A 55,746-nucleotide genomic window follows, 5' to 3' on the forward strand; every position below is an offset into this window, starting at 1 on the left:
CGATTGCGGTCCGGAGCCTTCGCTCCGGACTGCCCCTTCGTCATCTTCGTCCAGGCCTTCGGCCTTCCCTTCAGATTCCCTCGGGCGCATCGAGGTTGCTCGCCTCCCACGCGCCGGCGCCGACGGGCTGCTTGAGTCTTGGTTTGTGGCGCTGCTGCGTCCGTGGTCGGGGGCGGGGCTTGTGTTGCCCGTCATTGTCGGCCGCGCAGGCGGCCAACAATGACATACGTGATTGCTTTCATTGCTATTGTGTTCGCTGGCGCGAATGCGGTGGGGCGGGGTGGTGGTGGTGGGGCGGCAAGCGCGTCCCTATTTAGGTCCAAAGTATCTAGATACTTTCCCCATTTGCGCCTCGGGACCTTCAGGTATATATTTCAAGCCTAAACTATCCAGGTTTAAATATCTGCGGCCGCCAGCTCCAGGAATTCAGAGCGGATGTCGCTTACCACGGAGCGCTACGGCAATGAAAATAGTCTGCATCGGCGGGGGCCCCGCCGGCCTGTATTTCGGTCTGCTCATGAAGCTGCAAGACCCCGCCAACGAAGTCACCGTGATCGAGCGCAACCGCCCTTACGACACCTTCGGCTGGGGGGTGGTGTTCTCCGACGCCACCATGCAGAACCTGCGTGAAGCCGACCCCGTTTCCGCCCAGACCATCGGCGACGCCTTCAACCACTGGGACGACATCGACATCAACTTCAAGGGCCGCAGCATCCGCAGCGGCGGCCACGGCTTCATCGGCATCGGCCGCAAGAAGCTGCTGAACATCCTGCAGGCGCGCTGCGAGGACGTGGGCGTGAAGCTGGTGTTCGAACAGTTCATCCAGGACGACCAGGCCATCGCCCGCGAATACGACGCCGACCTGGTCATCGCCTCGGACGGCATCAACAGCCAGGTCCGTACCCGCTACGCCGACACTTTCCATCCGGACATCGACCAGCGCCGCTGCCGCTTCGTGTGGCTGGGCACCAAGAAGGTGTTCGATGCCTTCACTTTCGCCTTCGTCCAGACCGAGCACGGCTGGTTCCAGGCGCACGCCTACCGCTACGAAGACGGCATGTCCACGTTCATTGTGGAGACGCCCGAGGAAACCTGGCAGGCCGCCGGCATCGAGCAGATGAGCCAGGAAGAGGGCATCGCCTACTGCGAAAAGCTGTTCGCGCCCTGGCTGGATGGCAATCCGCTGATCAGCAACGCTACGCACCTGCGCGGCTCGGCCATCTGGATCCGCTTCCCGCGCGTCATCTGCAATACCTGGGTGCACTGGAACAAGCTTGACACCGCCCGCGGCGAGCGCCGCGTGCCGGTGGTGCTGATGGGCGACGCCGCCCACACCGCGCACTTCTCGATCGGCTCCGGCACCAAGCTGGCCCTGGAAGACGCGATCGAGCTGGCGCGCTGCCTGAGCGGCGCGGAAGGCAGCGTGGAAGCCGGCCTGAAGCACTACGAGGAAGTGCGCAGCGTCGAAGTGCTGAAGATCCAGAACGCCGCCCGCAACTCGACCGAATGGTTCGAGAACGTCGAGCGCTATGCCGACCTGGAGCCTGAGCAGTTCGCCTATTCGCTCCTGACCCGCTCGCAGCGGATTTCGCATGAAAACCTGCGCCTGCGCGATCCGGCCTGGCTGGAAGGCTTCGAGCGCTGGATCGCGGAACGCGCCGGCGCTGCCGCCGCGCCGGGCCAGCGGCCTGCGATCCCGATGCTGACGCCCTATCAGGCGCGCGGCGTGCGGCTGAAGAACCGCATCCTGGTGTCGCCGATGGCCATGTATTCGTGCACCGATGGCGTGCCGGGCGATTTCCACCTGGTGCACCTGGGCGCGCGCGCCATGGGCGGCGCGGGCCTCGTCATGGTCGAGATGACCTGCGTGTCGCCGGACGGCCGCATCACCCCGGGCTGCCCGGGCCTCTGGAACGACGAGCAGCGCGACGCGTTCGCCCGTATCGTCGGCTTCGTGCATGGCAATAGCGATGCCCGCATCGGCCTGCAGCTGGGCCACGCCGGCCGCAAGGGTTCCACGCAGCTGGGCTGGCAGAAGATCGATCATCCGCTGGCCGAAGGCAACTGGCCGCTCTTGTCGGCGTCGGCCCTGCCTTACATCGAAGGCGTGTCGCAGACGCCGCGCGCCATGACGCGCGCCGACATGGACGATGTGCGCGACAACTTCGTGGCCGCCGCCCGCCGCGCCGAGCAGGCTGGCTTCGATTGGCTGGAGCTGCACTGCGCGCACGGCTACCTGCTGTCCAGCTTCATCTCGCCGCTCACGAACCACCGCAGCGACGAATACGGCGGCAGCCTGGAGAACCGCCTGCGCTTCCCGCTGGAGGTGTTCCATGCCGTGCGCGCGGTATGGCCCGAGAACAAGCCCATGTCGGTGCGGATCTCCGCCAGCGACTGGGTGGAAGGCGGCATCACGGCCGATGACGCGGTGGAGATCGCGCGCCACTTCAAGGCAGCCGGCGCCGACATGATCGACTGCTCGTCCGGCCAGGTCAGCAAGGAAGAAAAGCCGGTCTACGGCCGCATGTTCCAGACCCCGTTCGCGGACCGCGTGCGCAACGAGGCCGGCATTCCGACGATCGCGGTGGGCGCCATCTTCGAGGCCGACCACGCCAACGGCATCATCGCCTCGGGTCGCGCCGACCTTTGCGCGCTGGCGCGTCCCCATTTGGCTGACGCCTCCTGGACGCTACGCGAAGCGGCGCGAGTGGGCTACCGTGATGTTTCATGGCCGAGCCAGTACTTCGCAGGCAAGCGCCAACTGGAAACCAACTTCGAACGCGCCGCGGCGATGGCGCAACTGGATATCAAATGAACGCAACTCCGCTCCCGCTGGCCGGACGCCACGCCCTGGTGACGGGCGGCGCCCGCGGCATCGGGCTGGCCTGCGCCCGGGCGCTCTTGCAGCGCGGCGCGCGCGTCACGCTGCTGGGCCGCGATGGTGCGGCCCTGGACGCCGCGGCCGACAGCCTGGCCAGCCTGGGTCAGGTGCAGGCCGTCAGCGCCGACATCGCCAACGAAGCCTCGGTGCGGGCGGCCTTCGCCCAGGCCGAGGCCGAGTTCGGCCCCGTGCTGGTGCTGGTGAACAACGCCGGCCAGGCCGTCAGCCAGCGATTTGACCGTACGGACGCGGCGCTGTGGCAGTCCATGCTGGACGTCAACCTGACCGGGACCTTCCACTGCATCCAGGCCGCGTTGCCCGGCATGCTGCAGGAAAAATGGGGCCGGGTAATCAACGTGGCCAGCACGGCCGGCCTGATCGGCTACGGCTATGTCAGCGCCTATTGCGCGGCCAAGCACGGCGTGATCGGCCTGACCCGCTCGCTGGCGCTGGAAACCGCGCAAAAGGGCGTCACGGTCAACGCCGTGTGCCCCGGCTACACCGAAACCGACATCGTGCGCGGCGCGGTGTCGAACATCGTCGAGAAGACCGGCATGACGCCGGACGCCGCGCGCGCCAAGCTGGCCGAGCGCAACCCCCAGGGCCGCCTGGTGCAGCCCGAGGAAGTGGCCGAGACGGTCGCCTGGCTGGCCCTGCCGGCCTCGGCCTCGGTCAATGGCCAGGCCATCGCCGTCGACGGCGGCGAAGTGATGACCGGCTGAAGCCGGCGCCCCATCCACCCCAATTCACGAACGGAGACACCATGAGCACCCAGCCCGAAGAGCACACCATGAAACACCACAAGCGTCCGTTTGCCGGCTACCAGGCCAAGACGTTCCTGTGGCAGGTGTCGGCCGACGGCAAGATCGGCACGGTGACGCTGAATCGCCCCGAGCGCAAGAACCCGCTGACGTTCGACTCCTACGCCGAGCTGCGCGATCTGTTCCGCGCGCTGGTGTACGCCACCGACATCAAGGTCGTGGTGGTGACGGGCGCGGGCGGCAACTTTTGCTCGGGCGGCGACGTGCACGAGATCATCGGTCCGCTGACCAAGATGAGCATGCCCGAGCTGCTGGACTTCACCCGCATGACGGGCGATCTGGTCAAGGCCATGCGCGCTTGCCCGCAGCCCATCGTGGCGGCGGTCGACGGCATCTGCGCCGGCGCGGGAGCGATGGTGGCCCTGGCCTCGGACATGCGCCTGGGCACGCCCGCCGCGCGCACCGCCTTCCTGTTCACGCGCGTCGGCCTGGCCGGCGCCGACATGGGCGCCTGCACCTTGTTGCCGCGCATGATCGGCCAGGGCCGCGCGTCCGAACTGCTCTACACGGGCCGCGCCATGACGGCGGAAGAAGGCGCCAGCTGGGGCTTTTTCAATGCCCTGCATGAACCCGGCGCGCTGGCCGATGCCGCGCAGACGCTGGCCGCGCAGCTGGCCGCGGGCCCGACCTTCGCCCACGGCGTGACCAAGAAGCTGCTGCACCAGGAATGGAACATGGGCGTGGACGAGGCCATCGAGGCCGAAGCCGAGGCCCAGGCCATCTGCATGCAGACGCGCGACTTCCGCCGCGCCTACGAGGCCTTCGTGGCCAAGCAAAAACCGGTGTTTCAAGGGGACTGAGCATGCGCGACGCAAGCTGGCTGGATTGGCCTTTTTTCGACGATGCGCACCGCAAGCTGGCGCACGAGGTCGACGCCTGGTGCGAAGCGTCCCTGGGGGACGTGGATCACCATGACGCCGACGGCGCCTGCAAGAAGCTGGTGCGCGCCATGGGCGAGGCCGGCTGGCTGCGCTACGCGGTCGCGGGCGGCCCTGGCGGCGCCTGGGGCGGCGCGCTGCCGGAAGTGGATTCCCGCGCCGTGTGCATTCTGCGCGAAACCCTGGCGCGCCACGAAGGGCTGGCCGATTTCGCCTTCGCCATGCAGGGGCTGGGCAGCGGCGCGATTTCGCTGATGGGCTCGGACGAACTGCGCCAACGCTATCTGCCGCGCGTGGCCCGCGGCGAGGCCATCGCGGCCTTCGCGCTGTCGGAACCCGACGCCGGCTCCGACGTGGCCGCGCTGGCCTGCGAAGCCAGGCTGGAAGGCGACCACTACGTGCTGAATGGCGCCAAGACCTGGATTTCCAACGGCGGCATCGCGGATTTCTATTGCGTGTTCGCGCGCACCGGCGAAGCCCCCGGCGCGCGCGGCATCAGCGCCTTCGTGGTGGATGCCGACACGCCGGGCTTCGAGGTCAGCGAACGCATCGACCTGATCGCGCCGCACCCGCTGGCGACCATCACGTTCGACAACTGCCGCATTCCAGCATCGCACCGGCTGGGCGACGCGGGCCAGGGCTTCAAGCTGGCCATGATGACGCTGGACATCTTCCGCGCCTCGGTGGCGGCTGCCGCGCTGGGTTTTGCGCGCCGCGCGCTGGACGAAGGGCTGGCGCGTTCCAAGTCGCGCCGCATGTTCGGCCAGACGCTGTCGGACCTGCAACTGACGCAGGCCGCGCTGGGCGACATGGCGACCGCCATCGACGCGTCTGCGCTCCTGACCTACCGCGCGGCCTGGATGCGCGACGTGCTGAAGCAGCGCACCACGCGCGAAGCGGCCATGGCCAAGATGACGGCCACGGAATCGGCGCAGACCGTGATCGACCGCGCACTGCAGATGTTCGGCGGCGCGGGCGTGGTGTCGGGGATGCCGGTGGAGAAGCTTTACAGGGAAATAAGAGCGCTGCGGATCTACGAAGGCGCGACAGAAGTGCAGAAGTTGATCATTGCCCGTGAACTGCTGAAGGCGTAAGGCAGCCATCGAGCTCCGTCGTCCCGGCACAGCAACTACACCGCAATAGCAAGGGGAATTCCATGGAAGCATCCGCCCACATCGACACTTTCGCCCGGGACAATCTGCCCCCGGGCGAACAATGGCCAGAGTTCCTGCTCGACGGCCCCGACGTGGCCTATCCGAAACGCTTCAATTGCGCGGTCGAACTGGTGGACGCCATGGTCGAGCGCGGCCATGGCGAGCGCGTCGCGCTGCGCTGGAGCCAGGACGGCAAGCAGGCCACGATGACTTACCGCGAGCTGGCCGCGCTGACCAATCGCATCGCCCGGGTGCTGGCCGAAGACATGGGGCTGGTGCCGGGCAACCGCCTGCTGCTGCGCGGGCCGAACAATCCCATGATGGCCGCCTCGTGGCTGGCAGCGATCAAGGCCGGTCTGGTGACGGTGCCGACGATGCCGCTGTTGCGCGCCAAGGAACTCAAGCAGATCATCGACAAGGCGCAGATCCAGGCCGTGTTGTGCGATGCCCGCCTGAAGGACGAGGCGGAGTTCTGCACCCAGCCCAGCCATGAGCATCATTGCCCCGGCCTGACGAAGGTCATGTACTTCAACGACAAGGCGCCCGATGCGCTGGATGCGTTGGCGGCGGCCAAGCCGGACGATTTCAAGGCCTGCGATACGGCGGCGGACGACGTGTGCCTGATCGCCTTCACCAGCGGCACCACGGGCGCGCCCAAGGGCTGCATGCACTTCCACCGCGATGTGCTGGCGATGTGCGACCTGTTCCCCAAGCACGTCATCAAGCCGGGTCCGGATGACATCTTCTGCGGCACGCCGCCGCTGGCCTTCACCTTCGGCCTGGGCGGCCTGTTGTGCTTCCCGCTGCGCGTGGGCGCGAGCACGGTGCTGGCCGAGAAGCTGTCGCCGGAAAGCCTGCTGCAGCTGATCCAGGATTTCCGCGCCACCATCGTGTTCACGGCGCCCACGTTCTACCGCCAGATGGCGGCGCTGGTGGGCAAGTTCGACCTGTCGTCGCTGAAGAAGAGCGTGTCGGCGGGCGAGGCGCTGCCGGACGCGACGCGCCAGCTCTGGAAAAAGGCCAGCGGCATCGAGATGATCGACGGTATCGGCGGCACGGAAATGATCCACGTGTTCGTGTCGAGCCCGCCGGAGTCGGTCAAGGCCGGCGCCATCGGTCGGGTGGTGCCGGGCTATGTGGCGCAGATCGTCGATGACGACATGAATCCCGTGCCCAACGGCACGGTGGGCCGGCTGGCGATCAAGGGGCCGACCGGCTGCCGCTATCTGGCGGACGAACGCCAGCGGCGCTTCGTGCAGAACGGCTGGAACCTGCCGGGCGATACGTTCCTGCAGGATGACGACGGCTACTTCTTCTATCAGGCGCGCAACGACGACATGATTGTTTCGGCGGGCTACAACATTGCCGGCCCCGAGGTCGAGGACGCGTTGCTGCGCCACGAAGCCGTGGCGGAGTGCGGCGTGGTGGGCGCGGCGGACGACGAGCGCGGCCAGGTGGTCAAGGCTTTCGTGGTGCTCAAGCCGGGCTATGAGGCCGGCAGCGAGCTGGTCGCGGCGCTGCAGCAGTTCGTGAAGGCCAATATCGCGCCTTACAAGTATCCCCGTGCCATCGAGTTTGTCGATGCGCTGCCGCGCACCGAAACCGGCAAGCTGCAGCGCTTTGCGCTGCGCAAGATGGCCTGAACCGGCAACAAGGAAATTCCATGGCAGCCCCTTTCATCAGCCAGGTCGAAGTCCGCTTCCGTCATTGCGATCCGGCGGGCATTGTTTTCTACCCTCGCTATTTCGAGATGATCAACGACTTTGTCGAGGAGTGGTTCGACAAGGGCATGGGGTTGCCGTTTCATGCGCTGCACGTGGAGCGGCACATCGGCACGCCGATGGCGTCGGTGCAGTGCGATTTCAGCGCGCCCAGCCGCTGGCACGAGCGTTTGCGCCAGGTGCTGGAAGTACAGCGCATCGGCGGCGCGTCGTTCAAGGCGCTGGTGCGTTTCGAGGGGCCGGATGGCCAGTTGCGCTTGTCGGCGACGCTGACGATCGTGACGGTGGATTTGCGGACGATGAAGTCCATGCCGCTGCCTGCGGATCTGCGGGAACGCATGCAGGCTTATCTGGTTCCCGCGGCGTAAGCGGCGGGGATCGTTTGCTTTTCTTAAATATAGGATGACGTTATGAAGATTCTGCAACCGCCGGATTGGATGGCGCCCCGGGGCTATTCGAATGGCGTGCTCACCGAGATGCAGGTGGGCAGCAAGCTCGTATTTGTGGGCGGACAGGTGGGGTGGAATGGCCAGCAGCAGTTCGAGACCGACGATCTGGCGGAGCAGGTGCGCCAGACGCTGGCGAACATTGTTGCGATTCTGGCCGAAGGCGGCGCCAAGCCTGAGCATATCGTCCGGATGACGTGGTACGTGACGGACAAGAACGAGTACGTGGCGGCGTATCCGGCCATCGGCAAGCACTACCGCGAGTACATCGGCCGGCATTTCCCGGCGATGACGGCCGTGGAGGTCGCGGACCTGGTCGAGGACCGCGCCAAGGTGGAGATTGAGGTTACTGCCGTGGTGCCGGCGCAGTAACCGCCGGTTGCTCCTGAGCGCCGAGGGCCGGCTGTCGTCCGGCCTTCGGCGTTTTTTTGCAGGCTCTGCGTGCTGTGGGCTCTATACAATCGACCCATAAACCAAGGAGCCAGCCTCATGTCCCTGAACTCTGACGCGGTACGCCTGTTCCTGGGTGTGGTGGATGCCGGCTCCCTCAGCGCCGCCGCCGAGCTGCTGGGCCACACGGCGTCGGGCGTCAGCCGCGGCCTGTCGCGGCTCGAGGAAGACCTCGGTGTCATCCTGATCAACCGCACCACCCGGCGCATGGAGCTGACCGAGGAGGGCAAGCACTTCCTGCCCAAGGCCCGGCACATCGTCGCGTCGCTGGACGAAGCCGAGGACTGCATGCGCATGGTGCATCAGCGCCCGGCCGGCCGCTTGCGGGTGGACGCGTCGGTGCCCGTCATGCTGCATTGCGTGGTGCCGCTGGTGGCGGAGTTCCGGCGGGAATACCCGGCGATCGCGCTCGAACTCACCAGCAACGACCGCATCGTGGATCTCATGGAGCATCGCACCGACGTGGCGCTGCGCATGGGACCGCTGACGGATTCCACCCTGCATGCGCGCACGCTGCGGCCGTCGCCCCGCTGGGTGATGGCCAGCCCGGATTACGTGGCCCGGCGCGGCGCGCCGCAGACGGTGGAGGACCTGGCGACGCATGAAGTGCTGGGTTTCACCCAGCCTGAAAGCCTGAACGTCTGGCCCTTGCGCCACGCTGGCGGGTCCAGCTATCTGGCGGTGCCGACGCTGGCGACGTCCAGCGGCGAGACGCAGCGGCAACTGGCGGTGCGCGGCGTGGGCATCGCCTGCCTGTCCGATTTCGTGGTGCGCGAGGACGTCAAGGCCGGCCGGCTGGTGAAGCTGATGGAAGACGTGCACACGGACTATCTACAGCCCATGCACGCGGTGTATCACCGCAACACGCAGCTCTCGCGGCGCATCGCCTGTTTCCTGGATTTCTTCGCGGCGCGGATCTGAACCCGCGCCGCGTTTGGCATGACGCCTAGGCGTGCAAGGCGCGGCCAAAGGCCGACAGCACCGATTCGTGCAGCGTTTCCGACAAGGTCGGGTGTGCGAACACGGTATGCATCAGGTCTTCCTCCGTGGCTTCCAGCGAGGCCGCCACGCCGTAGCCGGTAATCAGCTCGGACGCTTCCGGGTGGATGATGTGCGCACCCAGCAGCTCGCCGCTCTTGGCGTTGAACACCGTCTTTACCAGCCCCTGGTCCTCGCCCATGGCGATCGCCTTGCCGTTGCCGGCGAAGGTGAACTTGCCCACGCGGATGTCGCCGCCGGTCTTGGCGGCGTGTTCGCGGGCGCGGGCTTCGCTCATGCCGATGCTGGCGACCTGCGGATACGAGTAGGTGCAGGCCGGGATGCGCAGCGGATCGATGGGATGCGCGGGCTTGCCGGCGATGGCCTCCACGCACAGCACGGCTTCATGGCTGGCCTTGTGGGCGAGCCACGGCGCGCCGGCCACGTCGCCGATGGCATAGACGCCGGGCTCGGCCGTGCGGCACAGGCCGTCGGTGACGATATGGGTCCTCTCCACCTTGACGCGGGTCTGCTCCAGGCCCAGGTTCTCGACGTTGCCGACGATGCCGGCGGCGACGATGACACGGTCCACTTCCAGCTCGCTGCGCTTGCCTTGCCGGTCCAGCGTCACCTTCACGCCGGTCGCGGTCAGCGACGATGAGGTCACGGCGCATTGCGTCAGCACGTGGATGCCCTGCTTCTCGAAAGCCTTGCGGGCCAGCGCCGAGATCTCGGCGTCTTCCTGCGGCAGGATTTCCGCGGTCATGTCGATCAGCGTGACCTCCGCGCCCACGGCGCGGTAGAAGCTGGCGAACTCCGCGCCGATGGCGCCTGCGCCCACCACCAGCAGCGACTTCGGAATCTCGGCCGGGACCAGCGCCTGGCGGTAGGCCCAGACGCGTTCGCCCAGGGGCAGCGCCGGCAACTCCCGGGCGCGCGCGCCCGTGGCCAGGATGATGTGCTTGGCCGACAGCATGCTGCCGTTGTCCAGCGCCAGGCGGCCGCCGCCCGCCAGCTTGGCGCTGGCGGCGAACACGGTCACGCCGTTCTTCTTCATCAGGTGCGCCACGCCCTGGCCCAGGCGGCCCGCCACCTTGCGTGAACGCGCCACCATGGCGGCCAGGTCCGGACGCGCTTCGCCCGCGCCCGCCACGCCATAGTGCGCCGCCTCGCGGCAGGCGCGCAGCACGGTGGCGCTGTGCAGCAGCGCCTTGGTGGGGATGCAGCCCCAGTTCAGGCAGATGCCGCCGAGTTCGGCGCGCTCCACCAGCGCGACCGACATGCCCAGCTGGGCGGCGCGGATGGCGGCGACATAGCCGCCGGGGCCGCCGCCCACCACGACGAGATCAAACGTAGTCTTGGTCATGGCGGGACTCACAGCAGGATGCGCACGGGGTTTTCGATCAGCGTGCGGAAGGCGGCCAGCCAGCGCGCGCCCACCGCGCCGTCCACCACGCGGTGGTCCGCGGACAGGGTCACGGTCATGACGGTGGCGGCGGCCAATTGGCCGTCGCTGTCCACCACCGGACGCTTCTCGGCCGCGCCCACCGCCAGGATGGCGGCCTGCGGCGGATTGATGATGGCGGCGAACTGGCTGATGCCGTACATGCCCAGGTTGCTGACGGTCAGCGAGCCGCCGGTGAATTCCTCGGGCTTGAGCCGGTTGATCTTGGCGCGGCCGGCCAGCTCGACGATTTCGCCGGCAATGGCGGACAAGGATTTCACGTCGGCATCGCGCACGATGGGCGTGACCAGGCCGCCGTCGGTGGCCACTGCCACCGAGATATCGGCGCCGGCAAGGTATTCGACCGCGTCCTCGTGCCAGCTGGCATTGACCTCCGGCACTTCGCGCAGGGCCAGCGCAGCGGCGCGCACGATGAAGTCATTGACCGACAGCTTCACCGCGCCGCCCTGGTTGGCCTGGGCGCGCAGCGCCAACAGCGCGTCCATCCGGCAGTCCACCGTCAGGTAGAAGTGCGGCACGTTCTGCTTGCTTTCGGTGAGACGGCGGGCGATGGCGCGGCGCATGCCGGTATGCGGCACGCGGCGTGCGGCCGGGCGGCCGGCCAGCGGCACGGCTGCCGCGGCCGGGGTGCGGTCTCGCGCCGCTTCCACGTCGCGGCGCACGATGCGGCCGTGCGGGCCGGTGCCGGTCACGCCCAGCAGATCCACATGCCATTGCGCGGCCAGGCGGCGCGCCAGCGGACTGGCGAACAAGCGGCTGCCGGGGATCGGGGCGTTGCTGGCGGCAGCGGCTGCCTGCGGCGCGGCCGCAGTGGCAGGGGCGGCGGCCGCAGGCGCGGGTTCGGCGGTTGGCGCGGCCGCGGGCTGCGCGGCCGCGCCGGCCTCTGCCAGCGCGCGGTCGATGGCCGAAGCGTCCTCGCCCTGCGCCAGCAGCACGCCGATCACGGTGTTCACCGGCACGGAGGCGGCGCCGGCCTGGACCACGATACGGCCCAGCACGCCGGCCTGCTCGGCATTGATCTCGACAATGGCCTTCTCGGTTTCGATTTCGGCCAGTGCGTCGCCCACGGCGACGGTGTCGCCTTCTTTCTTGAGCCACTGGTGCAGCGTGCCGCCCGAGGTGTCGGCCGCAACGGAGGGGAGCTTGATAAGGTGTGCCACGATGTTCGTCCTATTCAGCGGCGCCGGCCAGGTCTGGCCGATAGGTGGCGGGATCGTCGTATTCGACCAGTTCCAGCACATTGCCTTCCGGGTCGCGGAAGAACGCCAGCCAGGTGCCGGGGCGCACTTCCATCGGCGCGGGCTTGCTGTCGAAAACCACGCCCCGGGCTTCCAGTTCGCGCACCACGCCGGACAGGTCGCGCACGATGAAGGTCAGGTAGGTTGCGCCCTGGCGGTCCAGGATGGCCGAGCCGCGCGCGGCGGCCTCGGGCGCGGCGGCGGGTTGCAGCAGCTTGATGCGTTCGCCGTAGCTGGTCTGCAGGCGCGCCACGTCGTAGCCATGGCGCGTGAGGCCGGTGGCCTGGGCCTTGTCTGCCGGCACGCTCACGCGGTTGACGAGCTTCAGGCCCAGGACCCCGGTATAGAAGGCCAGCAGCGCGTCCAGGTCGGCGCAGCAGATGCCGACTTCCATCGGCACGGTCATGTGCAGGGATGCGCTCATGCCTGTTCTCCCAGGTCGGCCAGCACGTCGGCCAGGCCGGCCATGACTTCCTCGGTGTCCGCGAAGGCGGCGCGCTCCAGCACCTTGGAGATGCTGGGCGAGGCTTCGCCGCCGGTCACGCGCTTGACTGGCTGGTCCAGCCAGTCGAAGTAGCGGCGCTGGATCTCGTCGGCCAACATGGCGCCGTAGGAGGTGCCGCGCGCGCCTTGCTCCACGATCAGCACGTTGTTGGTCTTCATGATGCTGGCGCCGATGGTGTCCCAGTCCAGGCTGGCGCGGTCCAGCGTGCGCAGGTCGATGACCTCGGCGTCCACGCCGGCGGCTTCCGCCGCCTTGAGCGCGCGGCTGACCATGGACAGATAGGTCAGGATGGTGACCTTGCCGCCCTCGCGGCGCACGCGAGCCTTGCCAAACGGGATCGCATAGTCCAGGTCGTCCGCGGGCACCTCGCCCGAGGAGGCGTACAGGTCCACGTGCTCGATCACCAGCACCGGGTCCTTGGAGGCCAGCGCGGTGTTCATCAGGCCGACGTACTCGTAAGGCGTGGACGGCGCGACCACGCGCCACCCGGGCGCGGTGGCGAAGATGCCGGCCGGATCCATCGAGTGCTGCGAGCCGTAGCCCGTGCCCATGGCGACCTTGGTGCGCAGCACGAAGGGCACGTCGATGTCGCCGCCGAACATGTGGCGGGCCTTGCCGATCTGGTTGAAGATCTGGTCGGCCGCGACCCACATGAAGTCGGGGTACATGAATTCCACGATAGGGCGGTAGCGGCCGTCCATGGCCAGGCCGCCGCCCAGGCCGGCGAAGGCGTTCTCGGAGATCGGGGTGCCCAGTACGCGGTCGGGATACTTGTCCTTCAGGCCGCGCGTGGCACCGTTGGTGCCGCCCTTCAGGCGGTGCACGTCTTCGCCCAGCACCACCACGCCGGGGTCGGTTTCCATGCGGCGGTCCAGCACGTCGGCCACCGCGTCCACGAACTTGCGCTCGGCGGACTGGCCGGCGTGGTCGGCGGCTTCCTGGTAGCGCAGGCCGGCCAGTTCCGAGCCGTCGCTGCGCAGGCCCACGTCGCGGAAATCCGGCCTGGGCCAGAGGTCGGCGCGCACGCGGCGCTTGCCGCCGTCGGCGGCTTCGGTCAGGCGGCCGGAAACGTCCTTCATGACGTCCTTGCAGCGCTGACGCAGGGCATCCACTTCGGCTTGCGTGATCAGCTTGCGGGCGATCATTTCCGTGGCGATCTTGTCCAGCGGATCGCGGCGGCGCCATTGCGCTTCCTCGTCCTTGCTGCGGTAGCCGAAGGCGCTGCCGGGGAACGGGCCGTTCTGGTGGAAGAAACGGTACACGTCCACTTCGACGATGGTGGGGCCGTTGCCCGCGCGCATGTGCGCCACGGCTTCGGACATGGCCAGGTGGACCGCCAGCGGGTCCATGCCGTCCACCTTCCACGACGGGATGTTGAAGGCCAGGCCGCGCGCCGACAGGCGCGGTTCGGCGGTGGACTCTTCGACCGTGGTGGACACCGCGTAGCGGTTGTTCTCGATGAAGAAGCACAGCGGCGTCTTCCAGGCCGCGGTCAGGTTCATGGTTTCCAGCACCGAGCCAATGTTGACCGCGCCGTCGCCGAAGTAGGTCACGGCGACGCGGTCGGTGCCGGCATGCTTGTGCGCCCAGCCCGCGCCGGCGGCCAGCGGCACGCCGCCGCCGACGATGGCGTTGGTGCCCAGCGCGCCGGCTTCGAGCCAGCGCAGGTGCATGCTGCCGCCACGGCCGCGGCAGTAACCCTGGGCCAGGCCCATGATCTCGGCCAGCGTCTTCTGCAGGACTTCATCGATGGCGGGCGTGAGCGGATCGAGCGGGTCCAGGCCCAGCGGGGCGACGTGCTGCAGCGCCTTGGCCAGGAACTGGTGGTGGCCGCGGTGCGAACCGTTGATCTGGTCGCCGGTGCCCAGCGCCAGCACGGAACCGACCGCGCCACCTTCCTGGCCCACGGACGAGTGCGCGGGGCCGTGCACCAGGCCCTCGGCGGCCAGGTCGAGCACGGCTTCTTCAAAGGCGCGGATCCAGTGCAGCTGGGTCAGCATGGTGCCCAGCAGGGCCGGGTCCGCCTGTTGCCAGTCCTTGGCGTCTACCGTCAGTTGCCGCCAGGGCGCTTGGGACTCAAGCGGTTGGTGGGTGGCCATGAGTGAATCTCCAGAGATGTGTGTATGCGTTCTTGCGATTAGAGGTAGCTGTAGCGGCTCCAGCCGCCGTCGGCCACCAGGGTGTGTCCGTTGACATAGGCGGCCTGGCGCGAGGCCAGGAACACCGCCAGGTCCGCCATTTCGGCGGGTTGCGCCAGGCGGCGCAGCGGTGTGCGCTGCTTGAGGCGTTCGGGGTCGAGCCGGCCGCGCGCGGCCAGGTCGCGCACCAGGTCCGTTTCCACGTAGCCCGGCGCCAGCGCGTTCACGCGCACGCCCATGGGGCCCCATTCCACGGCCAGGGTCTCGGTCAGCAGCACCACCGCGCCCTTGGTGGCGCAATAGGCGGCGCGGTCGGGCGCGGCCACCACGCCGTACATGGAGGCCAGGTTGATGATGCTGCCGGCGCCAGCGGGCACCATGCGGCGGCCGGCGGCCTGGGCGCACAGGAACACGCCGGTCAGATTGATGTCCACGGCGCGGCGCCACTCGTCCACGGTGACTTCCAGCGTGGGCTTGTTGGCGGAGACGCCGGCGTTGTTGACCAGCACGTCGATGCGGCTCCAGGCCTTTTCGACCTGTGCGAAAGCCTGCTCGACCGCGTCGGCGTCCGTGACCGACGCTTGCACGGCCAGCGCCTCGCCGCCCAGGGCAGTCAGGCCGGCGACGGCTTCGTCCAGCGCCGTGGCGTCCATGTCCAGCAGCGCCACGCGCGCGCCCTGGCGCACGAAGGCCTGCGCCGTCGCCAGGCCGATGCCCTTGGCGCCGCCGGTGATGACGACGCTCTGGCCGCGCAGGTCGGGATGGATGACTTCCGGAGTTTGGTCCAAGATGTTTGCCTCTTAGCGATGTATATGCCGGCGCTCAGACCGCCAGCCATTCCTGGACCACGTCCTGGCGCTCATGCAGCTGCGCGGGCGGTCCTTCGAAAACGATGCGGCCATGGCCCATCACGCTGACGCGGGTGGAGACCTTCAGCGCGATGGTCAGCTTCTGCTCCACCAGCACCACGGACACGCCGCGCTTGTGGATGTCGCGGATCACGTCGGCGATCACTTCCACGATCTTCGGCGCCAGCCCTTCGGTGGGTTCGTCGATCAGCATGACCTTGGGGTTGCCCAACAGTGAACGGCACATGGTCAGCATCTGCTGTTCGCCGCCCGACAGGTTGCCGGCCTTGGTGCCGCGGCGTTCCTTCAGGCGGGGGAAGTAGTCGAACATTTGCTCGGTCGACCAGTAGGGCGCGTCGTCGCGCTTGGGCTGTTCGCCCATGCGCAGGTTTTCGTCCACGGTCAGGTTGGCGAATACCTCGCGCTCTTCCGGTACGAAGCCCAGGCCGGCGCGGGCGATCTCGAAGGGACGTTTGTTGGTGATGTCGCGGCCTTCGATGGCGATGCTGCCGCCGGTCACGTCCACCAGGCCCATGATGCTTTTCATGGTGGTGGAGCGGCCGGCGCCGTTGCGGCCCAGCAGGCTCACGACCTCGCCGCGGCCCACGGTCAGGTCGATGCCGTGCAGGATGTGGCTCTTGCCGTAGTGGGCATGCACGCCTTGCAGGCTCAGCAAGGGGGATTGCGTCGTCATACCGTTTCCTCTCCCAGGTAGGCTTCGCGCACGCGGGCGTCGCCGCGGATGTCGGCCGGCGTGCCGGTGGCGAGGATCTCGCCGTAGACCAGCACGCTGATGCGGTCGGCCAGCGAGAACACCACCTGCATGTCGTGCTCCACGATCAGCAGCGTGCAGTCGCGGGTCACGTCCTTGATCAGTTCGACCGTGTAGTCCACCTCGTGCTGGGACATGCCCGCCATGGGCTCGTCCAGCAGGATGACCTTGGGGCGCGAGGCCAGCGTCATGCCGATTTCCAGCGAACGCTGTTCCGAGTAGTTCAGGTCGCCGGCGGCGGTGTCCTGCTTGGCGGCCAGGCGCACTTTCTCCAGCAGGCGGTCGACGTCTTCGTTGACGGCGCGGTTGCGGGCGATGGGACGCCAGAAGTTGTAGACCAGGCCGTGCATGCGCAGCACCGCCAGTCGCAGGTTTTCGCGCACGGACAGACGCGGGAACACGTTGGTGATCTGGAACGAGCGCGCCAGCCCCAGGCGGTTGATGCGCTCCGGCGGCAGGCCGCCGATGGAGCGCGCACGCAGGCTGATGTCGCCCGAGGTCGGCGCGAACGAGCCCGACATCAGGTGGAACAGCGTGGACTTGCCGGCGCCGTTCGGGCCGATGACGGCATGGCGTTCGCCGGCCTCGACCTTCAGGTTCACGCCGCGGATGATCTGCGCGTCGCCAAAGGACTTGCGCACGTCGGTCAGGGTCAGGATTTCGTGGCTCATTGTGCAGCCTCCAGCGCGGGAGCGGCTTGTTCGTCGTCGCGCCACAGGGCCAGCGCCCAGCGGCAGGCAGCGAGGCCTGCCAGGAACAACACCAACGGAATCAGCCAGGTCGCCAGCGCCAGCGGCGCCCAGTCGTGGCCGAACAGCGGAATGTCGGGCCAGCCGGCCTCGGGATTCATGGCCAGCAGCGACCGGTAGTCGCGGGCGAACATGCGTTGCAGCAGCTCCACCGTGAAGACCGTGGCGCAGGTCAGCAGCAGGCCGCCTGCCACCGAGACCGCGGCGCGCGGCAGCCAGTTGCCCAGGCCGCGCTCGCGCAGCGAACGGGCGGCGCCCTGCACCAGGCCGACCAGGCCGTCCGGCACGAACAGCATCACCAGCACGAACAGGATGCCTTGGTACAGCAGCCAGGAGCGCGTGATGTCGGCCAGCGTCTGCGACAGGAAGGTCAGGATGGACGCGCCCAGCACCGGACCGAGGAAGGCGTTGACGCCGCCGATGTAGGCGAACAGCACCGCGTCGGTGGACAGCTTGACGTCGAACAGCACGTAGTTGCCGGCTTCGATGTTCAGCGCCTGCAGGCCGCCGGCAATGCCGGCGAACATGGCGGACAGCGCGAACACCAGGGTCTTGAGCGTGTGCGGCCGATAGCCCAGGTAGCGCAGGCGGTTGGCGTTTTCGCGCAGGCCCAGCGTCAGCCGGCCCAGCGGCGTGCGGGTCAGGCCGTAAAGCGCGGCCAGCGACACCAGCACCCAGGCCAGCACCAGGAAATAGACCTCGATGTCGGAACCGAAGGTGAAGCCCCAGGCCGGCATGCGCATGGCGGACACGCCCGCCTCGCCGCCGAACACGCCCTTGAGGTGCGGCGCCAGCGCATGCAGCAGCTCGGCCAGCGCCAGCGTGATCATGGCGAAATAGACGCCGGCGCGCATGGTGGCGAACCAGCCCGCGACCAGGCCGAACAGCAGGCCGGCCACGCCGCCTGCCAGCGGCATCAGCGGCGTGGGCAAGAGGCCCGCGCCGCCCAGCGCGTTCATGGCATGGATGGTGGCGAAGGTGCCCACGCCGAAGTAGGCGGCGTGGCCGAAGGACAGCATGCCGCCCTGGCCGGCCAGCAGGTTGAAGGCGCAGGCGAACAGCGCGGCGATCAGCATCTGCACGGCCGCCACCAGCTGGCCCGGGGGCAGCAGCCAGGGCAGCGCGCAGAGCGCGGCCACGCACAGGACGAGGAGCAGGAGGACGGAAGTACGGCGGGTCTGGCTCATGCCTGTTCTCCCTTCAGGCCCGAAGGCTTGACCAGCAGCACCACCAGCATCAGCAGGAAGGGGAGGGTGGCCGCCAGGCTGGAAATCTTCACGGTCATCAGGCCGCCCACGCTTTCGGCCCATTCACCGGCGCCGAACAGGCCGAACAGGGTCGCCAGGCTGGCGTCGATGCCGACCGAGAACGAGCTGATCAGACCGATCAGCAGCGAGGCGATCATCGCGCCTTCGAGCGAGCCCAGGCCACCCACCACGACCACCACGAACACCAGCACGCCCAGTTCCAGCGCCATGTTCGGATTGGTGGTGTAGAAAGCGCCCGCGACCGCGCCGGCCAGGCCGGCCATGGCCGCGCCCACGCCGAACACGCTCATGAACACCAGCGGCACGTTATGGCCCAGCGCTTCGGCCATGCGCGGGCGGTAGATGGCCGAGCGCACCACGATGCCGACGCGGGTGCGCGACAGCAGCAGATAGATCACGGCGAACATCGCCAGCGACACGCCGCCCATCAGCAGGCGGTAGAAGGGGTAGTCCGCGTCGAACACGCGGAAGGCCGCGAAGTTGAGGAACTGCGGCACGCGGTAGTCGACCGGAAAGTCGCCGTAGAACAGCTTGATCAGCTCCGCCACGATGAAGGCCAGGCCGAAGGTCACCAGCAGTTCCTGCGCATGGCCGAACTTGTGGACGCGGCGCAGGAAGTAGCGCTCCACGCCCATGCCCAGCAGGCCGGCGATGATGGTGGCCAGGACCAGCGCGGTCCAGAAGCCGGTGACGGGCGTCAGGGTGTAGGCGGCATACGCGCCTATCATGTAGAACGAGGCGTGCGCGAAGTTGAGCACGCCCATCATTCCAAAAATCAGTGTCAGGCCTGCCGACACCATGAATAGCAGCAGGCCGTAAATCACGCCGTTCAACAGTGAGACGGTAAAGTATTCCATGTCCGCTCCAGGATTCTTGCGCTAAGACGACGGACGTCTTGCGAGCGATGCGCACCAGGGTTTTTCCGGCCCGCGCCGGGGGTGCGCTTATTGATCTGCGACGAATGGATGGGCAAGCGCGTCCGTGGCGCCATGCGCAAGCTGGCGACGGACGCGCTTGCAACCCATCAGTTCGGCCGCTGCATCTTGCAAGTGGCTTGCGGCGGCGCCGACACGTCGGCCGCGGCCAGCACCTTGACCGGCTCGAAGCCCATGTCGGTGCCGTCGGCCTTGTACTTGGCGTTCTTGCCGACCTTGGACACCACCATCGGCAACTGCACCTGGTGGTCTTCCGCGCGCATCGTGTAGGTGCCCAGCGACGAGGTGTAGGTGACCTTCTCCAGCGCGCCGGCCAGTTGCGGCACGGACAGCTTGCCGTCCTGCGGCTTCACCTGCTTGAGCGCCTCGCCCAGGAAGCGGATGCCGATTACGGTCTGCGGTTCGGTGTAGCTGGGGTAGTGGCCGGTCTTGGCCTTGTAGTCCTCGGCGAACTTGGCGCCTTCCTCGCCCGCGGCCTCGATGTTGTACGGATGGGCGATGTAGTGGCCCAGCGCGACTTCGCCGGCATTTGCCAGGTTGCCCACCTGGTCCAGGAACACCGTGGCGAAACGGACCTTCAGGCCGGCGGCCTGCGTGGCCTTCATCAAGAGCAGCAGGTCGTTGGACCAGTTGCCCGTGATCACGGTGTCGGGCGTGGCCGAGCGGATGCGCGCCACGTAGGGGGCGAAGTCCTGGATCTTGTTGACTTCGTGCAGCGTCTTGCCGACCACTTCATAGCCATACTGCTTGGCAAAGCGCTCGGTGGCGCCTTCCATGTCCTGGCCCCAGGAGTAGTTCTGGTTGATGGCGTACACGCGCTTGCCCAGCGTGCCGTCGGCCGACATGACCGAGGCCAGCGCCTTCACGCGCAGGTCGGCGTTGGTGGTGAAGCGGAAGTGGTAGAAGTGGCACTTCTGGCCGGTCAGTTCCAGCGCCTCGCCGCCCACGTTCAGGAACACGACTTCCTTGCCCGGGTTGCGCAGGTTGTGCTTGCGCACGTCTTCGGTCAGCTGGCCCGAAATGGCCGACGAGGACCCTTGCACCAGGATCTGCACGCCTTCGGCCGCGGCTGCGCGGAAGCGGTCGGACGCGCCCACCGGGCCGCCCTGGTTGTCGAACTCGACCAGTTCCAGCGGCTGGCCGTTCCAGCCGCCGGCGGCGTTGATGCGGTCCAGCTCATACTTGACCGCGGCGCGGAACATCAGGCCGGTCGAGGCCTGCGGGCCGGACAGCGTCTCGATCAGGCCGATCTTGACGGGCGCGGCCTGGGCCGATGCGGCGATGCCGGCCAGGCACAGCAGGCCAGTGGTGAAAGCCAATTTCATGCGTGTCTCCTCCGTGGGACGGGAGTGTGGTGAATCTGTTGATCAGGCAAGCGCGCGGGCGGGCTTGCGCGGCTCTTCTATGCCCAGGAAGCGGGCAATTTCGGCAATCTGCCCTTCCAGCATGTACAGGCCCGGATGCGTGCGGCAGCCGCGCGCGGCGGCGGCGCGCAGCAGGGGCGTGTCGACGCGGCTCATGACGGCGTCGGCTACGACGGTGCCGGCGGCAAGCGCGTCCAGCTGGAAGGGCAGGGGATCGGTGTCGTTCAGGCCCAGCGAGGTCGCGTTGATGGCGATGTCGCAAGCCTGGGGCGCGGCGCTGGCCACGCTGATGGCCAGGCCGGGATATTGGCGGCTCAGATGAGCGGCGAAGGAGAGCGCCTTGTCGGCGCTGCGGTTGTACAGGCGCAGGCTGGCGGGACCGGCGTCGGCCACGGCACAGGCGATGGCCTTGCCCGCGCCGCCCAGGCCGGCCAGGTAGACGTGGCGGCCGGCCGGATCATGGCCCTGGCTGCGCAAGCCGGCGACGAAACCCAGCCCGTCGAAGTTGCCGCCGGTGAGCACGCCGTCGCGCAGGCGCACCGCGTTGACCGCGCCGCTTAGCTGGGCCGAGGGCGTCAGCGCGTCGCACAGGGCGGCGGCATTTTCCTTGTGGGGCACCGTCACCACGATGCCGCCCAGATTGGCCAGCCCGCGGATGCCGGCGAACAGGCCGGGCAGGGCGTCGGGGGCCACATGGAACGGGACCATGACCGCGTCCACGCCGCGCTCGCGCAACAGGGCGTTGAGCCGCTGGGGCGTCTTGACGTGCGCGATCGGGTCCGCCGCGATCGCGAAAACGGTAGTGCTGCCGGTGATTTCCACCTGTTTGTCCCCTGCCTGGGTAGCGGCTTGCCGCCGTGTCGTTCCCGACTCTCTTGCCTGAAAGCGCCAGTTGCTTTACGCTTTCGGAATAAGTTGTCAGGCAACTTTATTAAGTTGTCCGATAAATCATAGGGCAAGCGTTTTTCCCGTGTCAAGCGGCGGTTTCGGGAGTCCAATCGGAATTCCAGGGACCGCCGGAAAGGCGTTCAGCCCGCGTATGAGCGTGCTACAGGAGACAGAATGATTTCGTTCGAAGGAAAGGTTGCCGCCATCACCGGCGCGGGCAATGGCATCGGCCTGGCGACGGCGCGGCTGATGGCGGCGCATGGCGCGCGGCTGGTGCTGACCGACATCGATAATGCGCGCCTGGAAGAGGTCGCGGCCGAGCTGGACCCCAGCGGACAGCGCGTCTACACGCGGGCGCTGGACGTGTCGGCGTCGGCCGACTGCGAACGCGTGTTCGAGGCGGCGGCCAAGCATTTCGGCGGGCTGGACCACCTGGTGCATTGCGCCGGCATCTATCCGGAGCAACTGGTCAAGGACACCAGCGACGAGGCCTGGCGCACGCTGATGCGCGTGAACCTGGACGGCACCTTCTATGTATGCCGCGCCGCCCAGCGCCATTTGCGCCACGACGGCTCCATCGTGTTGCTGACCTCGCTGGCGGCCCAGCGCGGCAGCTATGCGCACGCGGCCTATTCGGCTTCCAAGGGCGCGGTGCAGAGCTTCACGCGCAGCCTGGCGCTGGAGCTGGCGCCGCAGATCCGCGTGAACGCGGTCGCGCCGGGCATCATCGCCACTTCCATGACGCAGGACCTGATCGGACAGAAGGGCGCGCAGCTGCTGGAAAGCACGCCGCTGCGCCGCTACGGCACGGCGGAGGAAATCGCCGGCTCCATCGCGTTCCTGTGCTCGCCGCTGGCCGGTTTCGTCACCGGCGAGGTCATGCAGGTCAACGGCGGCATCTATATCGCGTAAAGTCCCAGGATGGCGCGCCTGTCCATGCCGCGTCCGGTCCGCCAGGCATTCCCATAAACAAGAGGCGGCGCGTCTGCGCGCCGCCCGCAAGTTTCCACCATTCGACCATGCAGCCCAACCAAGAACAGGATCCGCCGCGCGCCGCGCCCAAGAGTTCGCTTTCGGCGGCGCTGGGCGACGCGTTGGCGGAGCAGATCCGCCAGGGGACGCTCGCACCCGGCGATCGCCTGCCCACGGAAAAGCAGCTGACGGAAACCTATTCGGTCAGCCGCGCCGTCGTGCGCGAAGCGCTGGCGCGCCTGAAGTCCGAAGGCCTGATCACGTCGCAGCAAGGCAGCGGAGTGTTCGTCGATCCGAACTTCCAGAAGAACGCGTTCCGCATCGCCGCGCCCACGCCGGGCGACAACCAGGAACTGGAACATATCCTGGAGCTGATGCTGTCCATCGAAGTCACCGCCGCGCGCTACGCTGCGCAGCGCCGCACCGACGCGGATCTGAAGAAGATGCGCCAGGCGCTGGTGGGCATGGAATACGCGCTGCTCAACGACAAGCTGGGCGACGAAGAGGACTACCAGTTCCACCATGCCATCGTGCAGGCGACCCATAATCCGCACCTGGTAGCCCTGAACGATTACCTGGAAGCCAATGTGCGCCGGGTCATCCGCAGCGCGCGCAACAATACGGCGCGCATGTACACCGAACGCATGGCCGCGGTGCAGAGCGAGCATCAGGCGATCTTCGCGGCCATCGACGCAGGCGATCCGGACGCCGCCGGACGCGCCGCCGACCAGCACCTGCGCAACGCCGCGGACCGCTTGCGGCTGTTCCAGGCGGAGCGGCCGGCGCCGGTCTAGGGCGCCGGGGACTGCCTGCCGCGCGGGTGAGTCCTAGGCGAAGGTCTGTTCCATTTCGCGGCGGAACTGCACGGCCGTGGACCTTTCGTCGTACTCCACATCGGCCCAGCGGATCGCCTGCGATTGGCGCACCGGGTTCTTCAACTTGACCTGGTGCGACAGGCCCAGCGGCAGATAGCCCTCGTCCACTGAATCGCGCGCCGGCATCAGCCGGCCGTACACCGTGTAGCCGCCTTCGCCGTCCAGGATCTGGCCGGCCGGCAGGTCGCGCTTGGCGGTGGCGACGACGTCGCCATGCCAGCCCGCGGGCGCGCCGGTGGGTTCGCGGCGCAAGCCCACGCTGGCCACGCTGATGCCCAGCTCCAGGCCGATCAGGTGATAGGGTTTGTACATGGCGGTGTAGTTGCCGCTGGGGTCCGTGACCAGGCCGTATTCCTTGAAGCAGCGGCGCACGTAGTCGCTGTCGGCGGCCAGGGTCACGTACACGCCCCAGCGCAGGTCGCGGAACACCGGGCGGCCGTCGCGCTCCAGCGAGGAAATCACCTCGACCTGGCCGCGATGGTGCAGGATGCCGCCGCTTTCGCGCGGCCGCAGCACGCGCGCCAGATCGTCCACGCCGCAGGGCGGGAAGTGCAGGCCGGATGGCGAGGGCAGCAAGCCCGTGGCGTTGGACACCGCGGCCATTTCGATCGCGCTCTTGGTGCCGTCCAGGAAACTGTTGAACATCTGCGCGTTGAAGTCGCCCGCCGCTACCATCTCGGCGGTGAAGCCGTAATAGGGCCAGACGGTGTCCGGCGTGGAGGTATGGAATTCCGGCAGATACTTGGTGCCCTTGCCCGCGGCCATGACCTCGAAGCCGCTGGCGCGGGCCCAGTCCACCATTTCGCAGATCAGGGCCGGCTGGTCGCCGTAGGCCAGCGAATAGACGATGCCGGCCTCTCGCGCGCGCCGCGCCAGCAGGGGGCCGGCCAGCGCGTCGGCCTCGACGTTGACCATGATGATGTGCTTGCCGTATTCGCAGCAGGCCAGCACGTGGCTGATGCCGGCGGCGGCCTGGCCGGTGGCGTCGATGACGATATCGACATCGGGACTGGCGATCACGGCGTGGGGATCGTCGCTGAAGTAGACCTTGCCGTTCTTCAGCGCATCATTGGTGCTGCTGGCGTTGAGCGCGCTGGCGGGCCAGCCCACCCGGGTTAGCGCCGCGCGGGCCCGGTCGGGCGCCAGATCGGCCACGGCGACCAGCCTCATTCCCGGCGTGCGCGGGGCTTGGCTCATGAACATCGCGCCGAACTTTCCGGCGCCCAGCAAGGCAACACGCAAGGGCTTGTGATCGGCTTCTCGCTGCTTCAGCAGGCGGTACAGATTCATGGCGCGGGCTCCTCCGGGGTGGGGGGTACTGCAACACAGAATAGTCCCAAATCGCGGCTACTGAACAGGACTCACTCGTCTGCCGTATACAGCTCTCCGGCCAGCACGTTGCGCCAGTTCTGCCAGCTGATGCGGGGGCGGTCCGACACCTCGCGGTTGTAGGGGGCGTCGAACAGGATGTGCTTCCAGCGCGGCTTGACCGCGCCTTCGATCAGGGGCTTGTCGTCGATCAGCAGGTGGCCGTGCACCAGGGTCTTGTCCTTGGTCAGGATCAGCCGGTTGGTCGCTTCGCGGCCCAGGTGTTTTTCCACCCACAGGTACTTCTCCGCCACGCAGTTCTCGAACTGCGACAGGGGCGAGGAGCAGATGCGCACGTCCATGCCCAGCGCCAGCAGTTCCTTTATGGCGTCCAGTGCGCCGGGCACCGGCGGCAGGTCGCGGATGAAGCCGGGCGCCGTGTAGATGGCCTCGGCCATGCCGCGCAGCTCGGGGGCGTAATCCTGGCGGATGTAGAAAGACTTGCGGTCCTCGAACGCCACCGGCGGGATGTCCGGATGGCGCGCGCGCCAGGCGTCGATGAAGGCGTGTTCGAAATCGGCGAGCACGCCGTCTTGGTCCAGCAGGATGATCATGGCGGTCCCGGGTGATGGCAACCGGCTGATTGTGCCAGAGCGGAACGTCAGGAGTCTTGCGGCCGGGACTGCGCCACGATGCGGTAGCGGCTGCCGCCCGATTGCGATTCGGAGGCGACCAGCACCATGCGGTCGTAGCGCCAGGGCAGGGGGGCGGGCGCTTCGGCTGGCGGACTGGAGTGCTCGATGTTGCGCAGCAGGGTGACGTGCGGGCGGAAGGGCTGCGGCGGCGCGGCCAGGCCAAAACCCGACAGCCATAGCCACAGATCATCGTGGGCGGCCTGCAGGCCTTCGGGCGTGTCGCCGGGACCGGCCCACAGGATGCGCTGGCGGCCGAAGACGCCGTAGCGGTCCAGCATGATGTCCTCGGGGGCGAGGCGGCGTTCAGGTGTCGCCGCGGCCAGCTCATCGGCGAGCGCCGCGTCCACCGGCCCAAGGAAGGCCAGGGTCAGGTGCAGGGTTTCCGTGCGCATGGCGCGCCCGCCGCAGCTGGGCCGAGCCTGCTCTGCCCAGGTCGCGAGCTGGGCGGCCAGCGAGGGGGCGGGCCACAAGGCGTAGAACAGGCGGACGGTGGACATGCGCTGATTGTAGGGGCGCATGCGGCGCAATGCGCATGCGCGGCCCTTCAGTCGCTTGTGGTTTCGGTGCGGCGCCGGCGGGTCAGGGCGGTGTCGAAACGTTCCACGCCTGGGCGGGCTGGACGGTCGAAGCGTTCCACGCCGGGACGGGCCGGGCGGTCGAAACGCTCCACGCCGGGACGGGTGAAGCGCTCGACGCGCTGCGGGGTTTCGGTCTTGGCCTGCACGCTCTGGGCGGCCGCCTGTTCGCGCTTGGCGATGATTTCCTCGGCGCGCTGATGATGCGGCGCCATCTTGCGGACCATCACCCGGCCGTCGCGCGGGAAGTAGTTGATGCGGCGCGCGTGCACGTCGCCCAGGTCTTGCGCCTTGACGGGGATGCCTTCGGTTCTGAGATAGTTCAGCACGAACTGGCCGTTGCGTTCGCCGATGTTCATCTGCTGCATGGCGGACAGCACGGCGCCGCCGCCGAATACCTTGGCTTCAAGCCGGTCGCGCGCCGCGCCGGCCTTCAGCAGTTCGTTGATCAGCACTTCCATGGCGAAGGCGCCATAGCGCATGGTGGCCGAGGCGGGCGACTGCATGTCGCCCTCAGGCAACATGAAATGGTTCATGCCGCCCACGCCCGTGATCGGGTCGTGGATACAGGCGGCGACGCAAGACCCCAGGACGGTCGAGATCATCAGGTCTTCGTTGGTGACGTAGTACTCGTTGGGCAGTACTTTCACCGCCTGACACTGGAACGCGCTGTCGAAATAGTGGCGCGTCGCACGGGCTTCAAGACGGGCGGCCATGGGACTCGATTAAGGGCAAGTACAACGATTGGGACACGAAGGTGGCAGCTCGAGAACAGAAATGTATCAAAATATGTAAGAAAATGTCGCTTTATTCTTGCATACTCAAGCTTCCAGCGGGTGAATTGCTATGTAACGGGCGCAGTAATGTGTCCTGTTTTTGCAGCCCGGCCCAAAGCCGAAGACGCCCGCAGGCAGGCATGCAAGCATCCTACACAGGCGGGCGGAAGTCGTTCCCCGGATCACGGGGAAGAAGGGGCTTTATACGGAGCTTTAGGCGCTGCGCGTCAGAAGCGCGTGCTGCGGGTGACCGACCAGCGGGCCGACAGGGCGCCCAGGGCGGCCGAAGCCACCACCGCGCCGATCAGCACGGACGGGCCCGGAAGGTGCAGGGCGAATTCGGCCCCGTAGCTGCGGGCCAGCCCCACCAGGGCGTCGTTCAGTGGCGACAGCGCGACCGCCGCCACGCCGATGGCCAGAAGCGAGGCCACCGCGCCCGATAGCGCGCCCAGGTAGAGGAAGGGGCGGCGCACGAAGGATTCGGTGGCGCCCACCAGCCGCGCCACGCCGATTTCCTCGCGTTGCGACAGCGCCTGCATGCGCACGGTATTGAAGACCGTCGCCAGCACCACCACCGCCACGCAGGCGGCCAGGAAGGCCAGGCCGATGCGGGCAAAGCGCAGGATCGCCTCCAGGCGCTGCACCCAGGCGCTGTCCAGCTGCACCAGGTCGACGTGGTTCCATTGTTTCCAGGAGGCGGCCAGCTTGTCTGCCCGGCCGGCGAGGTTGTCGCCATCGGCCAGCGTCACCACCACTGCGTCCGGCAGGGGGTTGCCCGGCAGCACGGCCAGCGCCTGCTGCCAGGCCGGGTTGGCGCGCAGATCCGCCAAGGCGTCCTCGCGGCCCACCACGCGCACGGCGCGGACGTCGTCCTTGAATTCGTCCTGGATCCGTTTGGCCACGTCCGCGGCGGCGCCCGAGGGGGCGTCCACGCGCATGAAGACGGTGACTTCGGGGGTGACCGACATCTGGCGCGCCACCGGCTGGACCGAGACGAGGATGGCACTGCCCAACAGTGGCAGGGCCAGCGCCAGGGCCATGACCAGCAGGTTGGCCAGGGAGGAGAACGGTTGCTTGACCAGCCGGCGCAGGGTGACCAGCAGCGCGTAGCGGTGTTGCCGCAGCCAGGCGTTCATACGGACTCTCCCGGGTAGGCGCGGCCGGACGCGGCGCCCGGCTGCTGCCCGATACCGGATTGTCCCGCGCCGGCCTCAGGCTGCGGCGTTGCGGAACCCTGGGAGTCGGCGAACTTGCCCGGGTCGATGCGCAAGGTGCGGGTGGCGTAGCGCGCCATGAGGTCCTGGTCGTGCGAGGCGATCAGCGTGGTCACGCCGACGCGGTTGAAGTCGCGGAACACATTCATGATGCGCTGCGCGTTGTCGTGGTCGAGGTTGGCGGTGGGTTCGTCGGCGATCAGGATGGCGGGCCGGTTCACGATGGCCCGCGCGATCGCCAGGCGCTGCTGTTCGCCGCCGGACAGTTCGATCGGATTCAGGTCTTCCTTGCCGGACAGCCCCACCTTGTCCAGGGCGGCGCGGGCGCGCGCCGCGGCCGAGTCCCAGGCGTGGCCCGTGACCGCCAGCGGCAGCATGACATTTTCGAACGCGCTGCGATCGAACAGCAGGTGCGTGTCCTGCAGGATCACGCCCACGGCGCGGCGCAGGTACGGCCGGGCGCGGGCGGGCAGCTTGTCCAGCCGCTGGCCGTTGACCTGGATCGACCCCCGGCTGGCGGGCTCCAGTCCGCCGATCAGCTTGAGCAAGGTGGACTTACCCGCGCCGGACGGCCCGGATACGAAAACGAACTCTCCCGCGCTCACGCGGAAGTTGATGTCGGCCAGGATATTGCGGCCGCGACCATATGATTTGAATACGTGCTGGAATTCGATCATGGCGGCTGTCAGATGAAGCCGCAATAGTAACTCGGGGACACTAAGGTGGCCTAAACCGCCTGGACGATGCGCGGACAAATATTTGCGCGCAAGGCGTCCGGGCGCGTTTGTCCTGGCGCAAACAGTGCCCCCATTTTCGACAGGAAACAGCGTTTCATTTCACCCAGTGTCCCTATATTTCAAGGGAATTCCCGGATGCGCCGCGAGCGGCGCGGACGCTACCATCCGCCCCATACGTCGGCCCAACCCGGCCTGCGTTGCGACTTCGCTTTATCCCACACGGAGAACACGATGAAAGTACTGAAACTCGCTGCGATCGGCGCCGCTTTGTTCGCTGCATCCGCGGCTGCCAATGCGGGCGCAACCTTCGATAACGTCAAGAAAAAAGGGTTTGTCCAGTGCGGGGTTTCGACGGGCATCCCGGGGTTCTCCATCGCTGACAGCAAGGGCGAATACAAGGGCATCGACGTGGACCTGTGCCGCGCCATCGCCTCGACCATGTTCGGCGACGCCACCAAGGTCAAGTTCACCCCGCTGAACACGCAGCAACGCTTCACCGCGCTGCAGTCCGGCGAAGTCGACGTCCTCACCCGCAACACCACCGTCACGCTGACGCGCGACACCACGCTGGGCCTGATCGGCGTGGGCGTGAACTACTACGACAGCCAGGGCGTCATGGTCTCCAAGGACCTGAACGTCAAGAGCGCCAAGGAACTCAACGGCGCCACCATCTGCGTGCAGCCCGGCACCACCACCGAACTGAACCTGGCTGACTGGTTCCGCGGCCAGAAGATCGAATTCAAGCCGGTCGTGATCGACAAGTACGACGAAATCATCCGCGCCTTCTCGGCCGGCCGCTGCGACGCCTTCACCACCGACAAGTCGCAACTGGCTTCCACCCGCACCACGCTCGAGAACCCGGACAAGTACGTGATCCTGCCGGAAGACTTCTCCAAGGAGCCGCTGGGCCCCATGGTCCGCCAGGGCGACGAGCAATGGTTCAACATCGTGCGCTGGTCGCTCAACGCCATGCTCGAAGCCGAGGAATACGGCATCACCAAGGCCAACGTCGCGGAAATGGCCAAGAGCCCCAACCCCAACATCCAGCGCATCCTGGGCGTGACCCCGGGCATGGGCAAGAACCTGGGCGTGGATGACAAGTGGGCCTACAACATCATCAAGAACGTGGGCAACTACGGCGAAAGCTTCGAAAGCACGCTGGGCAAGAGCAGCGCGATGAAGCTGGAGCGCGGCTTGAACGCTTCCTACAAGAATGGTGGCTTGATGTACGGCTGGCCGGTGCGCTAACACACGGCTGCCTGGAAAAACGGAGCCCGGCGCTCCGTTTTTCCTCTCCCGCCCTCGGGCGGGTGGCAGGAGTGGGTGGCGCGGCCCTACCGGCTTCGCCGCCCGGTGTCCGACTTCTGTAGATTTACTCATGAATACTCCCAATAAAAGCGCGCCTGCATCGGCACCTCCCCGGCGTCTGAACTGGAACGATCCCGGGGTGCGCTCCGTGGTCTATCAAGTCCTGGCGCTGGCCGCGGTGGCCTGGGCCGTGTGGTTCCTGGTTTCAAACACCCTGCACAACCTGTCCGTGCGCAACATCGCCACGGGCTTCGGCTTCCTGGACCGCGAGGCCGGCTTCGCGATCGGCGAAACGCCCATCGCCTATACCCCTGCGGACACCTACGGCCGCGCCATCCTGGTGGGCCTGCTCAACACGCTGCGCGTAGCCGTCATCGGCATCGTGCTGGCGACCATCCTCGGTACGCTCATCGGCATCGGCCGCCTGTCCAAGAACTGGCTGGTCGCCAAGATCACCTCGGTCTATGTCGAGATAATGCGCAACGTGCCGCTGCTGCTGCAGCTGTTCTTCTGGTACGCGCTGATCACGGAAAACATGCCCGGTCCGCGCCAGGCGCACAATCCGCTGCCCGGCGTCTTCATCTCCAACCGTGGCTTGAAGGTGCCGGGGCTGGAAGGCAATTCGCTGGACTGGATGCTGGCCGGACTGGGCCTGGCCATCGTGGCGATCATCCTGCTGGGCCATTGGGGCAAGAAGCGCCAGGAGGCCACCGGCCGCGTGTTCCCGCTGGGCCGCGCCGCCATCGGCCTGCTCATCGGCTTTCCCATCATCGGCTGGCTGGTCAGCGGCGCTTCGCTGACCCTGGACATGCCGGAGCTCAAGGGCTTCAACTTCTCGGGCGGCCTGACCTTGTCGCCGGAATTCGCCGCCCTGATGGCGGGCCTGGTGATCTACACCTCGGCCTTCATTGCCGAGGTCGTGCGTTCGGGCATCCAGGCGGTCAACAACGGGCAATGGGAAGCTGCCGGCTCGCTGGGCCTGCGCCGCAAGCAGGTGCTGCGCCTGGTGGTGCTGCCGCAGGCGCTGCGCGTGATCATCCCGCCGATGACCAGCCAGTACCTGAACCTGACCAAGAACAGTTCGCTCGCGGTGGCCATCGGCTACCCCGACATCGTGTCGGTGGTGAACACCACGCTGAACCAGACCGGCCAGGCCATCGAGGGCATCCTCATCATCATGGCCGCGTACCTCACGGTCAGCCTGTCGATCTCGATATTCATGAACTGGTACAACAAGCGCATCGCGCTGGTGGAGCGTTGATATGAGCAGCACTTCGCATATCCCCGCCGAAGGCCTGCCGCCGCCCAGCACCCAGGTGGGCGCCTGGGCCTGGATCAAGTCGCGCCTGTTCTCCTCGCCGCTGAATATCCTCATCACGGTGCTGCTGGCGTGGTTCCTGCTGATGGCAGTGCCGGCGCTGGTGGAATGGGCCTTCATCAAGGCGAACTTCTCCGCGGCCAACGCGCAGGAGTGCCGCGCTTCCGGGGGCGCCTGCTGGGCGTTCATCATCGAGAAGCACCGGCTGATCCTGTTCGGCACCTATCCCTACGACGAGCAATGGCGTCCGCTGATCGCAACCATCATCCTGGTGGCCGTGATCGTCTGCAGCGGCATCCGGCGCTTCTGGAACTGGAAGCTCGCCGTCATCTGGACCGTGGGCCTGACGGCCGTGGCGCTCCTGATGTGGGGCGGCGTGTTCGGCCTGACCTACGTGGAAAACGCGCGCTGGGGCGGCCTGCCGCTGACGCTGATCCTGTCCACGTTCGGCATCGCCTTCGCCTTCCCCATCGGCGTGCTGCTGGCCCTGGGCCGGCGCTCCAAGATGCCTGCCATCAAGGCGCTGTGCGTCGTGTACATCGAGCTGATCCGCGGCGTGCCGCTGATCAGCCTGCTGTTCATGTCCTCGGTGATGCTGCCGCTGTTCCTGCCCGAAGGCTTCTCCATCGACAAGCTGCTGCGCGCGCAGATCGCGATCATCATGTTCGCGGCGGCGTACATCGCCGAAACGGTGCGCGGCGGCCTGCAGGCGATTCCCAAGGGCCAGTACGAGGGCGCGGATTCGCTGGGCCTGAACTACTGGCAGCAAATGCGCAAGATCATCCTGCCGCAGGCGCTGAAGATCGTGATCCCGCCGCTGGTCAGCATTTTCATCGCGCTGTTCAAGGACACCTCGCTGGTGGTGATCATCGGCATCTTCGACCTGACGCTGGCGGCCAAGGCGGCCTTGTCCGACGCGGCATGGCGCGGATTCGGGGTGGAGGCGTACCTGTTCATTTCGCTCATCTACTTCGTCTTCTGCTTCTCCATGTCCAAGTACAGCCAGGCGCTGGAAAAACGCCTGGCCACGGGACACGCACGCTAGAACTTTGCAGCGCGTCCGCCCCGGGCGGACGCGCACCGCGATACTTACGGGAGTACAGGCATGTCTGATGCCATCATCAAATTGCAGGACGTGAACAAGTGGTACGGCCAGTTCCACGTGCTGCGCAACATCAACCTGGACGTCGCGCCGGGTGAGCGCATCGTGGTGTGCGGGCCGTCGGGCTCGGGCAAATCCACCATGATCCGCTGCATCAACCGCCTGGAAGAGCACCAGAAGGGCCACATCATCGTGGACGGCACGGAGCTCACCAACGATCTCAAGCACATCGAGACCATCCGCAAGGACGTCGGCATGGTGTTCCAGCACTTCAACCTGTTCCCGCACCTGACCGTGCTGGAAAACCTGACGCTGGGGCCCATGTGGGTGCTGAAGAAGCCGCGCGCGGAAGCCGAGGCCACGGCCATGAAGTACCTGGAGCGCGTGCGCATTCCGGACCAGGCCAAGAAATTCCCTGGCCAGCTCTCGGGCGGCCAGCAGCAGCGTGTGGCGATCGCGCGTTCGCTGTGCATGAGCCCCAAGATAATGCTGTTCGATGAGCCGACCTCGGCGCTGGACCCGGAAATGGTCAAGGAAGTGCTGGACGTGATGGTCAACCTGGCGCAGGAAAGCGGTATGACCATGATCTGCGTGACCCACGAAATGGGCTTCGCGCGCAAGGTCGCCAACCGCGTGATCTTCATGGACCGCGGCGAGATCATCGAGCAGAACAGCCCGGACGAGTTCTTCGACAATCCGCAGAACGACCGGACCAAGCTCTTCTTGAGCCAGATCCTGCACTGATGCTTCAAAACCGCCTTCGGGCGGTTTTTTCTTGGGGCGGCGGGTTGCCGCGACGGGGCAGCGGCGTGAACAGCCGGGGGTTCTGCTGGTATCTCTTTGTTACGCCTTATTCCTCGCTGCGGTATGCTACTGACCGCTATTGATCCGAAGCGAGGAGAACAACATCATGACGCAGACCCCCCGCAGCGCTGTGCGCCGCGCCCTGTTGCAAGGCGCCGTGGCGCTGGCCGCCACCCTGCCTTTCGGCGCCCCGGCGCTGGCCCAGGCCACCGATTTCCCGACCAAGCCGCTGCGCTTCGTCGTGCCTTACCCGCCTGGCGGCCCGCTGGACACCATGGCCCGCATGCTGGCCGAGAAGGTGCGCGGCTCGCTGGGCCAACCGGTCATCGTGGAGAACCGTTCGGGCGCGGGCGGCAACATCGGCGCCGACCTGGTGGCCAAGGCGCCGGCCGACGGCTACACGCTGGTGATGGGCGCGGTCGCGACCCACGCCATCAATCCCTGGCTGTTCGCCAATCTGCCGTATGACCCGGTGAAGGACTTCGCGCCGGTGACCATCGTGGCCTCGGTGCCCAATGTGCTGGTGATGAACGTCGAGTTCGCGCAGAAGAACAAGATCGAGAAGCTGGCCGATCTGATCGACTATGCCAAGAAGAATCCGGGCAAGCTGAACTACGGTTCGGGCGGCAACGGCAGCGCGGGCCATCTGTCGGGCGAGCTGCTGAAGGCGCGCGCGGGGATCAATGTCGAGCACATTCCTTACCAGGGCGCGGCGCCTGCCCAGCTGGCGCTGCTGTCGGGACAGTCGGATTTCATGTTCGACAACCTGGCGGCTTCGGCGCCGCTGATCAAGGACGGCAAGGTCAAGGCATTGGCCGTGACGACTGCCAAGCGTTCTTCGCTGCTGGCGGATGTGCCGACGGTGGAAGAGTCGGGGATCAAGGGCTTTGACCTGGGGACCTGGTTCGGGGTGTTCACGACGGGCGGCACGCCGGCGCCGGTGGTGGCTAAGCTGAACAAGGCTTATGCCGATGCTATGCAGCAGGCGGATGTGAAGCAGCGCTTGTTGACGATGGGGTCTGAGGCTGCGCCGATGACGCCTGAGGCGTTTGCTGAGTTCGTTAAGGGGGAGAAGGCGAAGTATCAGGAGATTGTGAAGATCTCGGGGGCTAGTTTGAATTGATGTTTTTTTAGCGCCGGGTGGTTCTTTAGACGCCCGTCGCGTCGGCGGCCCGCGGTGTGCGGGGCTGCGATTGCGGTCCGGAGCGTTCGCTCCGGACTTGCCTCGGCGGCCCCCCCCTTCGTCATCTTCGTCACCGCCTGCGGCGGTTCCTTCAGATTCCCTCGGGCTTATCGACGCCCCGCACACCGCGGGCCGCCGACGCGACGGACTCCGGCGGTTGAAACTTGACGTCGGCTGGGGCGATTGGGGTTCTTCTGGTTCTTGCCGACATCTGTGTGGGGGGCGTGTCTTGCGGGGCCCGCCCCAGGCCGGCCGCGCGGGCGGCCTTTTGGGGCTTACGCGGTGGCTTGCGTCGTGATGCTGTGTGCGTTGCGCTTTGCGGTGCGGCTTGTGGTCTATGCTGAGAGTCCTTGCTTACTGACCAGAGGGCGTCATGCACCTGCAAGCTGCCATTCCCATTCTGCGTATTTTCTCCGTCGAAAAGGCGCGCGAGTTCTATCTGGATTTCCTGGGGTTCGAATGGGACTGGGAGCATCGCTTCGAGCCGGGCATGCCGCTGTATGCGCAAGTGCATCGCGGCGACCTGGTGCTGCACCTGAGCGAACACCACGGCGATGCCACGCCCGGATCCGCGGTGTTCGTGCGGATGCGGGGCGTGGACGAGTTCCAGGCCGAGGTGAATGCCAAGGGCTATGGCTATATGCGGCCCGGCGTGGAAGAGATGCCGTGGGGGCGGGTGATGGCGGTCATCGATCCGTTCGGGAATCGGTTGAGCTTCTGCGAATCATCCGACTAGACGCCCAGGTAGCGCTGCGCGAGTTCGGGCTGCGCGGCGAGCTCGGCGGGGCTGCCTTGCCAGACCACGCGGCCTTTTTCCAGGACGTGGTGGCGGTCGACGAGCGTCGCCATTTCCTTCAGGTTCTTGTCTATCACCAGGATGGTCTGGCCTTCTTCCTTCAGGCGGCGCAGGCAGTTCCAGATTTCGTGGCGGATCAGCGGCGCCAGGCCTTCGGTGGCTTCGTCCAGGATGAGCAGGCGCGGGTTGATGAGGAGGGCGCGACCGACGGCGAGCATTTGTTGTTCGCCGCCGGACAGCGTGCGGGCGGATTGGGCGCGGCGCTCCTTCAGGCGCGGGAACAGGTCGAAGACGCGGCCGACGTGCCAGCCGGCGCGGGTGTTGCGGGCGGTGGCGATCAGGTTTTCTTCCACCGACAGCGAGCCGAAGACGCGGCGGCCTTCGGGTACCAGGCCGATGCCCAGCTGGGCGATGCGGTGCGGGGCCTGGCCCGCGATGGGTTGGCCGTCGAGCAGGATGCTGCCGCCCTGGGCGGGCAGCATGCCCATGATGGTCTTGACGGTGGTGGTCTTGCCCATGCCGTTGCGGCCGATCAGGGATACGACCTGGCGCGCGGCGATGTCCAGGTCCACGCCGAACAGCACTTTGCTCGCGCCGTAGCCGGCCTGCAGTTGCTTGAGTTGCAGCATCAGTCCTCCTCGCCCAGATAGGCGGCGCGCACGTCGGGATGGTGGCGCACCTCGTCCGGCGTGCCTGTAAAGATGGTCTTGCCGTAGACCAGCACGGTGATCCGGTCGGCCAGGGCGAAGACGGCGTCCATGTCGTGTTCGACCAGCAGGATGGCGTAGCGGCCCTTCAGCTCCTGCAGCAGGGCGGTCATGCGTTGGGATTCCTCGGCGCCCATGCCGGCCATGGGCTCGTCCAGCAGCAACAGCGAGGCATCCAGCGACAAGGCCATCGCCAGTTCCAGCTGGCGCTTTTCGCCGTGGGCCAGTTCCGAAACCCGTACGTGGGCGCGGCCGCTCAGGCCGACGCGTTCCAGCGCCTCTCTGGCGGGTTGGCGCAGTTGCGGCAGGCGGCGGGCGTTCTTCCACAGGTTGAAGCCGCCGGGGCTGTGCGCCTGCACCGCCATGGCGACGTTGTCCTCGGCGCTGAAGGCGGGGTAGAGCTGGCTGATCTGGAACGAACGCGCCAGCCCGGCCGCGGGCCGCTTGTGGGCGGGCATGCGGGTGATGTCGCGGCCATCCAGCAGGATGTCGCCCGAGTCCGGCAGGATCTCGCCGCTGATCTGCGACAGCAGCGTGGTCTTGCCCGCGCCGTTGGGGCCGATGAGCGCATGCAGTTCGCCGGGCCGGACCTGCAGGTTGACGCCTTGGGTCGCGCGCACGGCGCCGAAGGATTTCTGCAGGTCGCGGATTTCCAGCTTGGGATGATCAGTCATGGTGCTTGCCTCCCACCAGCCAGCCATAGACGCCGCGCTTGCCGAACAGCACCACCAGCACCAGCACAGGCCCCAGGATCAGCATCCAGTGTTCGGTCCAGGCGGTGGCGACCTGTTCCAGGCCCAGGTACACGACCACGCCCAGTACGGGGCCAAAGATGGACCCCATGCCGCCCAGGATCACCATGGCCATGAGTTCGCCGGACTTCTGCCAGGACGACATGTCGGGGCTGACGAAGAGCGCGTAGTTGGCCCACAGGGCGCCCGCCAGCCCGGTGCCCGCGGCCGACAGCACGAAGGCGGTGAGCCGGTAGCGCAGCGGTGCCAGGCCCAGTCCGATACTGCGGCGCGGATTCTGCTTGATGCTTTGCAGCGCCATGCCGAAGGGCGAATTGACGATGCGGCGGCAGGCCAGGATCCATGCCGTCATGAGCGCCAGGCAGACGTAATAGAAGGCGGTGGGGTTGTTCATGTCCAGGCCGGGCAGGGTGTTGCGCGTGTCGATGGACAGGCCATCGTCGCCGCCGTAGACCATCAGGCCGACCAGGATGAAGTACAGCATCTGTCCAAAGGCCAGCGTGATCATGATGAACTGCACGCCCGAGGTCCGCAGCGACAGAAAGCCGACCACCAGGCCGGCGAGAGCGGCGGCAGCGATGGCCAGCGGCCACATCACCAGCGCCGCGTTGCTGCCGCTCCAGCCGAACAGTGTGTCGCCCTGGCTCAGGTGAAAGCCCGCGATGCCGATCACATAGCCGCCCAGCCCGAAGAAGGCGGCATGGCCGAAGCTGACCATGGCGCCGTAGCCCAGGATCAGGTCCAGGCTGACGGCGGCGATGGCGTAGATGAGAAAGCGGGTCATCAGGTTGATCAGGAAGCTCTCGCCCGTGGCCGACGCGATGGCCGGCACCAGCACGAACAGCAGCAGTCCAATCGTGTTGACGATGGTTTTTCTGGTCATGGGTATCGTTCCTATCGCTGCGCGGGCACCAGGCCGCGCGGCTTGAACAGCAGCACGATGGCCATCAAGATGTAGATGCTGGCCGAAACCAGGCTGGAACTCGCCGAGTCCGACAGCTCCGGCGGCAGCAGCCGCGACATCCAGAACGGGATGTAGGCGCGCCCCAGCGCATCGGTCATGCCTATCATCAGAGAACCGACCAGCGCGCCGCGCACCGAACCCACGCCACCCACCACGATAACCACGAAGGTGGTGATGAGGATGCGCTCGCCCATGCCGATCTCCACCGCCAGGAGCGGCGCGGCCATCACGCCGGCAAAGCCGCAGAGCAGGGCGCCTAGCGTGAAGATCAGCGTGAACAGGCGCTGGATGTTCACGCCCAGCGCGTCGACCATTTCGCCGTCGTCGGCGCCCGCGCGTACCAGCATGCCGACGCGCGTGCGCGAGATCAGCAGCCACAGCCCCAGCGCCACCAGCACGCCAGCGCCGATAAAAGCCAGTCGCATGAGGGGATAGTTCAGGCCGGGCAGGATCTCCACCGAGCCCGACAGGAAGGGCGGGATGTCCATGAAGGGCGGGCTGCGGCCGAACAGCACCGTCACCATCTCGTTGGTGAACAGCGTCAGGCCCAGCGTGGCCAGCACCTGGTCCAGGTGGTCGCGGCGGTACAGATGGCGGATCACCAGCAACTCCACCACCAGGCCATAGAGCGCCGCGCCAGCCAGCGCCGCCAGCAGCGCGGCCAGGAACGATCCGGTGGCCGCCGCGGCGCTGGCCGCGCAGAACGCGCCGACCATGTAGAACGAACCGTGCGTCAGGTTGATGACGTTCATGATGCCGAACACCAGCGTCAAGCCCGCCGACAGCAGGAACAGCAATGCGCTGTACTGCAGGCCATTCAAGACCTGCTCCAGGAACATCAGCATTGGGGACTCCTCGTGGAGTGGACCCGGCGGACTGCGCGCAATCCGCCGGGCGTCGTGCGGACTTACATCTTGCAGTCGGCGGCGTGCACGTCGGTATGGTCGCGGGCGATGACCTTCAGGTTCTTGTAGACCAGCTTGCCGTCGGGGCCGGCCTCGATGTGCAGCAGGTACCAGTCCTGGATCGGGTGCTGGTTGGGGCCGAACTTGAACTTGCCGCGCACGCTGGGGAAGTCGGCGCGGCGCAGCGCGTTGCGGAAGTCGTCAGCGCGGCCGGTGATGTCGCCGTCCACGGCCTTCAGTGCGGAGCCGATCAGGTTGGCGGTGTCGTAGGCCTGGGCCGCATAGGCGGTGGGCGCGCGGTTGTAGGCCTTGGTGAAGGCTTCGACGAAATGCTTGCTCTGCGGGTTGTCGAGATCCGCGCTCCACAACGAGCTCAGGTAGAAGCCCTTGCCGGCATTGCCGGTCGCGGCCAGCATGCGGTCGTCCATCGAGTAGATGGGCGTGATCATGCGGATCTTGTCGGCCAGGCCGGAGTTGGCGAATTGCTTGGTCAGGTTGATGCCCGCGCCGCCGGGGTGGAACTGGAAGATGGCGTCGGGATTGAGCGAGCGGATGCGCGCCAGTTCCACCGAGAAGTCGGCCTGTTCCAGCTTGGTGTAGATCTCGTCGGCGATCTCGCCCTTGTAGGTGCGCTTGAAGCCGGCCACCGCATCGCGCCCGGCCTGGTAGTTGGGCGCCATGATGACCACGCGCTTGGCGCCCAGCTCGTTGGCGGCAAGGCCCGCAGTGTCGGCGTAGGAGTCGTTCTGGAACGCCACCGAGAAGTAGTTCGGGTTGCAGGCCTTGCCGGCGTAGTTGGAGGGGCCCGCGTTCAGGCTGATATAGAAGCCGCCCGCGTTCAGCACGGTCGGCCCCACGGCCGCCATGACGTTGGAGAAGTTGATGCCCGTGAACAGCCGCACGCCGCCCTGCACCATCTTGTCGGCGATCTGCTTGGCGTTGGCGGGTTTGAGCGCGTCGTCCTCCACGCGCACATTGACCGGCACGCCGCCGAGTTTGCCGCCGCCTTCCTTGACCGCCAGCATGAAGGCGTCGCGCTCGTCTTCGCCGATGTAGCCGGCGGGCGTGGACAGAGTGCCGATGAAGCCGATGTCGACCGGCTTTTGCTGCGCGCCGGCCGCGAACGCGGTCAGCGCAAGCACGAGGGCGGCGCTGCCGCGGATTGCGGTTTTTCTCATGGTTGTCTCCTTGGGTGCCTGCATTTTTTCTATTGAGAGGATTGCCCCGCGAGGCAGTTTTCCACCTTCCAGCCGTACAGCCACTGCAACGCGTCGTAGAACTGGGACTGGCTGCGGCCGGTCCACAGCATGTTGCGCACGGTGCGTTCGACGCCCCGCGCGTGATAGAGCCTGCCCATTTCGCGCGTGGACCACACCACCCGCGCGCTGCGCGGGATGCGGACGGATTCGTACAGGCGGAACGCGGCCTCCAGGTCTTGGCCGCATTGCTTCACGGCTTCGCCCAATGTCACCGCGTCCTCCAGCGCCATGCAGGCGCCCTGGGCCATGTATTGCGTCATGGGATGGGCGGCATCGCCCAGAATGGTCACGCGCCCCTGGCCCCAGCGTTCCACGGGCTCGCGGTCGGCGGTGGCCCAGCGCTTCCAGGACGTGGGGCGGTCCAGCATCTGGTGCGGACGCGGGTGGATGCCCTGGAAGTAGGACAGCACTTCTTCCTTGCTGCCCTCGCGCACGCCCCATTCTTCCTGTTCGCGGCTGTGGAAAGTCACCACCAGGTTGTATTGCTGGCCGCCGCGCAAGGGGTAGTGCACCAGATGGCAGTGCGGGCCAGCCCACAGCACGGGGGCGTTGATGCGCAGCTCCTCGGGCATGTTCTCGCGTTCGACCACGGCGCGGTAGACCACGTGGCCGGTCACGCGCGCCGGGTCGCCTACCATGCGTTCGCGGATCACGGACTTCACGCCGTCCGCGCCTACTACGGCGTCGGCGCGATAGCGGTTGCCCTGGGTGTCCACGACTTCCACGCCCTTGTCGTCCTGCGACATGGATGCGATCTGGGTGGAGGTGCGAAAGCTGATCAGCGGATTCTGCTGCACGGCCTCCAGGATGGACAGGTGAATGTCGGCGCGATGGATCACGGCATAGGGGCCGCCGAAGCGCTCGCGGAAGGCCTCGCCGGTATCGATGCGCACCACTTCGCGGGCGTCCACCGCATCCATCATGATGATGTGGTCGGTAAACACGGCGCGGGCGCGGGCGGTCTGGCCCACGCCCAGGGCGTCCAGCGCCGCGAAGGCGTTGGGACCGAGCTGGATGCCGGCGCCGATTTCGCCGATGTGCGCGGCCTGCTCCAGCAGCTGCACGGCGATGCCTTGCCGGGTCAGCGCCAGCGCCGCGGCCAGGCCGCCGATGCCGCCGCCCACCACGATCACGGATTTATCGGTTTGCGTTGCGTTCATGTATGGCCTCCGCGCCGTTCAGTCCTGGCCGCCCAGGAACACGCCTTGTTTCACCAGCTGCGCCTGCAAGGCGGAAATGGGCACGTCACCGGGGGCGATGCCGGCGCGCAGCGCCATGGCAGCCGCCGTGCCCGCGGCCTCGCCCATGACGAAGCAGCTGCCGCTTACGCGAGCCGCCGACTGGCCTTCGTGCGTCATCGAGGCGCAGCGCCCGGCCACCAGCACATTGCCCGCCACGCCCTGGGCGCGTTTGGGCACCATCATGCGGAATGGCAGCTGGTTATAGCCGCGGGACTCGGGGATCGGCGGCCAGAGCCATTGCACGTCGCCGGCCGTGTGCATTTCCAGCGGCCAGCCATTGACGCCGATGCTGTCCGGAAAGTCGGCGCAGCCCAACACGTCTTCCTTGCTCAGAACGGCCTCGCCCACGATGCGGCGGGTCTCGCGGATGCCCAGCTGCGGCGCGATGTCCAGCACATAGGCGTTCTCGAAGCCCGGCACCTTGGCGCGCAGGAAGGCGAGGTATTGCACGATCTGGCGGCGGCCTTCGAGCTCGCCGGCCGACAGGGAATCGGCGTCGGTGCCGTCGGCCGCGCTGCCGTCGGCGTTGGCAAGCTGGGTCACGTTGACCCGCCACTCGTAGTCGTGCTTTTGCGGGCGCACGATGGCGCCGCGGCGCGGGAAGGTGAATTCGCCGCTGGCCGCGGCCTGGTCCATCAGCTGGGGGATGGTCTTCCAGGCTTCCTGCGCGCGGGCGCCGTCGACATTGCCGACCTTGAACATCAGCGTGGGATAGAGCATGCCGCCGTGCTCGTCGCCCTTCTCGAAGGGCAGGCCGCCCCATTGGGCGATATCGGCGTCGCCCGAGCAATCGATATAGACCTTGGCGCGCACGGCGCAGCGGCCGGACTTGGTTTCCAGGAATAACGCATCCACGTTGCCGTCGGCGCCGCGCGCCAGGCCGGTGGCCAGCGCATGGAACAGCACCTGTGCGCCGCTGGCCTGGACCAGCCCGTCGGCGGCGCACTTGAAGGCCGAGATGTCATAAGCCTGGGCGTGGATCTTGCCCAGGATCAGGTGAGGCTCGTTGAGCCCGTCCATGGCGCGCATGCGGTCCAGCAGGTCGTCCGTCATGCCGTGTACCACCTGGCGGATGTCGCCCCGGATGTTCGCGTGCAGGCCGCAGAAGTTGGATACGCCGGCCGCCGTGCCCATCCCTCCCAGGAATCCGTAGCGTTCCACCAGCAGCACGCTGGCGCCGTTGCGCGCGGCGCTGGCGGCGGCCAAGAGGCCGGCGGGGCCGCCGCCCAGCACGACGACCTCATATTCGCCGTAGAGCGGAACCTGGCGGGCGGGTTCGGTGATGAGCATCCCGTGTTCTCCTTGTTTGGGTTGCGCGGCGTGGCCGGGCGCCGGTTTACTGGCCCTTGATGCCCAGCTTCTTGATGAGCGGCTCCCAGCGCTTGAGTTCGTCGTCCATGTAGGCGCGGAACTCGGCGGGCGTGGTGCCGGCGGGATCCATGAACTGAGCCTGCAGGCGCTTGGTGACCTCGGGATCACGGATGGCCTGGATCAGCGCGTCGGACAGCTTCTTCTGGATGTCGGCGGGAACCTTGGACGAGATCACGAAGCCGATCCACGCCGAGCCCTCGATGCCCGGCACGCCGACTTCGGCCAGCGTCGGGATGTCGGGCAGCAGGGCCGAGCGCTTGGACGAGGTGACGGCCAGGGCCTTCAGGCGTCCATCCTTCACCATGGGCATGACGGCGATGGGCGGCAGCGCGGCGAACTGCGTGTCGCCGGACAGCAGCGAGGTCAGCGCCGCGGGCGACGAGGGATAGGGCACGTGGGTGGCGCGCGCGCCGGTCTGCTGCAGCATCAGTTCCACGGCCAGGTGCGACACCGTGCCGGCGCCCGTGGACGGGAAGTTGTACTTGTCCGAATTCTTCTTCAGCGCTTCCAGCAACTGGCCGATGTTGTCGATGCCGGCCGAGGCGGGCACGACCAGCACATTGGGCTGGTGCACCGCCAGCGTCAGCGGCGCCAGGTCGGTCGCCGGCGCATAGGGCAGCTTGTCGAACAGCAGAGTGTTGTTGACCAGCGGGCCGGTAATGGACACGCCGAAGGTGTAGCCGTCGGGCTTGGCGTTGGCGATGGCATAGGTGCCGATGTTGCCGCTGGCGCCCGGCTTGTTCTCGATGACGATGCTCTGGCCCAGGATGGCGCCGGCCTTTTCGCCAACGATGCGCGCCACCTGGTCGGGGCTGGAGCCCGGGCCGAAGGGCACAATGGCCTTGAGCGGCTGGGCCGGCCAGGCCTGGGCCTGCGCGGCGGCCAGCGGCGCAAGCGCGGCCAGTCCCAGGATCAGGGCATGGGCGGCGATACGGCGCGCGTAGGGCTTATGCATGGGTGTCTCCGAGATCCTTCATGGTGTTGAAGTAGGTTTGTTCGTTGGCGATGAAGGCCGCGACCATGGCGCGATAGGTGGCGTCCACCACCTGGTCCAGGTTGGCGAAACCCTGGTTGTGGCGTTCGGCCAGCAGGCGCGCCTTTTCGAAGACCTGGGCCTGGCGGGCCGGGGCGCTGACCTGGAAGGCGTCGCGCTTGAAGCGCGCGGCGTCCTTCACGTACATGGCGCGTTCGGCGATCAGGCGCACGATCTCATCGTCCAGCCTGTCGATGTTGGCGCGCACTTCCGCCAGGTTGGCGCATAGCGGGCGGTAGGCGGGATCGGTGTATTCGCGCAGCGGCGCGCCCTGGGTGTCGGGTTCCTGGTTGCTCACTTGGTGTAGTCCGGTTGCTGGGTGGGAGCCGCTTGCTGGAAGGCGGGCTGCGCATTGCAGTGTTCATAGACGCGCATGGCGCGCGGATAGGCCGACAGGTCGCAGCCCATGCGCTGGGCGTTCGCCATCTGCGGCACCAGGCAGCAGTCCGCCAGGGTGGGCGCGTCGCCGTAGCAGTAGGCGCCATGGCCGTGGCGCGCCAGCAGCGCTTCCACAGCCGTCATGCCCTCGCGGATCCAGTGGTGATACCAGGCGTTCTTCTGTTCTTCGCTGGCGCCCAGCACGTCCTGCAGATAGCGCAGGATGCGCATGTTGTTGACGGGGTGGATGTCGCAGGAGATGGCGTCGGAAAGCTCCAGCACGCGGGCGCGCTCCAGCGTGCCGGCGGGGATCAGGCGCGGCTCGGGATGAGTGGCGTCCAGGTAGTCGACGATGGCCAGCGACTGCGACAGCTGGGTGTCGCCATCGATCAGCAGGGGCACGCCCGCGGAAGGATTCTTGGCCACGTAATCCGCCGCGCGCTGCTCCTGCTTGCGCAGGTTCACAGGCAGGTACTCGTACGGCAAACCCTTGAGCGCCAGCGCGATGCGCACGCGATAGGAGGTGGAACTATTGAAGAAGCTGTGCAGTTGCATGCGGGTTCCTGGAAGGTTCACACCATCTGCACGCTGAGCGTGCCCAGGCCGTCCACGCCGCCGACCATCTTGTCGCCGCGCACCACCGGACCCACGCCTTCGGGGGTGCCGGTGTAGATCAGGTCGCCGGCTTCCAGGCGGAAGTACTTGGACAGGTAGGCGACGGTTTCGGCGACGGACCAGATCAGCTTGCCGATGTCGCTTCTTTGCTTGTCGGCGCCGTTGACCTGCAGCCAGATGGCGGCCTGGTCGATGTTCTTGACCGCCCCGGCAGGATGCAGGGGGCCGATGGGCGCGCTCAGGTCGAAGGCCTTGCCCAGTTCCCAGGGCCGACCGGCTTCGCGCATCTTCATCTGCAGGTCGCGGCGGGTCATGTCCAGGCCCACGGCATAGCCCCAGACGTGCTGCAGCGCGTCGTCGACGGCGATGTTGGCGCCGCCCTTGCCAATGGCCGCCACCAGTTCGATCTCATAGTGCAGATTGGCGGTCTCGGAAGGATAGGGCAGCGACAGGGTGCTGCCTTCAGCCACCGGCACCACGGCGTCGGCCGGTTTGCAGAAGAAGAACGGCGGTTCGCGGTCGGGGTCGAAGCCCATTTCGCGGGCATGGGCGGCATAGTTGCGGCCGACGCAATAGACGCGGCGCACGGGGAAGCTGTCCTGGCTGCCGGCAACGGGCACGGCGATGGGAGCGGCGGGGTCGAAGACGAAAGACATGGGTCACCTTTGAGGAATGCGGGGCGGGGCCTGGCGCGGCCCCGGCCTGATACGGAAGTGGAGGGAGCGCGCCGGCCTTTAGCCGACGCGCGCTTCGCGCCACACGCCCAGCGCGTCCTGCACGGGGCGGTCGGAATAGCTGAACAGGGTGGCGTCGTCCAGCGCGGCCAGCTGCACGGGCTGCCAGGACGGCGCGACGAAGACGTCGCGCGGGCCGAAGTGGAATTCCTGGTCGCCGATGCGAGCCGTGCCGCGGCCTTCGACCACGCTGTAGACCGTGGAGTCGGTGCTGCGGTAGGTCTTGCCCTGGAATCCGGCGGGCAGGAACTGCATGAAGGTCGCCATGGTCGGCATGGGGTAGCCGCCGGTGGCCGGATTCAGGTAGCGCAGCTTCACGCCGTCCCAGGGGTCCAGTTCGCCGTGGCGGTAGAGCTGGTCCAGGGCTTCGCGGCTGCGTTCATAGGGGTAGTTGAAGATGGGCGATGTGCCGCTGGAGGTCTGGTGGCGCACGGGCGCCATGTTGTGGCCGTAGCGCGCCATGCTGTCGCCCTCGGGGCGGGTCACGGGTTGTGTGGCCGAGGGATAGTTTTCGGCGAAACCCGCGTCCAGGAAGCGCAGCAGCGGAATGTCCAGGCCGTCCAGCCAGACCACAGGCTCGCCGCCTTCGGCGGTTTCGGCGTTGCCATGGTCATGCCAGGTCCATGACGGTGTGATGATGAAGTCGCCGGGGTGCATGGTGGTGCGTTCGCCGTTGACCGCGGTGTAGGCGCCGCGGCCTTCGACGATGAAGCGCAGCGCCGACTGCGTATGGCGGTGGCTGGGCGCGATTTCGCCGGGCAGGATCAGCTGCAGGCCCGCATACAGGCTCTGCGTGATGCTGGCCTGGCCGGGCAGGCCGGGATTCTCCAGGATGAGCACGCGCCGCACGGCTTCTTCCGCCGTGATGAGCGAGCCGGACGCCATGACGTCGTCGCGCACGTCTTCGTACTTCCAGATGGCGGGGACGCAACGCGGCGCGGGTTCGCGCGGCACCAGGTTGTGCAGCGACTCCCACAAGGGAGCCATGCGTTTTCTGGCGATGCGTGCGTAATAGGCAGCGCGGTCCGCGCCGGGGGTGTGACCGTCGGGCATGCTTGTCTCCGGAATGTCCGGCTGGCGCCGGCTTCGCGTGGCCGCCGCGTGGCTCGCGGCTGGTCCTGATATGGAGACGATTATGCGTAAGGAGCTATGTGTTTTGAAATGAATTTATCTTATTATCCATACCAATAAGAATATACATAGACGAGACGAGGGCCTGCATGGACTGGACCCACCGGTTGCGCCTGCGCAATCTGAAAATGCTGCTCAGCCTGGCCCAGACCCGCAACATCAGCCATTCGGCGGCGATGCTCAATACGACGCAGCCGGGCTTGTCCAAGTGGCTGAAGGATCTGGAAGACGACATCGGGCTGCCGCTGTTCGAACGGCACGCGCGCGGCCTGCGGCCCACGCCGCACGGCGACGTGCTGATCGCGCATGCCCAGCGGGTGGAGGCGCAACTGGATCGCGCCAGCGCGGACATGGCGGCCTTGCGCGAGGGTGGCGGCGGCCGGGTGGTGATAGGCGCGTCGGGCGCGTCGGCGTCGGACACCGTGCCGCTGGCGGTGATGAAGCTGCTCGAGCGCATGCCGCAGGCCCGCGTGAAGCTGGTGGAGGGTACGACCGACCAGTTGCTGGCGCAGTTGGCGCAGGGCGACCTGGACATCGTGGTGGGGCGTTCGGCGCCGGAGCATCACGACCCGGCGATCCGCTTCGAGGCCCTGTACCTGGAACCCATCCACCTGGTTGCGCGGCCGCGCCATCCGCTGTTCGCGATCGAGCAGCCCTCTTGGCCAGACCTGCTGTCTTACCGCTGGATCCTGTGGCCAAAAGGCACGCCTATCCGCAATGCGGTGGACGCGGCGCTGGCGGCGGCGGGCCAGGCGCCGCCGCCGGACCACGTCGAATCGAATTCGGTGACCATCAATCTCACGTTGATCAATAACAGCGACATGATCGGGGTGGCTTCGCACCGGGCGGCGCTGCGGTTTTCGCAGATGCGGGCGATGCGGATCATTCCGGTGCGTCTGTCGGGCTTCGGGTCGGTGGCGATGTACTGGCGCGAGGATGCGTTCCGTCCGATCGCGGTGCAGGAGGCAATGGCGGCCTTGCGCAGCACGGTGGCGGAACATGCGCCGGGCGCGGCGAGGGCATGATGGAGGCGCCGCGGGCGGGCCTGAACGCGTTGATCGCGCAGTGCCGCAAGCTGGAGGCGGCGCTGCCGGATCAGGACCAACCGGCTGCGTCGGCGGCGATGCATCGCTTCGTGGCGGAGATGGATGCGCGTCGCGCGCCGCCGGGGATGTGGTCGCCGCTGGTGTTGGCGGTGTTGGTGATGACAGGCGGGCTGGGCGTGGGGATAGGTCTGCTGAGCCTGCTGCTGCGCGGCGCGGGGCCGGCGTTGGCGGCGTTCGCGCTGGTGCTGGTCTGTGCGGCGACGGCCCTGGCGTTGGCCATTGGCGTGGTGGCCTTCATGGGCGGGCATGCATTCGGCCTGGTGGTGCTGAAGCGGCTGGCCTTGGGCTTGATTGCTGTCGGCTTCCTGGGCGTGATCGCGTGGACGCAGGGAGATGTTCGGGCGGTGGGGCCGGCGGTGGCTTTGCTTGGCGGGTTGGGGGCTTGGCTGGTGCTCAATAGCAATGGGTTTTATGTGTTTGCGGGGTATCAGATGGCGCGGAGGTATATGGAGCGGCGGGGGTGATGGTTTGGTTTTTGAGGCTGTGGGTTCTTGAGGAGGCTGTAGGTTCTTAAGGCGCCCGTCGCGTCGGCGGCCTGCGGGGCGCGGGGCAACGATTGCGGTCCGGAACGAAGGCTCCGGACCGCAATCGTGGGCGCCCGCCACTCAGGCGCCCGCGCCGACGGGCGGCCTACGAAGCACCCGGCGCGACGGAGCAAGCCTCAACCCTACTCCGACAACGGATCCTGAAACTGCGAACACTTCACCTGCACCAGCCTCCGATCCTGCAACCGCAAAGCCGTCAGCGACCCACCCCAAACGCACCCCGTATCCAGGCAGATCACGTCCGGCCGCTGCAGCAACCCCAGCGTAGACCAGTGCCCGAACACCGTCGTGACGTTCCGCGTGGCGCGGTTGGGTACGTCGAACCAAGGTACCAGGCCGGTCGGCCAGGCGCCCGGCGTCACCTTGGTTGCGAATTCCATGTGGCCATTGGGCGTGCACAGGCGGATGCGTGTCAGCGCGTTGATGATGACCCGCATGCGCTTGCCGCCCTTGTGGTCTTCCTTCCACGTGGCCGGCTCGTTGCCGTACATCTTTTGCAGCGCCTTCTGCCAGTTCGGCCCGCGCAGGGCGTCCTGGACTTCGCCGGCCAGCGCCAGCGTCTTGGCCACGTCCCATTTGGCCAGCGTGCCGGCATGGACCAGCAGGTGGTTCTGTTCGAAGTGGGCCAGCGGGCGAAAGCGCAGCCAGTTGATCAGGTCGGCCGCGTCCGGCGCGCGCAGGACGTCCTCGAGCGTGTCCGATTTGGACGGCTTGCGTACCCCCGCGGCGGTGGCCAGCAGGTGCAGGTCATGGTTGCCCAGCACCGAGGTCGCGCGGTCGCCCAGGTCGATGATGCGGCGCAGGGTTTCCAGCGATTCGGGACCGCGGTTGACCAGGTCTCCGGCGAACCAGAAGCGCGACTGGGGGTCGCCGACCAGTTCGGGGTGGGACAGCAAGCGATCCAGCGGCGAGCAGCAGCCCTGCACGTCGCCGATCATCCAGATACTGCCGTTCATGCGGGACTTTTGCTCCAAGGCCAACGTTGTTGCGCGATCCGCGTGATGGTGTGGCGGTACTCCATGTAGCCCATGGCGCCCAACGCCACGATCATGGCGCCGATGTTCGGACCCAGGGCGGTCAGCCAGGCCGGCCATTTGCCCAGCATGCCCACGTTCAGGGCCAACTGGTTCAGCATGAAGAAGCCTACGCCCAACAGGATGCCGATGAAAACCTTGGCGCCTACGCCGCCGCGGCGTGTCTGCATCAAGCCGATGGGAGCGGCAATGGTGATCATGACCAGCAGGGTGAACGGATACGCCAGTTTGCGCCACAAGGCGACGACCTGTCGACCATATTGCAGCTGGTTGTTGCGCAAATAGTCCACATAGTCCAGCAGCGTGGCGATGGACATGCGTTCAGGGGTCAGCACGCGGGCCAGCAGGCGCTCGGCGCTGAGCGTGGTGTCGATATTGCGCTCGGGCACCTTGACCACGGTGGCGGGCGGGTTCTTGGGCGGACGCGCGTTGGCCAGCGCCTCGGCGGCGTCGTCGTCCAGCCGGGTTTCGGTGACGTCCTTGAGCAGCAGGTCGCCCTGCGTGAACAGGCCGGTCGGCGCGGTTGACAGGGCGGACAGCGTCTGGTCTTTCTTGAATTCGTAGAGGATCACGGAGTTGACCTGCCCGTCGCCCTTGAGTTCGCCGATGTTGATGATGCGGGTGCCGCCGTTGGCGGTGGGTTCCTTGAACCAGTAACCGCTCTTGAGGCGGTCGCCGCCGGCCTTGCCGCGGAACAGCAGGTTGGCCTCGCCGGATTTGATTTCGGCCCAGGGCGTGACGTACTCGGACAGCAGGCCCGCTCCTATCATCAGCGGGATCGTGACGATCCAGAGCATGCGCAGCAGCTTCATGCCGCTGACGCCGGATACCCGCAGGATGACCAGTTCGTTGCGCTGGGCCAGCCCCGCCAGCGCCAGGATGGCGCCGATCAGCAGGCCGATGGGCAACAGGTCGTAGAGACGGGTCGGGATCGCCAGGGCCTGCATGTACAGCAGGGCCATCATGGAGAACTTGTCGCCGACGTTGTCCAGATCGTCCACCAGCGCGAAGAACGTGAAAAGGCCCAGCAGGGCCATGAGGACCACTGCGCAAGAGCGATAGATCTCGCGGGCCAGGTAGCGACGTGCGGTACGCATGAAGAAAAGGAGGAACGCCTAAACCCGAAAGCTTAACAAATCCCGCCGCTCAGGGTGGGGCCGGAGGGCCGGATCCGTATCAGGGGATGTCGACCATCTGCATCCGCCGCGTCAGGACGCCCACCCGGGAGTTCAGGTACCGGGTATTGCGGTGGGCGTCATAGAAGCGCGGGTTGGGCAGCATGGCCGCCAGCCGGGCCGACTGGCTGGCCCCGAGGTTGGCGGCGGAGGTATTGAAATAGTGCTTGGCGGCGGCCTGGGCGCCGAACACGCCTTCGCCCCATTCCGCCACGTTCAGATACAGCTCCAGGATCCGTTCCTTGCTCATGACGTGTTCGATCATGTAGGTGAGTACGAGTTCCTGGCCCTTGCGGATGTAGCTGCGGGAGCTGGACAGGAACAGGTTCTTGGCCAGCTGCTGTGTGATGGTGGAGCCGCCGCGCATCTTGCTGCGACCGGCTTCCTGTTGCTTCTGGTTGTATTCCCAGGCCTTGCGGATGGCGTCCCATTCGACGCCGTCATGTTCGGTGAAGTTGGAGTCCTCGGACGCCACGACCGCGCGCTTGAGGTTGCGGTTGATCTTGTCGTAGGGCACCCATTCGTACTTCAGCTCGAAATCGGGGTTGCCGTCGCTCAGGCGGGATCGTTCCTCGCGCATGATGGCGCTGCTGCCCGGGGGGCGGTAGTTGTACCAGACCACCTGGGCGAACAGCCAGAACTGATAGAGCAGCACCAGGCACACCAGCGCCATCAGCGCGCCGCTGATGATCCGGAACCAGGAGCGGCCCTTGCGCGTCGCCATGCCGTCTATTGCCCGGCCTTGAGCGCCTCGCGCAGCGCGGCCAGCACGGGGGCGGGGTCAGGACGCACGCCATGCCAGATGTAGAAGCTTTCGGCCGCCTGACCCACCAGCATGCCCAGGCCGTCGGCCGCAAGTGCGGCGCCGTCGGCTTGGGCTTGTTGCATGAAGGCGGTGGGCTGGGCGCCGTACATCATGTCGTAGGCGGCCGCGCCGGGCGCATAGAGGCCCGGGGGCAGGTCCGGGGCGGCGTTCTGCAGGCCGCTGGCGGTGGCGTTGATGACCAGGTTCCAGCCGCCGGCAAGGGCGGCGTCCGCCAGGCTGCCGCCCGTGACCGCCGTCTGCGGCGACACGCCGCTCTCGCGCCAGGAAGCGGCCAGTTCTTCCGCCTTGGATGCGGTGCGGTTGACGATATGGATGCGGGCGCAGCCGGCTTCGGCCAGCGGCTGCAGCACGCCGCGGGCGGCGCCGCCCGCGCCGACCAGCAGCACGGACGCCCCGGTCAGGCGCACGCCCAGGCGCAGCAGGTCGGACACCAGGCCCACGCCATCGGTATTGCAGCCATGCCAGGCGCCGTCGCGCCAGGACAGGGTGTTGACCGCGCCGGCGAGGCGGGCGCGGCTGGACAGGCGACCGGCAGCCAGGGCATAGGCGTCCAGCTTGAAGGGCACGGTTACGTTCAGGCCCAGCCCGCCTTCGGCGACGAAGGCGGCGACCGCCTGGGCGAAGCCGTCCACCGGAGCCAGCAGGCGCTCGTAGCGCAGCGGCTTGCCGGTCTGTTCGGCAAACATGGCGTGGATCTGGGGCGAGCGGCTGTGCGCGATGGGGTTGCCGATGACGGCGTATCTGGCGAGAGGGGGCGCCTCGGTCATGGGGCTTGTGTTTCCAGGGTGTCGTTGACGAAATGCCAGGTGCGGGTGATGACCAGCACGTCCGTGTCGCGCGCGATATCGGGCGGGAACGGCGGGAAGGGGGCGGCCAGCTGGACGATGCGGCGGGCCGCCTGGTTCAGCACGGCATGCGGCGAAGGCTGGTCGATCTCGACGTTGGCGATGCTGCCGTCGGCGCGCACCGACACCGTGATGCGCAGGGATCCGTAGATGCGGCCGCGGGCCTCGTCCGGGTAATGCTGGGTGCCGACCGTTTCGATGCGGGTGCGCCAGGCGTCGAGGTAGGCGGCGTAGCGCGAGGCCTCGGCGGAAGGCGCGACGAATTGCTTGCGCGGTTCGGCGCTGTATTGCTGGACCCGCGCCGCCAGGGCGGCCACCTGGGCGCTCTGGATGATGCTGGCCTGGTCCTCGGCGTCGCGGCCGAGGTCGGCGCCGTCGGGCCAGGGGTTGACGGCCTGGCGCTCGGCGCCAGCCTTGTCAGCGGCGCGCAGCTGGGTCATCAGGCGGGTCTGTTCGGCTTCCAGCTGCACCTGGCGGCGCCGCATGGCCTCCAGCACGATGGTTTCGGCCGATTCGCCGGTGCGGGGCAGCGGGGTGGTGGACATGCCGCGTTCGGCGTTGCCGCCGCCGGTCATCTGGTTCTGGGCCTGCGCGCGCGGGGTTTCCGGGGGCGTCTCGCTGCGGGCATTGAGCAGCACGACTTCCAGGCTGGTGGCCGGCGGGCGCGAGAGCGCGGGCGCGCCGAAGCGCCACGCCAGGGCGCCGGCGTGCACCAACAGCGATATCGCGATGCCGATGCGCAGGTAATGCTGGGCGGGTGCGCCCAGCCACCGCAGGTAACGGCTCAGCGAGGAGGGGGAATCAGCGAGGCGTTGCACCTGCGCATTGTAGAGCGAGTCCAGGTCTGCCGGGCGCCAGTAGCGGCTCACACGGAAAGCCTAGGCCTGGCGCGCGTAAGCCCTGGGCCCCGGGTCTGTAACAGACCGGGGCGCAAGCCAGCAGGCGCCTCAGCCGACCGTGCGGGGGAAGACCCAGACTTTGCTGGCGGGCAGCGACAGCCGGCAAGGGCCGGGCTCGCGCCCTTCGGGACCGTAGGCGCGCAGGGCCAGGGTATGGGCCGGGTCGGCGTCGGGGGTGCGGAACAGGTACTCCCAGCGGTCGCCCAGATACATGCTGGTCAGGAGCGGCATTTCGACGTGGTTGCCGTCGGGGTCGTCCGCCAGCCGTACCTGCTCCACCCGGATGACGGCGGTGCCGTCCTGGCCTTGGGCCACCCCCGGGCTGGCCTTGCCCCACAGCGACCAGCCGCGCCCTTCGATGCGGGCCTGGCCATCGCGCACCTCGGTGACCTTGCCGTCCAGCCGGTTGTTGCTGCCCATGAATTCGGCGGTGAACAGGGTGGACGGGGAGCCGTACATTTCCTGCGGCGTACCCTGCTGTTCGATCTTGCCGTTGTTCAGCAGCAGGATGCGGTCCGAAATCGCCATCGCTTCGCTCTGGTCGTGGGTCACCATCAAGGCCGACAGGCCGAGTCGGATGATCAGCTCGCGCAGGAAGGCGCGGGCCTCCTCGCGCAGCTTGGCGTCCAGGTTGGACAGCGGTTCGTCCAGCAGGATGACGGGCGGGCTGTACACCAGCGCCCGGCCGATGGCCACGCGCTGCTGCTGGCCGCCGGACAGGGCGTGCGGATGGCGCTGGCCCAGCTTGCCCAGGCCCAGTTGGTCCAGCACGGCCTGCACGCGTTCGCGCACCTCGGCGCCGGGCACCTTGCGCAGCTTGAGCGGGTAGGCCACGTTCTCGAACACGGTCTTGTGCGGCCACAGCGCGTAGGACTGGAACACCAGGCCCAGGTTGCGCTCCTCGGCCGGGACCTCCTTCCTGGCCGCGCCGTCATAGACGACGCGCTCGCCGATGGTGATGCGGCCGCGCTTGGGGCCTTCCAGGCCGGCCACGGCGCGTAGCAGCGTGGTCTTGCCGCTGCCCGAAGGGCCCAGCAGCGACACCACTTCGCCTTGGCGCAGCTGCATCGACACGCCCTTGAGCACCGGGTTGTCGCCGTAATCCAGGTGCAGGTCTTCTACAGAAAGCTCAATCATGAAGTTTGACTCCGAATCGCAGGGCGACGCCCAGGCCGATCACGACCAGAACGATATTGATGAAGGAAAGCGCGGCCACGATGTCGATGGCGCCCGAGGCCCACAGCGACACCAGCATGGAGCCGATGGTTTCGGTGCCGGGCGACAGCAGGTAGACGCCGGTGGAATACTCGCGCTCGAAGATCAGGAACATCAGCAGCCAGGAACCGATCAGGCCGTACTTGGCCAGCGGCACCGTGACGTGGCGGGTGACCTGGCCGCGGCGCGCGCCGGCGCTGCGGGCGGCTTCTTCCAGCTCGGGGCCCACTTGCAGCAGGGTCGAGGAGATCAGCCGCAGGCCATAGGCCATCCACACCACCGTGTAGGCCAGCCACACGCTGAAGATGGTGCTGCGCATGGCGCGCAGCCATTCGATGAAGTTCTCGCGCAGCCATTCCGCGAAGGGCAGGGCCGACAGCCAGCCGCCTTCGTCCAGGGCGTTGTCCAGCCACATCGGCACGAACAGGAACACCCACAGGAACGCCAGACCGGCCAGGAGGCCCGGCACCGCGCGCGGCACCAGCACGCTGTAGTCCATGAAGCGCGTGACGTTGTCCGGCTTGCGGTGCATGGCCAGGCCCACAAACATGTAGCAGAACACGGCCAGCGCGCCGCCGAACACGCCGATGGCCACCGAGTTGACGATGGCGCGCATCAGGTTGGGCTGCGAGAACACGGTGCGGAACGCGTCCAGCGACAGCACGTCGAACAGCGACACGCCCATGCCCCAGTTGGACACGAAGGCGCGCAGCAGCACGCCCAACAGCGGCACCACGATGGTCACCAGCAGCCAGAACGCCACCACGCCGCCGGCCACCCAGCGCCACTTGCCCAGCGGCAGGGCACGGGCGCGCGAGGCCTTGCCCTTGACCGTGACAAAGCGGTTGGCGGTGCGCATCAGGCGGCGCTGCAGCATCACCAGCGGGATCGTCATGCAGATCAGCACCACGGCCACGGCGGCCATCAGGTGATAGGACGGGATGCCCAGCTTGTTGGTGAGCTTGTACAGATAGGTCGCCAGCACCAGGTTGCCTTCGGGATCGCCCAGCACCAGCACCAGGCCGAACACCTCCAGCCCCAGGAAGAACAGCAGCACGGTGGCGTACAGCATGGCCGGACGCACCATGGGCAGGCTGACCGACACCATCACGCGCAGCGGCGAGGCGCCGGACACGCGCGCGGCTTCCTCGACATCGGAACCCATGCTGCGCAGCGCCGACGAGATATACAGGTAGGCGTGCGGCACGTGAGTCAGGCCGGCGATGATGACGATGCTGGTCAGCGAATAGACGTTCCAGGGCACGAAGCCCAGGATGTTTTGCGCCCAGGTCGAGAAAAAGCCCACCGGGCCCGCGGCCACCACATAGCCGAAGCCCAGCACCATGGGAGACACGAACACCGGCACCAGGATCAGCGGCTCGATCCAGCGGCGGCCGGGCAGGTCCGTGCGTATCATCAGGAAGGCCAGCATGCCGCCCAGCGGGATGGCGATGACGGCCAGGCCGAAGGCCAGGATGAAGCCGCTTTTCAGGGCCTTGTAGAAATCGGGGTCCGCGAAGATGAAGCGGAACGCGTCCAGGCTGAAGGTCTTGGACGGCGTGAAAAAGGGCGCGGACAGAAAGCTCTGGATGATGATGAACGACAGCGGCACGTAGATGGCCAACGCCGTGATCAGCACCACCACGCCGCGGGGCAGGGACTGCCATTTCGAGCGCAATGACTGCATGGGGAATCCTGTGTTCTTGAATGGCGCGAAGGTCGCGCGGCCGGGTCGGGGGCGACCGCCCCGGCGGCGGTCAGGGGGACTGCGGCGCGCCGCAGTCCCCTACGCGCGAGGCGGCCCGGAACCGTGGCTCCGGGCTGCGCGGCATTACTTGCCAGCCGCGGC

The 55,746-nt window shown here is 67.1% G+C and carries 55 protein-coding genes (1 of these 55 only partly in view); 18 read left to right on the plus strand and 37 right to left on the minus strand.

The window, feature by feature from the left end; translation table 11 throughout:
- Window positions 1-463: 463 nt before the first annotated feature.
- From IB258_RS27110 to IB258_RS27145, 8 genes are all read left to right on the plus strand, one after another.
- Window positions 464-2,815, plus strand: a complete 2,352-nt coding sequence (locus IB258_RS27110) for a bifunctional salicylyl-CoA 5-hydroxylase/oxidoreductase (RefSeq protein WP_054458914.1) — start codon at window positions 464-466, stop codon at window positions 2,813-2,815.
- The gene (locus IB258_RS27115) at window positions 2,812-3,603 is read left to right on the plus strand and encodes an SDR family NAD(P)-dependent oxidoreductase (protein WP_054458915.1); all 792 of its coding nucleotides are present in this window, start codon (window positions 2,812-2,814) and stop codon (window positions 3,601-3,603) included. The genes IB258_RS27110 and IB258_RS27115 overlap by 4 nt, the downstream gene beginning before the upstream one ends.
- 41 nt (window positions 3,604-3,644) lie before the next feature.
- On the plus strand, window positions 3,645-4,502 hold the full coding sequence (locus IB258_RS27120) for an enoyl-CoA hydratase family protein (protein WP_042796271.1): 858 nt from the start codon (window positions 3,645-3,647) through the stop codon (window positions 4,500-4,502).
- Between the two features lie 2 nt (window positions 4,503-4,504).
- Window positions 4,505-5,674 (plus strand): acyl-CoA dehydrogenase family protein, encoded by a 1,170-nt coding sequence (locus tag IB258_RS27125; RefSeq protein WP_054458917.1) that lies wholly within the window; start codon window positions 4,505-4,507, stop codon window positions 5,672-5,674.
- A gap of 62 nt (window positions 5,675-5,736) precedes the next feature.
- Complete coding sequence (locus IB258_RS27130; protein WP_054458919.1) at window positions 5,737-7,377, plus strand: AMP-binding protein; 1,641 nt, start codon at window positions 5,737-5,739, stop codon at window positions 7,375-7,377.
- Between the two features lie 20 nt (window positions 7,378-7,397).
- Window positions 7,398-7,823 carry a thioesterase family protein gene (locus IB258_RS27135; RefSeq protein ID WP_013391343.1) on the plus strand — a complete coding sequence of 142 codons (426 nt, stop codon included), beginning with the start codon at window positions 7,398-7,400 and terminating at the stop codon, window positions 7,821-7,823.
- Between the two features lie 42 nt (window positions 7,824-7,865).
- Window positions 7,866-8,273 (plus strand): RidA family protein, encoded by a 408-nt coding sequence (locus IB258_RS27140; protein ID WP_042796274.1) that lies wholly within the window; start codon window positions 7,866-7,868, stop codon window positions 8,271-8,273.
- A 117-nt stretch (window positions 8,274-8,390) separates the two neighbouring features.
- A complete protein-coding gene (locus IB258_RS27145; RefSeq protein WP_175160912.1) occupies window positions 8,391-9,272 on the plus strand; it encodes a LysR family transcriptional regulator in 882 nt (293 codons plus the stop codon).
- A 25-nt stretch (window positions 9,273-9,297) separates the two neighbouring features.
- On the opposite strand, the gene lpdA is transcribed toward IB258_RS27145, so the two are convergent.
- The 11 genes from lpdA to IB258_RS27200 all read right to left on the minus strand — a co-directional run bounded on the left by lpdA (window position 9,298) and on the right by IB258_RS27200 (window position 21,433).
- Window positions 9,298-10,695: a dihydrolipoyl dehydrogenase gene (lpdA, locus tag IB258_RS27150; RefSeq protein ID WP_192353454.1), complete on the minus strand. Its 1,398-nt coding sequence runs from the start codon at window positions 10,693-10,695 to the stop codon at window positions 9,298-9,300.
- A gap of 8 nt (window positions 10,696-10,703) precedes the next feature.
- Window positions 10,704-11,954: a pyruvate dehydrogenase complex dihydrolipoamide acetyltransferase gene (locus IB258_RS27155; protein ID WP_192353455.1), complete on the minus strand. Its 1,251-nt coding sequence runs from the start codon at window positions 11,952-11,954 to the stop codon at window positions 10,704-10,706.
- Between the two features lie 10 nt (window positions 11,955-11,964).
- Window positions 11,965-12,456, minus strand: a complete 492-nt coding sequence (locus tag IB258_RS27160) for a VOC family protein (protein ID WP_054458926.1) — start codon at window positions 12,454-12,456, stop codon at window positions 11,965-11,967.
- A complete protein-coding gene (locus IB258_RS27165) occupies window positions 12,453-14,636 on the minus strand; it encodes a thiamine pyrophosphate-dependent enzyme (protein WP_192353456.1) in 2,184 nt (727 codons plus the stop codon). Before IB258_RS27165 ends, IB258_RS27160 begins: the two co-directional genes overlap by 4 nt.
- A 38-nt stretch (window positions 14,637-14,674) precedes the next feature.
- Entirely contained in the window at window positions 14,675-15,463 is a 789-nt protein-coding gene (locus IB258_RS27170) for an SDR family NAD(P)-dependent oxidoreductase (RefSeq protein WP_054458930.1), read from the minus strand.
- Between the two features lie 34 nt (window positions 15,464-15,497).
- Window positions 15,498-16,217: an ABC transporter ATP-binding protein gene (locus tag IB258_RS27175; RefSeq protein WP_054458931.1), complete on the minus strand. Its 720-nt coding sequence runs from the start codon at window positions 16,215-16,217 to the stop codon at window positions 15,498-15,500.
- Window positions 16,214-16,966, minus strand: coding sequence for an ABC transporter ATP-binding protein (locus tag IB258_RS27180; protein ID WP_054458933.1), 753 nt, complete (start codon window positions 16,964-16,966; stop codon window positions 16,214-16,216). The genes IB258_RS27175 and IB258_RS27180 overlap by 4 nt, the downstream gene beginning before the upstream one ends.
- Window positions 16,963-18,231, minus strand: coding sequence for a branched-chain amino acid ABC transporter permease (locus tag IB258_RS27185; protein ID WP_192353457.1), 1,269 nt, complete (start codon window positions 18,229-18,231; stop codon window positions 16,963-16,965). The genes IB258_RS27180 and IB258_RS27185 overlap by 4 nt, the downstream gene beginning before the upstream one ends.
- On the minus strand, window positions 18,228-19,169 hold the full coding sequence (locus IB258_RS27190) for a branched-chain amino acid ABC transporter permease (protein ID WP_054458937.1): 942 nt from the start codon (window positions 19,167-19,169) through the stop codon (window positions 18,228-18,230). The genes IB258_RS27185 and IB258_RS27190 overlap by 4 nt, the downstream gene beginning before the upstream one ends.
- Before the next feature lie 167 nt (window positions 19,170-19,336).
- Window positions 19,337-20,572 (minus strand): branched-chain amino acid ABC transporter substrate-binding protein, encoded by a 1,236-nt coding sequence (locus IB258_RS27195; protein ID WP_054458939.1) that lies wholly within the window; start codon window positions 20,570-20,572, stop codon window positions 19,337-19,339.
- A 42-nt stretch (window positions 20,573-20,614) separates the two neighbouring features.
- On the minus strand, window positions 20,615-21,433 hold the full coding sequence (locus tag IB258_RS27200) for a shikimate dehydrogenase (protein ID WP_119450286.1): 819 nt from the start codon (window positions 21,431-21,433) through the stop codon (window positions 20,615-20,617).
- Between the two features lie 240 nt (window positions 21,434-21,673).
- Here IB258_RS27200 and IB258_RS27205 point away from each other — a divergent pair, with 240 nt between their 5' ends.
- Together IB258_RS27205 and IB258_RS27210 are read left to right on the plus strand one after the other, a co-directional pair.
- Window positions 21,674-22,411, plus strand: coding sequence for an SDR family NAD(P)-dependent oxidoreductase (locus tag IB258_RS27205; RefSeq protein WP_013396517.1), 738 nt, complete (start codon window positions 21,674-21,676; stop codon window positions 22,409-22,411).
- Window positions 22,412-22,518: 107 nt separating this feature from the next.
- Complete coding sequence (locus IB258_RS27210; RefSeq protein WP_054458942.1) at window positions 22,519-23,265, plus strand: FadR/GntR family transcriptional regulator; 747 nt, start codon at window positions 22,519-22,521, stop codon at window positions 23,263-23,265.
- Window positions 23,266-23,298: 33 nt separating this feature from the next.
- Here the strand turns inward: IB258_RS27210 and IB258_RS27215 are convergent, their stop codons facing one another.
- The 6 genes from IB258_RS27215 to IB258_RS27240 form a co-directional block, all read right to left on the minus strand.
- The gene (locus IB258_RS27215) at window positions 23,299-24,636 is read right to left on the minus strand and encodes an NAD(P)H-dependent oxidoreductase (protein WP_054458944.1); all 1,338 of its coding nucleotides are present in this window, start codon (window positions 24,634-24,636) and stop codon (window positions 23,299-23,301) included.
- A gap of 71 nt (window positions 24,637-24,707) precedes the next feature.
- Entirely contained in the window at window positions 24,708-25,268 is a 561-nt protein-coding gene (locus IB258_RS27220; RefSeq protein WP_054458946.1) for a 5'-3'-deoxyribonucleotidase, read from the minus strand.
- 47 nt (window positions 25,269-25,315) lie between these two features.
- A complete protein-coding gene (gene thpR / locus IB258_RS27225) occupies window positions 25,316-25,867 on the minus strand; it encodes an RNA 2',3'-cyclic phosphodiesterase (RefSeq protein WP_225590533.1) in 552 nt (183 codons plus the stop codon).
- Between the two features lie 26 nt (window positions 25,868-25,893).
- Entirely contained in the window at window positions 25,894-26,640 is a 747-nt protein-coding gene (gene cheD / locus IB258_RS27230) for a chemoreceptor glutamine deamidase CheD (RefSeq protein ID WP_054458947.1), read from the minus strand.
- Window positions 26,641-26,927: 287 nt separating this feature from the next.
- Window positions 26,928-27,836 carry an ABC transporter permease gene (locus tag IB258_RS27235; RefSeq protein WP_175163493.1) on the minus strand — a complete coding sequence of 303 codons (909 nt, stop codon included), beginning with the start codon at window positions 27,834-27,836 and terminating at the stop codon, window positions 26,928-26,930.
- The gene (locus tag IB258_RS27240; protein ID WP_192353458.1) at window positions 27,833-28,591 is read right to left on the minus strand and encodes a cell division ATP-binding protein FtsE; all 759 of its coding nucleotides are present in this window, start codon (window positions 28,589-28,591) and stop codon (window positions 27,833-27,835) included. Before IB258_RS27240 ends, IB258_RS27235 begins: the two co-directional genes overlap by 4 nt.
- A gap of 291 nt (window positions 28,592-28,882) precedes the next feature.
- Here IB258_RS27240 and IB258_RS27245 point away from each other — a divergent pair, with 291 nt between their 5' ends.
- The 6 genes from IB258_RS27245 (at window position 28,883) to IB258_RS27270 (ending at window position 35,102) form a co-directional block, all read left to right on the plus strand.
- Complete coding sequence (locus IB258_RS27245) at window positions 28,883-29,899, plus strand: amino acid ABC transporter substrate-binding protein (protein WP_054458953.1); 1,017 nt, start codon at window positions 28,883-28,885, stop codon at window positions 29,897-29,899.
- Window positions 29,900-30,029: 130 nt separating this feature from the next.
- Window positions 30,030-31,220, plus strand: coding sequence for an amino acid ABC transporter permease (locus tag IB258_RS27250; RefSeq protein WP_054458955.1), 1,191 nt, complete (start codon window positions 30,030-30,032; stop codon window positions 31,218-31,220).
- A 1-nt stretch (window position 31,221) separates the two neighbouring features.
- Window positions 31,222-32,322, plus strand: coding sequence for an amino acid ABC transporter permease (locus IB258_RS27255; RefSeq protein ID WP_054458957.1), 1,101 nt, complete (start codon window positions 31,222-31,224; stop codon window positions 32,320-32,322).
- A gap of 60 nt (window positions 32,323-32,382) precedes the next feature.
- Window positions 32,383-33,123 carry an amino acid ABC transporter ATP-binding protein gene (locus IB258_RS27260; protein ID WP_042795434.1) on the plus strand — a complete coding sequence of 247 codons (741 nt, stop codon included), beginning with the start codon at window positions 32,383-32,385 and terminating at the stop codon, window positions 33,121-33,123.
- A 166-nt stretch (window positions 33,124-33,289) separates the two neighbouring features.
- Window positions 33,290-34,306 carry a tripartite tricarboxylate transporter substrate binding protein gene (locus IB258_RS27265; protein ID WP_054458959.1) on the plus strand — a complete coding sequence of 339 codons (1,017 nt, stop codon included), beginning with the start codon at window positions 33,290-33,292 and terminating at the stop codon, window positions 34,304-34,306.
- Window positions 34,307-34,739: 433 nt separating this feature from the next.
- A complete protein-coding gene (locus IB258_RS27270) occupies window positions 34,740-35,102 on the plus strand; it encodes a glyoxalase superfamily protein (RefSeq protein ID WP_118933914.1) in 363 nt (120 codons plus the stop codon).
- On the opposite strand, the gene IB258_RS27275 is transcribed toward IB258_RS27270, so the two are convergent.
- The 12 genes from IB258_RS27275 to gtdA form a co-directional block, all read right to left on the minus strand.
- Window positions 35,099-35,791, minus strand: coding sequence for an ABC transporter ATP-binding protein (locus tag IB258_RS27275; protein ID WP_054458964.1), 693 nt, complete (start codon window positions 35,789-35,791; stop codon window positions 35,099-35,101). The two genes, IB258_RS27270 and IB258_RS27275, sit on opposite strands and share 4 nt — an antisense overlap.
- Window positions 35,791-36,543, minus strand: coding sequence for an ABC transporter ATP-binding protein (locus IB258_RS27280; RefSeq protein ID WP_054458966.1), 753 nt, complete (start codon window positions 36,541-36,543; stop codon window positions 35,791-35,793). The genes IB258_RS27275 and IB258_RS27280 overlap by 1 nt, the downstream gene beginning before the upstream one ends.
- Entirely contained in the window at window positions 36,536-37,504 is a 969-nt protein-coding gene (locus IB258_RS27285) for a branched-chain amino acid ABC transporter permease (RefSeq protein WP_192353459.1), read from the minus strand. Before IB258_RS27285 ends, IB258_RS27280 begins: the two co-directional genes overlap by 8 nt.
- Before the next feature lie 11 nt (window positions 37,505-37,515).
- Window positions 37,516-38,430, minus strand: a complete 915-nt coding sequence (locus IB258_RS27290) for a branched-chain amino acid ABC transporter permease (protein ID WP_082401347.1) — start codon at window positions 38,428-38,430, stop codon at window positions 37,516-37,518.
- 62 nt (window positions 38,431-38,492) lie between these two features.
- Entirely contained in the window at window positions 38,493-39,668 is a 1,176-nt protein-coding gene (locus IB258_RS27295) for an ABC transporter substrate-binding protein (protein ID WP_192353460.1), read from the minus strand.
- A 29-nt stretch (window positions 39,669-39,697) separates the two neighbouring features.
- The gene (locus IB258_RS27300; protein WP_054458972.1) at window positions 39,698-40,909 is read right to left on the minus strand and encodes a 3-hydroxybenzoate 6-monooxygenase; all 1,212 of its coding nucleotides are present in this window, start codon (window positions 40,907-40,909) and stop codon (window positions 39,698-39,700) included.
- Between the two features lie 18 nt (window positions 40,910-40,927).
- Window positions 40,928-42,280 (minus strand): FAD-dependent oxidoreductase, encoded by a 1,353-nt coding sequence (locus IB258_RS27305; protein ID WP_192353461.1) that lies wholly within the window; start codon window positions 42,278-42,280, stop codon window positions 40,928-40,930.
- A 46-nt stretch (window positions 42,281-42,326) separates the two neighbouring features.
- Complete coding sequence (locus IB258_RS27310; RefSeq protein ID WP_192353462.1) at window positions 42,327-43,316, minus strand: tripartite tricarboxylate transporter substrate binding protein; 990 nt, start codon at window positions 43,314-43,316, stop codon at window positions 42,327-42,329.
- Entirely contained in the window at window positions 43,309-43,692 is a 384-nt protein-coding gene (locus IB258_RS27315; protein WP_054458979.1) for a chorismate mutase, read from the minus strand. The genes IB258_RS27310 and IB258_RS27315 overlap by 8 nt, the downstream gene beginning before the upstream one ends.
- The gene (gene maiA / locus IB258_RS27320; RefSeq protein ID WP_054458981.1) at window positions 43,689-44,327 is read right to left on the minus strand and encodes a maleylacetoacetate isomerase; all 639 of its coding nucleotides are present in this window, start codon (window positions 44,325-44,327) and stop codon (window positions 43,689-43,691) included. Before maiA ends, IB258_RS27315 begins: the two co-directional genes overlap by 4 nt.
- Before the next feature lie 17 nt (window positions 44,328-44,344).
- A complete protein-coding gene (locus tag IB258_RS27325) occupies window positions 44,345-45,043 on the minus strand; it encodes a fumarylacetoacetate hydrolase family protein (RefSeq protein ID WP_119450292.1) in 699 nt (232 codons plus the stop codon).
- Window positions 45,044-45,121: 78 nt separating this feature from the next.
- Window positions 45,122-46,174 (minus strand): gentisate 1,2-dioxygenase, encoded by a 1,053-nt coding sequence (gene gtdA / locus IB258_RS27330; protein WP_192353463.1) that lies wholly within the window; start codon window positions 46,172-46,174, stop codon window positions 45,122-45,124.
- A gap of 167 nt (window positions 46,175-46,341) precedes the next feature.
- Here gtdA and IB258_RS27335 point away from each other — a divergent pair, with 167 nt between their 5' ends.
- Entirely contained in the window at window positions 46,342-47,277 is a 936-nt protein-coding gene (locus IB258_RS27335) for a LysR substrate-binding domain-containing protein (RefSeq protein ID WP_054458988.1), read from the plus strand.
- The gene (locus IB258_RS27340; RefSeq protein WP_192353493.1) at window positions 47,277-47,822 is read left to right on the plus strand and encodes a hypothetical protein; all 546 of its coding nucleotides are present in this window, start codon (window positions 47,277-47,279) and stop codon (window positions 47,820-47,822) included. The genes IB258_RS27335 and IB258_RS27340 overlap by 1 nt, the downstream gene beginning before the upstream one ends.
- Window positions 47,823-48,025: 203 nt before the next feature.
- Here the strand turns inward: IB258_RS27340 and IB258_RS27345 are convergent, their stop codons facing one another.
- From IB258_RS27345 to IB258_RS27380, 8 genes are all read right to left on the minus strand, one after another.
- Window positions 48,026-48,859, minus strand: a complete 834-nt coding sequence (locus tag IB258_RS27345) for a symmetrical bis(5'-nucleosyl)-tetraphosphatase (RefSeq protein ID WP_054458990.1) — start codon at window positions 48,857-48,859, stop codon at window positions 48,026-48,028.
- A complete protein-coding gene (lptG, locus tag IB258_RS27350) occupies window positions 48,856-50,034 on the minus strand; it encodes an LPS export ABC transporter permease LptG (protein WP_054458992.1) in 1,179 nt (392 codons plus the stop codon). The genes IB258_RS27345 and lptG overlap by 4 nt, the downstream gene beginning before the upstream one ends.
- A gap of 79 nt (window positions 50,035-50,113) precedes the next feature.
- On the minus strand, window positions 50,114-50,836 hold the full coding sequence (mtgA, locus tag IB258_RS27355; RefSeq protein ID WP_054458994.1) for a monofunctional biosynthetic peptidoglycan transglycosylase: 723 nt from the start codon (window positions 50,834-50,836) through the stop codon (window positions 50,114-50,116).
- Between the two features lie 5 nt (window positions 50,837-50,841).
- Window positions 50,842-51,705, minus strand: coding sequence for a shikimate dehydrogenase (gene aroE / locus IB258_RS27360; protein WP_054458996.1), 864 nt, complete (start codon window positions 51,703-51,705; stop codon window positions 50,842-50,844).
- Entirely contained in the window at window positions 51,702-52,601 is a 900-nt protein-coding gene (locus tag IB258_RS27365) for a TonB family protein (protein WP_119450721.1), read from the minus strand. Before IB258_RS27365 ends, aroE begins: the two co-directional genes overlap by 4 nt.
- Before the next feature lie 129 nt (window positions 52,602-52,730).
- Window positions 52,731-53,819 carry an ABC transporter ATP-binding protein gene (locus IB258_RS27370; RefSeq protein WP_192353464.1) on the minus strand — a complete coding sequence of 363 codons (1,089 nt, stop codon included), beginning with the start codon at window positions 53,817-53,819 and terminating at the stop codon, window positions 52,731-52,733.
- Complete coding sequence (locus tag IB258_RS27375) at window positions 53,812-55,584, minus strand: iron ABC transporter permease (protein ID WP_054459000.1); 1,773 nt, start codon at window positions 55,582-55,584, stop codon at window positions 53,812-53,814. Before IB258_RS27375 ends, IB258_RS27370 begins: the two co-directional genes overlap by 8 nt.
- Window positions 55,585-55,728: 144 nt before the next feature.
- Window positions 55,729-55,746 carry the end of an ABC transporter substrate-binding protein gene (locus tag IB258_RS27380; RefSeq protein WP_192330157.1) on the minus strand. Its footprint extends 1,080 nt past the window's final position, so only the last 18 of its 1,098 coding nucleotides appear in the window; its start codon lies beyond the right edge, outside the window — the gene reads right to left on this strand; its stop codon occupies window positions 55,729-55,731.

This window comes from Achromobacter sp. ACM02, from assembly GCF_014851605.1.
Classification (GTDB): domain Bacteria; phylum Pseudomonadota; class Gammaproteobacteria; order Burkholderiales; family Burkholderiaceae_B; genus Achromobacter; species Achromobacter aegrifaciens.

What these genes read in the sequence shown, in the direction of transcription:
- IB258_RS27110 (WP_054458914.1), top strand. Translation starts at nt 464, where the DNA reads ATGAAAATAGTCTGCATCGGCGGGGGCCCCGCCGGCCTGTATTTCGGT.
- IB258_RS27115 (WP_054458915.1), top strand. Translation starts at nt 2,812, where the DNA reads ATGAACGCAACTCCGCTCCCGCTGGCCGGACGCCACGCCCTGGTGACG.
- IB258_RS27120 (WP_042796271.1), top strand. Translation starts at nt 3,645, where the DNA reads ATGAGCACCCAGCCCGAAGAGCACACCATGAAACACCACAAGCGTCCG.
- IB258_RS27125 (WP_054458917.1), top strand. Translation starts at nt 4,505, where the DNA reads ATGCGCGACGCAAGCTGGCTGGATTGGCCTTTTTTCGACGATGCGCAC.
- IB258_RS27130 (WP_054458919.1), top strand. Translation starts at nt 5,737, where the DNA reads ATGGAAGCATCCGCCCACATCGACACTTTCGCCCGGGACAATCTGCCC.
- IB258_RS27135 (WP_013391343.1), top strand. Translation starts at nt 7,398, where the DNA reads ATGGCAGCCCCTTTCATCAGCCAGGTCGAAGTCCGCTTCCGTCATTGC.
- IB258_RS27140 (WP_042796274.1), top strand. Translation starts at nt 7,866, where the DNA reads ATGAAGATTCTGCAACCGCCGGATTGGATGGCGCCCCGGGGCTATTCG.
- IB258_RS27145 (WP_175160912.1), top strand. Translation starts at nt 8,391, where the DNA reads ATGTCCCTGAACTCTGACGCGGTACGCCTGTTCCTGGGTGTGGTGGAT.
- lpdA (WP_192353454.1), bottom strand. Translation starts at nt 10,695, where the DNA reads ATGACCAAGACTACGTTTGATCTCGTCGTGGTGGGCGGCGGCCCCGGC.
- IB258_RS27160 (WP_054458926.1), bottom strand. Translation starts at nt 12,456, where the DNA reads ATGAGCGCATCCCTGCACATGACCGTGCCGATGGAAGTCGGCATCTGC.
- IB258_RS27165 (WP_192353456.1), bottom strand. Translation starts at nt 14,636, where the DNA reads ATGGCCACCCACCAACCGCTTGAGTCCCAAGCGCCCTGGCGGCAACTG.
- IB258_RS27175 (WP_054458931.1), bottom strand. Translation starts at nt 16,217, where the DNA reads ATGACGACGCAATCCCCCTTGCTGAGCCTGCAAGGCGTGCATGCCCAC.
- IB258_RS27180 (WP_054458933.1), bottom strand. Translation starts at nt 16,966, where the DNA reads ATGAGCCACGAAATCCTGACCCTGACCGACGTGCGCAAGTCCTTTGGC.
- IB258_RS27185 (WP_192353457.1), bottom strand. Translation starts at nt 18,231, where the DNA reads ATGAGCCAGACCCGCCGTACTTCCGTCCTCCTGCTCCTCGTCCTGTGC.
- IB258_RS27190 (WP_054458937.1), bottom strand. Translation starts at nt 19,169, where the DNA reads ATGGAATACTTTACCGTCTCACTGTTGAACGGCGTGATTTACGGCCTG.
- IB258_RS27195 (WP_054458939.1), bottom strand. Translation starts at nt 20,572, where the DNA reads ATGAAATTGGCTTTCACCACTGGCCTGCTGTGCCTGGCCGGCATCGCC.
- IB258_RS27205 (WP_013396517.1), top strand. Translation starts at nt 21,674, where the DNA reads ATGATTTCGTTCGAAGGAAAGGTTGCCGCCATCACCGGCGCGGGCAAT.
- IB258_RS27210 (WP_054458942.1), top strand. Translation starts at nt 22,519, where the DNA reads ATGCAGCCCAACCAAGAACAGGATCCGCCGCGCGCCGCGCCCAAGAGT.
- IB258_RS27215 (WP_054458944.1), bottom strand. Translation starts at nt 24,636, where the DNA reads ATGAATCTGTACCGCCTGCTGAAGCAGCGAGAAGCCGATCACAAGCCC.
- IB258_RS27220 (WP_054458946.1), bottom strand. Translation starts at nt 25,268, where the DNA reads ATGATCATCCTGCTGGACCAAGACGGCGTGCTCGCCGATTTCGAACAC.
- thpR (WP_225590533.1), bottom strand. Translation starts at nt 25,867, where the DNA reads ATGCGCCCCTACAATCAGCGCATGTCCACCGTCCGCCTGTTCTACGCC.
- cheD (WP_054458947.1), bottom strand. Translation starts at nt 26,640, where the DNA reads ATGGCCGCCCGTCTTGAAGCCCGTGCGACGCGCCACTATTTCGACAGC.
- IB258_RS27235 (WP_175163493.1), bottom strand. Translation starts at nt 27,836, where the DNA reads ATGAACGCCTGGCTGCGGCAACACCGCTACGCGCTGCTGGTCACCCTG.
- IB258_RS27240 (WP_192353458.1), bottom strand. Translation starts at nt 28,591, where the DNA reads ATGATCGAATTCCAGCACGTATTCAAATCATATGGTCGCGGCCGCAAT.
- IB258_RS27245 (WP_054458953.1), top strand. Translation starts at nt 28,883, where the DNA reads ATGAAAGTACTGAAACTCGCTGCGATCGGCGCCGCTTTGTTCGCTGCA.
- IB258_RS27250 (WP_054458955.1), top strand. Translation starts at nt 30,030, where the DNA reads ATGAATACTCCCAATAAAAGCGCGCCTGCATCGGCACCTCCCCGGCGT.
- IB258_RS27255 (WP_054458957.1), top strand. Translation starts at nt 31,222, where the DNA reads ATGAGCAGCACTTCGCATATCCCCGCCGAAGGCCTGCCGCCGCCCAGC.
- IB258_RS27260 (WP_042795434.1), top strand. Translation starts at nt 32,383, where the DNA reads ATGTCTGATGCCATCATCAAATTGCAGGACGTGAACAAGTGGTACGGC.
- IB258_RS27265 (WP_054458959.1), top strand. Translation starts at nt 33,290, where the DNA reads ATGACGCAGACCCCCCGCAGCGCTGTGCGCCGCGCCCTGTTGCAAGGC.
- IB258_RS27270 (WP_118933914.1), top strand. Translation starts at nt 34,740, where the DNA reads ATGCACCTGCAAGCTGCCATTCCCATTCTGCGTATTTTCTCCGTCGAA.
- IB258_RS27275 (WP_054458964.1), bottom strand. Translation starts at nt 35,791, where the DNA reads ATGCTGCAACTCAAGCAACTGCAGGCCGGCTACGGCGCGAGCAAAGTG.
- IB258_RS27280 (WP_054458966.1), bottom strand. Translation starts at nt 36,543, where the DNA reads ATGACTGATCATCCCAAGCTGGAAATCCGCGACCTGCAGAAATCCTTC.
- IB258_RS27285 (WP_192353459.1), bottom strand. Translation starts at nt 37,504, where the DNA reads ATGACCAGAAAAACCATCGTCAACACGATTGGACTGCTGCTGTTCGTG.
- IB258_RS27290 (WP_082401347.1), bottom strand. Translation starts at nt 38,430, where the DNA reads ATGCTGATGTTCCTGGAGCAGGTCTTGAATGGCCTGCAGTACAGCGCA.
- IB258_RS27295 (WP_192353460.1), bottom strand. Translation starts at nt 39,668, where the DNA reads ATGAGAAAAACCGCAATCCGCGGCAGCGCCGCCCTCGTGCTTGCGCTG.
- IB258_RS27300 (WP_054458972.1), bottom strand. Translation starts at nt 40,909, where the DNA reads ATGAACGCAACGCAAACCGATAAATCCGTGATCGTGGTGGGCGGCGGC.
- IB258_RS27305 (WP_192353461.1), bottom strand. Translation starts at nt 42,280, where the DNA reads ATGCTCATCACCGAACCCGCCCGCCAGGTTCCGCTCTACGGCGAATAT.
- IB258_RS27310 (WP_192353462.1), bottom strand. Translation starts at nt 43,316, where the DNA reads ATGCATAAGCCCTACGCGCGCCGTATCGCCGCCCATGCCCTGATCCTG.
- maiA (WP_054458981.1), bottom strand. Translation starts at nt 44,327, where the DNA reads ATGCAACTGCACAGCTTCTTCAATAGTTCCACCTCCTATCGCGTGCGC.
- IB258_RS27325 (WP_119450292.1), bottom strand. Translation starts at nt 45,043, where the DNA reads ATGTCTTTCGTCTTCGACCCCGCCGCTCCCATCGCCGTGCCCGTTGCC.
- gtdA (WP_192353463.1), bottom strand. Translation starts at nt 46,174, where the DNA reads ATGCCCGACGGTCACACCCCCGGCGCGGACCGCGCTGCCTATTACGCA.
- IB258_RS27335 (WP_054458988.1), top strand. Translation starts at nt 46,342, where the DNA reads ATGGACTGGACCCACCGGTTGCGCCTGCGCAATCTGAAAATGCTGCTC.
- IB258_RS27340 (WP_192353493.1), top strand. Translation starts at nt 47,277, where the DNA reads ATGGAGGCGCCGCGGGCGGGCCTGAACGCGTTGATCGCGCAGTGCCGC.
- IB258_RS27345 (WP_054458990.1), bottom strand. Translation starts at nt 48,859, where the DNA reads ATGAACGGCAGTATCTGGATGATCGGCGACGTGCAGGGCTGCTGCTCG.
- lptG (WP_054458992.1), bottom strand. Translation starts at nt 50,034, where the DNA reads ATGCGTACCGCACGTCGCTACCTGGCCCGCGAGATCTATCGCTCTTGC.
- mtgA (WP_054458994.1), bottom strand. Translation starts at nt 50,836, where the DNA reads ATGGCGACGCGCAAGGGCCGCTCCTGGTTCCGGATCATCAGCGGCGCG.
- aroE (WP_054458996.1), bottom strand. Translation starts at nt 51,705, where the DNA reads ATGACCGAGGCGCCCCCTCTCGCCAGATACGCCGTCATCGGCAACCCC.
- IB258_RS27370 (WP_192353464.1), bottom strand. Translation starts at nt 53,819, where the DNA reads ATGATTGAGCTTTCTGTAGAAGACCTGCACCTGGATTACGGCGACAAC.
- IB258_RS27375 (WP_054459000.1), bottom strand. Translation starts at nt 55,584, where the DNA reads ATGCAGTCATTGCGCTCGAAATGGCAGTCCCTGCCCCGCGGCGTGGTG.